The organism is Leptolyngbya sp. PCC 6406, from assembly GCF_000332095.2.
Classification (GTDB): domain Bacteria; phylum Cyanobacteriota; class Cyanobacteriia; order Phormidesmidales; family Phormidesmidaceae; genus PCC-6406.
The window spans coordinates 2,045,726-2,103,396 of sequence record NZ_KI913949.1 but is presented as its reverse complement, the minus strand read 5'-3'; the positions used below and the strand labels follow the sequence as shown (position 1 = coordinate 2,103,396).

The window sequence follows — 57,671 nt, the reverse complement described above, 5'->3', positions numbered from 1 at the left end:
GCGTTCGATGGCCTCAAACAACGCCTGAAAGTTCCCTTCCCCAAAGCCTCGGGCCTGCTGTTGGGTCTGACCCTCCCAGTGGATTTGGCGCTCAATCAACTCTAGGAAAAAGGTGGGCTGGTCAAACAGAGGATCGCTAAAGGTCTGGAGTAGCCGTGCTTTTGGGGCTTGGGGTACCCAGTCCACTAAAATTTGCTGTTCTGCGATCGCGCGCCAGTCCCCTGCCTCTGCCCAAAAATCAGCGCGATCGCGCAACCCCTCATGATAGGTGGCAGGTACAGGTAAAAAAGACAGTCCCCGCTGCCGGAGTGCCGCCACCGTTCGCACCAAATTCCGGGTCTTGAGGGCCGCATGTTGAATTCCTGGCCCCCCGTGGTGATCGAGAAATTCCTGAATTTGGGAATTGGCCGACGCGGGCTCGTTGATCGGCAGGGTGGCGGAGCCCTGGGGATGCCTCAGCACCAGACTCCGAAGACTTGATTGGGCCGTAGCAATGGCAAAACTCTGCTGGCGCTGGAAGCCAAAGCAATGCTCATACCAATCCGCCGTCGCCATCAGTTCCCCGTCCGGGACATTCAGCACCACATGGTCAATGGACTGCCAGGGGATTTTCCAGGTGCCGATCTCCGCCGCCAATGGCGTTAAGTCGGAGGGAAGCGGAGGGCCAGGGTCTTGCCTCCCGGTTTGTTCTATTACCGCAGTCCTGACTTCAGTCGGGGCGGGGGCTAGGGGCGGGGCGACATATTCCACCAGGGTATGGCGGAGGCTACCCCACCCCTGGACCTGGCAACGATAGCCCTGGGCAAACCTTTGTAGGGGGGCGGTCATCACCGCTCCCGCCTGGGTGGCAGTGGCCAAGGCCCGCTGCACATCCGGCACTCGAAAGGCCACATCCCCCACCCCACTGGAATAGTGCCGGAGGTAGGTAGCCACCTCCGGCTGGCGGGGGTTGGGTTCAGAGAGCAGAATACGAATTCCGGCTCCCTGAACCCCCAGGGTCGGAAGGACAATCCCCGGCCCCCTAGGCATAGGGACAAAGTCGAGGGTGTTGAGAAACCAGTCTCGCCACCGGCCTGCGTCCTCCACGTAGAGGTGCAGATGATCAATGTCCATAGGGTAAATTGCTCACGACTGCTCACGACAAGGGATACTGTAATCCTGAAAATGGGCGATCGCACCTCAGCCATCTAGGGGAAAAGAGGCCAAAATAGGGACAATGCTATGGCTACCCCTGCCATGTCTTTTTCTCAACAGCGTCAGCGGCGGATTGCCCTCTTGGTGATTGTGGCGGCGATTGCCACGATTTTGCTGGGCAACCAACCCCACCTGATTGGCCAGGGATGGCAATGGGTGGTGGGTTCTTCCAGCGCCACTCGGGCTGAAACCCTCGACCAGCCGACAGAATTTCTGGTTGTAGCGGGGGGAGGAGCCCCCAGCTACAACGAAATTGCCTTGGAAAAGAATGTGCTCTATTTCCAGCGCACCCTGGATTTCTTGGGGATTGATCTTGGTCGAGCCTCCGTGTTTTTTGCGAATGGCAATGATGGGCGGGCCACGGTGCGGTATTTGGATCCTGCGGGGCGGGAGCAATTCAAGGTACCGGAGATTCCTAACCTGCAAGGGGCGGCTACCCGGAGCAATACCCAGAGCTGGTTTCAGCGCTATCCCACTACCCCTGCTGGGAGCCGGGGTTGCCCCGCCTTTTTCTACTTCACGGGGCATGGTGAGCTGAATCAGGCCAACCTCAACAACAACGCCCTGATCCACTGGGGCGAGCAGCGTCTCTCGGTGCAGGAACTGGGGACGCTGTTGGATCAGTGGCCCCAGGAGATTCCCTTTGTGACCATGATGGCCCAGTGCTATGCGGGATCCTTTGCCAATCTAATCTATGAGGGCGGCGATCCCCGGCGATCGGTGGCCCTGCAAAGTCGGTGTGGCTTCTTTGCCACGGTGAAGGAACGCCCCTCTGTGGGTTGTACGCCCTTGGTGAACGAGGCCGATTACAAGGACTATAGTTCTAGTTTTTTTGCCGGACTCAGTGGCCGCGATCGCGTGGGCAATTCTGTTCCCTCGGCGGACTATGACCAGGATGGGAGTATTTCCTACGCTGAGGCCCACGCCTTCGCCAAGGTGGATGAGGAGACTCCCGACTGGCCGATCTCCACCGTTGAGGTTTGGCTCCAGGAGCGGGCCACCCGCAGTGACATCAGTACCCTATTGTCCACCCCCATCGCCACCTGGCAGGGGTTGGCTCGTCCTGAGCAGCGCTACGTCATTACGGCCCTAGCCGCTAAGCTGGGGCGTCCCCTCTCCCAGCCCTTGGGGGAGCGGTTGCCTCGCTCTGGCCATGGCGGCGGCAACGAGGTGCGGCAGGCATACCACATGCGGCTGCGGATGGAGCTGATCAATGTGGCTATGGAGCAGGCGGTGCGGGCCAGTGGGGATACAACCGCGATCGCAACGTTGGACAAGCTCCTAGCCTGCGAAGCCAGGACCTGGTGACGGGAACGGGCCAGAATTCCCTGGAGAGAATTTTGGCGAAACCCCGAGACGTATAATCGGGTTTCGGTGTGCAGGGAGACAGGCCATGGCGGACTGGCGGGTGATTGAAGGGGGCGTTACCGCACCCAAGGGATTTCGGGCAGCGGGCATCGCAGCGGGGCTCAAACCTTCTGGTGCTCCTGATTTAGCACTAATTGTGTCGGACACAGCGGCGATCGCCGCTGGCGTCTTCACCACCAGCCAAGTTCGCGCTGCCTGCGTGGACTACTGCCAGCAGCATCTAGAAGCTAGGGCAGCGGCCCAGGCGATCTTGGTCAATGCAGGACAGGCCAACGCCTGCACCGGACCCCAGGGCTGGCAGGATGCGGTCACCAGTGCGGAAACCCTAGCCCAGACCCTAGGTATTGCTGTGGAATCGGTGCTGGTGGCCTCCACCGGAGTCATCGGCCAGCCCCTTAACATGGCGGCACTGACGGCGGGTATTCCCCCTTTGGTGGCAGCCCTGAGTGGGACGGGCTCCGATGCCGCCGCCCAAGCCATTGTCACCACGGACCTGGTGCCTAAATCCATCGCCCTGGAACTGGAGATGGACGATCGCCCGGTGCGGGTGGGGGGCATCGCTAAGGGTTCCGGCATGATTCACCCCAATATGGCCACCCTGCTAGCCTTCGTCACCTGTGACGCCACCGTGTCGCCGCCCCTATGGCAGGCGATGCTGCGGCGGGCGGCGGATCGCAGCTTTAACCAAATCACGGTGGATGGGGATACCAGCACCAATGACAGCCTGCTGGCCCTCGCCAATGGCCAGTCGCGGGCGGTAGCGATTACGGAGCCGGGGCCAGCGGCGGATCGCCTAGAGGCAATGCTGACGGCGGTCTGTGCCCACTTGGCTAAGGCGATCGCACGGGATGGCGAAGGGGCCACCTGCCTGCTAGAGGTGACGGCCACCGGAGCCCCGGATGATGCCGCTGCTCGTCTCGTTGCCCGCACCATTGCCGGGTCTGCCCTGACCAAAGCCGCCATTTTTGGCCGTGATCCCAACTGGGGTCGCATCGCCGCTGCTGCGGGTCGAGCCGGGGTGCCCTTTGAGCTGAAAAATCTGCGGGTGCAACTGGGGAATTTTGTACTGATGGAACAGGGGCAACCTCTGCCCTTTGATCGCGCTGCCGCCAGCGCCTACCTGAAGCAGGCCAGTGCTGGGGAATACCTGAAGACTGACACCGTCACCATCCACGTTGCCATTGGCTCTGGCCCCGGCCAGGGCACGGCCTGGGGCTGTGACCTCAGCTACGATTACGTCCGCATCAATGCTGAATACACCACTTAGTACTGTGCAGCGTAAATACTCTGACCGTTCTATCGTGGTACACATTGGCCCCTCACCCTAGCCCTCTCCCCCTGGGAGAGGGGACTAGAAAATGTTGGGCTGATGCGGCAGAATCGTAAGCCTATTTCCGCCAAGCATTACTAGCGATATACTCCCCTTGCAAACCTTACTGTGTTACCCCTAAGTGCCGTGACAACCGCGATCGCAGATACCGCCCCCGATTGGTCCGCTCTGCTCCAGCAGATCATCGACAAAGCCTCCCTCACTACCGATCAGGCTGAAACCCTCATGCGGGGCTGGCTGACGGAATCCATTGATCCCATTCTGTCGGGGGGGATTCTGGCGGCGATCCAGGCCAAGGGCGTGTCAGCGGATGAACTGGCGGGGATGGCGCGAGTGCTCCAGGCCCAATCCCTCGGCGGTCCCGAGGGAGACGCCACCTTACCGACGCCCCTGATCGACACCTGTGGCACCGGGGGAGACGGTTCCCACACCTTTAATATCTCCACCGCTGTGGCCTTTGTGGCGGCGGCAGCCGGGGTGGCGGTGGCTAAGCACGGCAACCGCTCTGCCTCCAGCAAGGTGGGCTCTGCGGATGTCTTGGAAGCCCTGGGGGTGAACCTCAGTGCTGATCCCGAGCAGGTTCGGGCCGCTGTCAAGGAAGTGGGGATCACCTTTCTCTTTGCCCGTGGCTGGCACCCGGCCATGAAGGCCGTCGCCCCCCTACGCGGTACCCTGAAGGTCCGCACCGTGTTCAATCTCCTCGGTCCCCTGGTGAATCCCCTCCGGCCCACGGGCCAGGTGATTGGCGTCTTTGACCCCGCTGTCATTGCGCCCATGGCTGGAGCCCTTCAGCAATTGGGCCTGCCCCAGGCTATTGTCCTCCATGGTCGGGAGCGCCTGGATGAGGCTGGACTGGGAGCCCCCACGGACCTGGCGGTGCTGGCCCAGGGCCAAGTGCAAACCGCCGTCCTCGATCCCCACACCTTTGGCCTGACCCCGGCGGATAAGGCGGCGCTCCAGGGGGGAGAGGTGGAGGACAATGCCACGATCCTGCGTCAAGTACTCCAAGGCCACGGCACCCCTGCCCAGCGGGATGTCGTGGCCCTCAACACCGCCCTCGCTCTGAAGGTGGCGGGGCTCGCCCAGGGGGACACGCTGGAAACTGCGATCGCAGACGGCATCACCCAAGCCCAAACGATTCTCGCCAGTGGAGCCGCCTGGGAGAAGTTGGAGGCGTTGGTCGCCTTTTTGGGAAAGTAGATTGGGAAAGTGATTATTGAGACAAGGCAGTTGGGAGAGATATAACTGAAGGGTAGCTTCGGTGCAAGCTGGATTGGTCTAGTGAAAAGCTGCCGGACAATGCCCTTGAAAGCTTAGAACGCTGATATGTCCCAGCGGCTTGATCAACTGCTGCAAGATTGTACGGTCAAGATTACGGTTCCTGGTGGCTGGGGGACGGGGTTCTTTGTTGCGCCGGGATTGATTTTGACCTGTGACCATGTGGTCCAGGTGCTTCAGGGTGACGCTAGGGCTCAGATTGATGGGCAGCAGAGGCGTTTGGCTGAAGCTGAGGTGGTGGAGCGGCGGCCTGAGGTTGATTTGGCGTTGTTGCGATGCTCGCCACTGCCCTATGGGGAGATGCCCTGTGGGTATTTGGGGGAGGCGTTTCAGCCCCAGGATGACCTGTACACCTATGGCTATCCCGATAGGTTTCCTGAGGGAACGTCGGTGACGGGGGTCTGTGAGGGCTCGGCGACGGAGAATGGCTCGGAATTGCTGGTGTTTAAGCTGGCCCAGGTGCGTCCGGGGTTGAGTGGTGCGCCACTGCTGAATTTGAGGACGGGCCGGGTCTGTGGCCTGGTCAGTTTTACCCGCGATCGCGCTTCCGATCTCGGTGGTGGTGCCATCCCCACCCGCGTGATTCTGGAGCAGTTCCCTGAGTTACAGCAGCTTCAGCAGCAGGCTCACCAGCAGGATTCACGCTGGGCGCAACTTTTGCCAGAGATAACTGCTGAAGCGAGTCAGACAGTCCACGGTGATGTGGTCGCTGGCGACAAGGTTGGCAGAGACAAGATTGGGACGCAGATCAATTTCTATGAATCGGGAACTTCAACTGCCGACCAGCCTTCCAGTCTCGCTGACATCGACTTTGAGCCCTATTTGCAGACCCTCACCACAACTTACGAGAAATGGTGGACGCACTACACGCTGACGGATGCCACGGGCAAAGTTGAGCAACCTGCGCCAGAGCAACCCGCACCAGAGCCGCCGCCGATTTTTGACTTTGGCCTGATGGTGCAGACCGTTGAGAAAGAAACCCCTGAGGAGAAAGACCCCGCCCAGGAGAAGCGCGAGAAAACTGAGCGGTTGCCGGTGCTAGAGGGTATTCGCAAGTATGCAGATGACCATGTGCTGCTGGTGGGGCGGCCTGGATCGGGCAAATCTACAGCGTTGATTCGTCTGCTGTTGGAGGAGGCGAATTCGTTTATAGTCAAGTCCCCGGAGGCCCTCACCCCCAGCCCCTCTCCCAAACCTGGGAGAGGGGGGCCAGAGAAGATACCGGTATTGGTGGAGTTGCGCTATTGGCAAGATTCCCTTGAGGGGCTGATGCGGGGGTTTCTGAAGCGCCATGGGGTGAGGCTGGATGACGCTACCCTGGCGACGTTGCTAGACCAAAACCGCTTTTTGCTGCTGATTGATGGGCTGAATGAGTTGCCTTCGGAGGAGGCCAGAACCCAACTGACAGCCTTTCGGCGCAATCACCCCCAAGTACCGATGATCTTCACCACGCGGGATCTGGGGCTGGGGGGCGACCTGGGAATTGAGAAAAAGCTGGAAATGCAGCCCCTGACCGAGCCGCAGATGCAGGCGTTCATTCGCGCCTATGTGCCCGACCAGGGGGAGGCGATGTTGCGGCAGTTGAATGACCGTCTGCGGGAGTTTGGTCAAACGCCGCTGCTGTTGTGGATGCTGTGTGAGGTGTTTCAGCAGTTGCCCAATCGGCAAATACCCACCAACCTGGCTGAGGTGTTTCGGGCGTTTACGACGATGTATGAGGACAGCAGTGTGCGCAAGCATGAGGTGGCGCTGTTGAAGGGGGATGTGCGGGCGCTGAGCGATCGCCGTCTGTGGAAAAAAGCGTTGATGGCTCTAGCAGCCCGGATGATGCAGGGCGAAACCCCGGTGGATTTTCGCGTGGCGATTCACCGCACCGAAGCCGAACGGGAACTCAGCCAACTCTTTGCTCAGGAGAAATTCCCCGTCCGCGACATCTTAGACGATCTGCTCAAATACCACCTACTGCAAAACCGCACCACCGACCAAATCGAGTTTCGCCACCAACTGATTCAGGAATACTACGCCGCCGAACAGTTGCTGCAACGCCTTCCCGAGCTAAGCGATGAGCAACTCAGGCGCGACTACCTCAACCTGCTGAAGTGGACAGAGCCTATTGCCCTATTGCTGGCCCTGGTCAATGAATCAGCCCAGGCTTTGCGAGTGGTGAAGCTGGCGATGGACGACGTGGACTTGATGCTAGGGGCCAGACTGGCAGGGGAGGTCAAGGCATCTTTCCAACCTAAAACCGTTGGCTGGATTGATGCCCGAGCCATCCCCAAAAGGTTGAAAGTGAACTGTTGGGCCACCAGCCACAGCGAGGCGGCGATTCCGGGCTTACTCCAGGCTCTCCAACACCAGAACTGGTCTGTCCGTAGTAGCGCGGCTGAAGCTTTAGGAAATTTGGGGAGTGAGGCGGCGATTCCGGGCTTACTCCAGGCCCTCCAACACCAGGACTCGTATGTCTGTAGTAGCGCGGCTGAAGCTTTAGGGAATTTGGGGAGTGAGGCGGCGATTCCGGCCTTACTCCAGGCGCTCCAGCACCAGGACTGGCGTGTCTGTAGGAGCGCGGCTGAAGCTTTAGGGAATTTGGGGAGTGAGGCGGCGATTCCGGGCTTACTCCAGGCGCTCCAGCACCAGGACTCGTATGTCTGTAGTAGCGCGGCTGAAGCTTTAGGGAATTTGGGGAGTGAGGCGGCGATTCCGGCCTTACTCCAGGCGCTCCAGCACCAGGACTCGGATGTCCGTTGGAGCGCGGCTGAGGGTTTAGGGAATTTGGGGAGTGAGGCGGCGATTCTGGGCTTACTCCAGGCCCTCCAACACCAGGACTCGGATGTCCGTAGGAGCGCGGCTAACGCTTTAGGGGAGGTGAGGAGTGAGGCGGCGATTCCGGCCTTACGCCAGGCCCTCCAACACCAGGACTCGCATGTCCGTAGGAGCGCGGCTGAGGGTTTAGGGGAGGTGAGGAGTGAGGCGGCGATTCCGGCCTTACGCCAGGCCCTCCAACACCAGGACTCGCATGTCCGTAGGAGCGCGGCTGAGGGTTTAGGGAACGTGGGGAGTGAGGCGGCGATTCCGGCCTTACTCCAGGCCCTCCAACACCAGGACTCGCATGTCCGTAGTAGCGCGGCTGAAGCTTTAGGGAATTTGGGGAGTGAGGCGGCGATTCCGGACTTACTCCAGGCGATCCAAGACCAGGACTGGCGTGTCCGTTGGAGAGCGGCTGAGGGTTTAGGGAAGGTGGGGAGTGAGGCGGCGATTCCGGCCTTACTCCAGGCGCTCCAAGACCAGGACCGGAATGTCCGTAGTAGCGCGGCTGAAGCTTTAGGGAATTTGGGGAGTGAGGCGGCGATTCCGGCCTTACTCCAGGCGCTCCAAGACCAGGACCGGAATGTCCGTAGTAGCGCGGCTGAAGCTTTAGGGAATTTGGGGAGTGAGGCGGCGATTCCGAGTTTACTCCAGGCCCTCCAAGACCAGGACTCGTATGTCTGTAGTAGCGCGGCTGACGCTTTAGGGAATTTGGGGAGTGAGGCGGCGATTCCGGCCTTACTCCAGGCGCTCCAAGACCAGGACCGGAATGTCCGTAGTAGCGCGGCTGAAGCTTTAGGGAATTTGGGGAGTGAGGCGGCGATTCCGGCCTTACTCCAGGCCCTCCAACACCAGGACCGGCATGTCCGTTGGATCGCGGCTGAGGGTTTAGGGAATTTGGGGAGTGAGGCGGCGATTCCGGCCTTACTCCAGGCGATCCAACACCAGGACTCGGATGTCCGTAGGAGCGCGGCGGCGGCTTTAGAGAAGGTGGGGAGTGAGGCGGCGATTCCGGGCTTACTCCAGGATCTCCAACACCAGAACTCGGATGTCCGTAGGGACGCGGCTGTCGCTTTAGGGAAGGTGGGGAGTGCTGCCACCATAACCGATTTGTGGCAGTTACATTTGCGACAACCTGAGAACTACCTAGAGAATGCGATTGCCGCGATCCAAGACCGCTGCCAATTCTACAACTACGAGATTTGGCAAGCCTGTTTAGCCGCGCAGGAGGGCGATCGGCAAAACAGCCAGAACACCGATCTTACCCCCGCAACAAACCCAGTTACCTATGATCTAAGAGGAGCCACGATTGCCAATCTTGCCCATGAAGTCCACGGCAACCAAATCACACAAACGGAGGAACTCCCATGAAGATCCCCATTCCTGAAGACCTAGAACGCCGCCTTCAGTCCCATCTCCCCCAACTCTGCCAACGTGCCCTCGAAGCGTTGGCGCAGCCTGTCTTGGAGACAATCGCGATCGAAGCCTACACAAGTCACCTCATGAGTGCTGCCGAAGTCCAAACTCTGCTGAACCTTCCCTCCCATCTCGCCACCGATGCCTTTCTCAAACAGCACGGTGCTATTCGCTCCCTTACCCTAGAAGACATTCAGCAAGACATCCAAACCCTCGATCTCGTTCTCCATGATCATTCTTAGTGACACGTCTCCAATTCTTCAAGACTATTACCGCCATGTCCAACGCCCCTAAATTTGATCTTCGTGGTGCCAACATTGGCAATCTTGCCGAAACCGTTCAAGGCGACCAGATTGCTCATATTCAAACTGCGTCTGAGCAAAATATTGAAATTTTGTTGACAGACTACCAGCAATTTATTAAGCAACTTCAGCAGAAATACCCCACCTTGTCAGACCCAAGCACCGTGCCACAAATCATTGAAGTCGAGGCAAAACTCATCAAAGCCCAAGATCAGCAGCGGTGGCAAAACTTCCTTAACCTCAAACGACTTTGGAATGGTGGCAAGAAAGCAAGTATCAAAGTTGGCGAACACTTTGCCGAAAACAATGTCTGGGCAAAAGGCGCGATCGCCTTTCTCGAAGGCGTGAGCGAAGATGGGCAATAACAATCATTGAACTCAGCGAACTCAAAACCATGCAAATTACCCTGAACTTGCCTGAAAACCTAGATTCAACCGCAACTCTAAACCAAAAGGACTGGTTGCGGGAAATTGCCATTGCTCTTTTTCAGCAAGAACTGGTCACCCTAGGTACCGCCAGCCAAATCGCCGGGATGCACCAAATGGAATTTCAGCAACTAATTGGTAGTCGTGATATCTGCATTCATTACGACATTGAGGATTTTGAAGAAGACCTCCAAAACCTCCGTAATCGGGGTTGGCTATGATTGTCGTCAGCGACACCTCACCCCTAGGAAGCCTAGCGCTAATTGATTACCTTTGGCTGCTACCCAATATTTATGGCACCGTCGTCATCCCTAATCTTGTCGCGAATGAACTGACTGCGGCTCCGGATACTCGGATTCAAAATATCCTCACCCTTGATTGGATTCAAGTTCAACCCCTAAGCAGCACTACTATAGCTGAAACCTTGCAGCAAAACAGAAATTTAGACCCTGGAGAAGCTCACGCCATTGCTTTGGCCATTCAGCTTAAAGCTGATGAACTCCTGATTGACGAGCGGCTAGGTCGCAGAGAAGCACAGCGCTATGGTCTTTCTGTAATTGGACTATTGGGTATTTTGGTCATCGCTAAACAAAGAAACCTCATCCCCAAAGTTCAACCCGTTATGGATGCTTTAAGCAACCAAGCTGGCTTTCGCGTTAGTTCTCAGCTCTATCACTATATCCTGATGCTGTCTCAAGAATCCTAAAAGATGAATAACACGTTCAACATCCAAAACTTCAACGCAAACAATGCTGCCGTCAACCTGGGCGGCACGATCGAGGGCGATCAGATTGGGACGCATAATTCTGCTGTCACTGACCCCGAAGTACAAGCAGCCATTGCCGAGCTGCAAACCCTCCTACCCCAACTTCAGACTCAACATCCCCAAGTCACTACCGAAGTCGAAGCCCTAGCGATCATTGACTCAGAATTCATCGAGATTCAGCAATCTCCAACGAGTAAACTCACCATCCTCAGCCAACAACTCCTCAACCCGGAGCGTCACGCCCAAGCCCTCAAAGCCACCCTGGGCGAAGTTGTCAAGCACTACCTGGAAGACAGCGTATGGGCAAAAGCCACCCTAACCTATCTCGACAAACTGAGCGAAACCCCTGACCAAGGAGCCTGACCATGCAAATTACCATCGACCTGCCTGAAGCCCTTCAGCAAACCCTAATCCATCAAGCCACCCAAAACCAAACCACCCCTGAAAACCTGATCATACAAGTCCTCAACCAATACCTCCAACCCGCGATCGCAACCGCCGACACCGATCAACTCCTCTCCCTCATCGGCACCCTAGACCTCGGCACCACTGACCTCGCTGAAAACCACGACGAATACATTGGCGAAGCCCTCTACCAAGAACTTCACAATGCCGAATAATCTCTTCATCGATACCTCTGGCTGGGCTAGTCTCTTCATCCCCACCGAAAACCATCACCTGATCGCTGCCCAGCAGTTTCGTCAAGCGATCGCCAATCGGATCTCTATCATCACCACAAACTATGTCATTGCCGAACTTGTCGCGCTTCTCAATAGCCCCCATCGCCTACCGCGCGATCGCATCTTCAACCACATCAATATCGTCCGATAAAATCCCTACATCACCCATCTCCATATCGATCCCACCCTCGACCAAGCCGCCTGGGAACTTTGCCAAAACCGCCCCGATAAACCCTGGTCACTCGTTGATTGCAGTTCCTTTGTCATCATGCAACAACACAACATCCAACAAGCTCTCACTACCGACCACCACTTTGAACAAGCAGGCTTCACTCGACTCTTGAAATAATCACAAACTGAATCAACGGAATCTGAACAATGAAGCAATTGAAACTCCAGTAAGTGAAATTCGCGAAATTATTGATCACTTCAATAAATCCACCGAAACCCCTGACTTAGGAGATTGAACCATGCAAATTACTATCGACCTGCCCGAAGGTATTGAATTGGACAATACCGTTCGCCAGCAAGCTGAAGCGAAAGCCCGTCAGACTTACATCATGGAACTTCTGCGCTACGGCAGTATCAGTACAGGCTACGCAGCTCAGAGTCTTAACCTCAGTCGCTTAGAAGTTATAGAACTGATGGGACAGTACAAAATCTCGGTTTTCCCAGAGCAAACTCCTGAAGAGATCACCCAAGAGGTGGCTGAAACCCGGAGCCTGATTCAACCGTGATAATTGTCTCCAATACGACGCCCCTAAGTGAACTAGCCAAAATTGACCGTCTTGATTTGCTCCATTCTCTATTCACAAAGATCCTAATTCCTCCAACTGTTTATGCAGAACTCACCACAGGCAGTCATCCTGCTACAATTGCAGTCCCTGCTACCACATGGATTGAAACACGGACTGTTCAACAGGTAGGAAGAATTGAACAACTGCTACAGACCCCAGGACTTGACCGGGGCGAATGTGCCGCGATCGCATTAGCTGAAGAATTGAAAGCAAATCGATTGCTAATGGACGAACGAGCAGGACGCAAACTAGCCCAAATGCTAGCATTACCCACCATCGGCACCATAGGGATTTTATTGCTTGCCAAGGAAGAGGGAATCGTGAGCAAGATCACTCCCTTGCTGGATAACTTAATCAATCAGGGGACATGGATTAGTCCTAATTTTTATCAGCAAATATTACAGATGGCAGGCGAAGAATAGCATCAAAACTCGTTACCTTTCCACCTCAACTGGCCGTTATCTATGATCGAAAAGGAGTCGCAATCGCCAACTTGTCTATGAAGTCTACGGCGACCCAATCATGCAACCAGAAGAACTCCCATGAACATCCCCATCCCCGCAGACCTGGAACATCGTCTTCAGCTCCATCTCGCCCAACTCTGCCTGCCAACGTGCCCTTGAAGCGATCGCGATCAAAGCCTACACAAATCGCTTAATGAGTGCTGCCGAAGTCGAAGCAGAGCTTGGACTTCCCTCCTATCTCGCTACCGATGCCGGGTATATCGATGCCGGGTATATCTCATTTCTGTACCCCAACAGCAGCAACAGGAGGTGCCCATTGTGACAATCGACTCGCTAGAAAGTGTCAGAAAGGGCGGCGGTGCAGCGATCGCAGATCTGAGGATGTTCCGCTGAGTCACCGACGTGGGTGGAGTAGTTCCAACAGCGATCGCACTTTTGGCCCACCGCATCAACCACCCCAATCTGTACCCCGGCGCTTTCGCCGCTGAACTTAAGTCCCGTCAGAGCCTCGGGGCTGTCCAGAATTTCCACCTGGGAGACCAGAAAAAGGTAGCGGAGCTCGTCTACGTGGTTATTGCCAAGTGCGATCGCATCCCCAGGATTGAGGGAATCCAGGCGGGAGCGTAGCGTCTCGTCCTCAGTGTAGAGCCGCACCTTGGCCTCCAGAGACGAGCCGATCGCCTTCCCACTGCGGGCCTGCTCTAGAACCTGATTCACCCCTTGGCGCAGGGTGCGGAGGTGCTGCCAGGGGCTAGCCAGGTCGGGGTTGACCCACTGGGCTTCCATCTCGACCCAGCCGGATTGGAAGACAGAGGTATGGGAAGTGGGGTAGGGCAGATTTTGCCAGATATCCTCCGCCATGTGGGAGAGGACGGGGGCGACAGCGCGGGCTAGGTTTTCAATCGCGATCGCCAGTACTGTCTGACAACTGCGGCGGCGGGGGGAATCTGCCCCACTGATGTAGAGGCGATCCTTCGCCGTATCTAGATAGAAATTGGACAGATCCACCACACAGAAATTTTGGATGGTCTGGAAGAATCGGAAAAACTGGTAGGTGTCAAAGGCATCCTTCACCTCCGCAAACACCTCCGTCATCCGGTGCAGCATATAGCGATCTAGTTCCGGCAGATCGCCATAGGCCACTGCGTTTTGGGCCGGGTCAAAGTCGTGCAAATTCCCCAGCAAAAACCGGGCGGTGTTGCGGATCTTACGATAGACATCCGCCATCTGCTTGAGGATATTGCTGCCCAAAGGCACATCGGAGGAATAGTCCACCGAAGAGGCCCACAGCCGCAACACATCCGCCCCATAGGGAGGATCCTGTTTTTGATTCTTGCCCCCATCGATCACGATTTGGGGATCCACCACATTGCCGATGGATTTGCTCATTTTACGCCCCTGCTCATCCAAGGTGAAGCCGTGGGTGAGCACGGTTTTGTAGGGGGCGTGGCCATGAACCGCCACACTGGTGAGCAGGCTGGACTGGAACCAGCCCCGGTGTTGGTCGGAGCCCTCCAGGTACATTTCCACCGGGTAATGGAGTGCGTCCCGCTGTTGAGCCACCGCCGCCCAAGAGGAACCAGAGTCGAACCACACATCCATGGTGTCGGTGCCCTTGCGGTAGGTGCGGCCATTGTCGCGGTAGGCGGGCGGCAGCAATTCCGACTCCGACAGTTCCCACCAGGCATCGGAGCCCTTTTCGCCAAATAGGGCTTGGATATAGTCCAGGGTGTCTGGGTTGATCAGGGGTTCCCCGGTTTCTTCGTCGTAGAAGACGGGGATGGGCACCCCCCAGGTGCGCTGGCGAGAAATACACCAATCGCTGCGATCGCCCACCATGGCGGTGATCCGGTTTTCCCCCTGGGCGGGAATCCACTGCACCGAGCGAATCGCCGCCATGGCTTCATCGCGAAACCCGGCCACCGAGGCAAACCACTGCTCTGTGGCCCGGAAAATGGTGGGCTTCTTCGTCCGCCAGTCGTAGGGATATTTATGGACATAGGGTTCCTGCTTCAGCAGAGAGCCCGCCGTTTGCAATGCCTCGATGACTGCCGGGTTGGCATCCTTGAGGACATTCAACCCCGCAAACGGCCCCGCCTCTGCCGTCATGTCCCCCCGTTCATCCACGGGACAGAGAACGGAGAGCCCATAGCGCTGCCCCACCTGGAAGTCCTCTTGACCATGGCCGGGGGCGGTGTGGACGAGCCCAGTACCGGATTCCGTGGTGATATAGTCACCGCCGACAATCACCGGACTGGTTTCCCCCCGCTTATCCGTGGGCAGTTGATCCTGCAAGGGATGGCGATAGGTGCAGCCCTCTAGGTCTGATCCCTTCAGTTCTGCCTTTAAGGTCAATTCTGTACCCAGAACTTGACTGAGGCGATCGCACAGATCCTTGGCAATCAGCAGATATGGGAACGGCTTCCCTGACGCCACTGCCACCACTGCGTAGGTCAAGTCCCCATTCACCGCCACCGCCAGATTGGCGGGGATGGTCCAGGGGGTCGTGGTCCAGATCGCCACCCCCAGATTTTCTCCATAGGGGGCCAGGGTGGCCTTAGCGGCGGCGGATGCCTCCACTAGGGGAAAAGCGGCGTAGATACTGGGGGAGGTATGGCCTTCGGGATATTCCAACTCTGCCTCCGCCAGGGCGGTTTGGGAGGTGGGGCTCCAGTGGACGGACTTGAGGCCGCGATAGATGTAGCCCTTCAGGTACATCTGGCCAAAGACCCCAATTTGGGCTGCTTCGTATTCCGGTTGCAGGGTCATGTAGGGGGTGTCCCAGTCGCCCCAAACGCCGTAGCGCTTGAATCCGGCCCGTTGGCGCTCAATCGTTTTGAGGGCAAAGGCTTTGGCCTTTTTCCGCAGCTTAATCGGGGTCAGGTTGGCGCGGGTGTCGCTGTCCATAGCCTGCAACACCTTCAGCTCGATGGGCAGGCCGTGGCAATCCCAACCGGGGATATAGCGCACCTTGCGTCCCTGGAGAATTTGGTACTTATTAACAATGTCCTTGAGGATTTTGTTCAGGGCGTGGCCAATGTGGAGATCGCCGTTGGCGTAGGGGGGGCCATCGTGGAGCACAAAGGGAGCCCCTGGGTTGCTCTGGGCCAGGGTTTCGTAAATCTGCTGATCGGCCCAGAACTGCTGAATTTCTGGTTCCCGCTGGGGGGCATTGGCCCGCATGTCAAAGGTGGTCTGGGGCAGCAGGATGGTGTCTTTGTAGGTGTTGCCGGAATTTTGGGGCTTAGTCACGGCGATACAGCACTGGGAAGGGTTAAGGACAATGCCCGCCATTATCCGCTATCCTCTACCCGGCTTCAAGCTGGGCCGGTTTCAAGGTGGAGCGGATGGGGCAGATACCTTACTAGGGTAAGGCAGGCACGGTGGGGTCAGGGCAGAACGGTGTCATCGCCCTTTCCCTCCACGGCTGATTACCCCGGCAAAGAGGGCACTGGTGGCAAACATCAGCAAGCTATAGATCGCCGCTGGAATCGCCATTGTAGGCATATTAAGGAGAGTCGGGGCGCTGGCTACCGCGATCGCTAATGTCCCATTTTGGATGCCCACTTCCACCGCGATCGCCTTTGCATCGGGCTCCGACAATTGGCTCACCCTAGCCAGACTATAGCCCAGGGCCATGGCCACGAGATTCAAGGCCAGGGTCACGCTCCCCACTTGCAAGAAAAAGCCCAGGACACTAGCGCGTTCTTGCACCAATAGCCCCACAATGATCAACCCCAGAAATATCAGAGATAGCCATTTCACCCCTTTTTCCAGTCCCTTGGCCCAGGTGGGTGCAAATCGATGCAGCCCCATGCCCAAGGTGACCGGAATCAGGGTGATGACGGCGATTTGTAGCACCGTAGTTCCAAAGGGGAGTTGCAGCGCCACCGCCGACCCCATGAAGGTTGCCATCGCCAGGTTGACCACCAGGGGCAGGGTAAACACCGTCACCAGACTGCTAATGGCGGTGAGGCTAATGGACAGGGCCACATTTCCCCCCACCAGGTAGGTGATTAGGTTAGAGGTGGGACCACCGGGGCTGGCGGCCAAAATCATCACCCCCACCGCCAACGGCGGGGAGAGGGGAAATATCCAGGCCAATCCAAAACCCACCAGGGGCAGCAGCAACAACTGCGCCCCCAACCCCAACAGGACTGCCCTGGGTTCAACCAAGACGCGCTTAAAGTCGGCGATCGTCAACCCTAGCCCCATGCCCAGCATGATGATGAACAGGGCTAGGGGCAGGAAAATAGCGGTCAAAAAACTCGATTCCATCTCACCCCCTTCGTTGCGGACCCCAGTTCGGGGTGATAATTATTTTCCTACAATGGGGACGTTACGGGTTTGGGGAACCCTGACCCTAGTAGTCTGCGGCGTAAATACCCTAACCGTTCTATCGTGGCACACCTTGTCCCCTCTCCCTAGCCTCTCCGCCTGGGAGAGGGGACCGGAAAATGTTGGGCTGGTGCGACAATAATGGACTGATTTACGCCCTGTGGTACTAGCCTCTCCACGGCCTCAAGAGCCTAAGGGGGTGTGGGTCTATCACTGCCCATCAGAGACAAGGGGGCGGAGGCTGCGGAAGTAGAGGCTACCAACAGTGAGGATAAAGAGAAGGTAGGCCAGGAGTTGGCCGACATAGAGGTGGTCGCGATAGCCCAGGAGGGTTTTGAGCAGGATGCCAGGAAAGCGGTGATCGTTGAGGACGGTGCTGGTGTCCCACAGCAGTGGCCCTAAGAGGCAGGACTGCTGGGAAATACACAGATTCCCCTGGATCAGGGCCAAGCTGCTGAGGGCATAGAGGGTGGCGTCTAGGTTGCGGCAGAGGGAGATTACCAGTCCGCCGATGATCAATAGGAGGAGTACCCCCATGACCTGAAAAAATTGGCGCAGATTAATGCGGATACCCCAGCGAAATAGCCCTAGACCCAGGGTGGTCGCTCCGAGTAGCCCTGCGATCGCACCCAAGAGAGCCACTCCGCTCTGTTGCACGGTGGTGAATACAAACAGCATCGTTTCAATACCCTCCCGCAGGACTGCGATGGAGATCAGGCTGAAGATGCTCCAGCCAGCGGCATCCCCATCGGTCAAAGCCGTGTTCACAACCCCCTCAATATCAGCCTTGAGCGCACGGGACTGGCGGGTCATCCACACCAGCATCCAGCTCAACATGAGAATTGCGATCCCACAGAAGAGACTGTCAAACAAAGGCTCAATAATGGGCTCTAGAGTGGGAAACCCTTGTTGCACCTGGGCCACACTGGCACTGATGATGATCCCCACCAGTACGCTTCCCCCCAGACCTGCCCCGATTCCGAGATACACCCAGCGATTCAAAGAGGACTGCTGAGCCTTGCCCAAACAGGCCAACACGATTCCCACAACTAGGGCCGCTTCCACCCCCTCGCGCAGGGTGACAAAAAAAGTGGGCAGGGCTGGGGTGAGATCCATGAATAGAGTGTGAGTAGGACGGGTAGGGTGGGGCTAATGAAATTGTAAAAGATAGGCAGAGAGGGAAATGGGGCATGATCATGGAATTAATTACCTAGGATGATTGCGGTTGCATCCGGCTTGATCCGGCTGGGGCGCGAAGAATTCGGTCTGGGAAGTAGGATGCCTTAGGGACTACTCTGCGGCCATTTTTTGGCGATCATCGGAATGATAAGGAGAGAGGGCATGGAACTGCGACGACAGATCGTGCTGATGGGAATGGCCGGGGTGGCAGCGGCACTGCTCCCTACGGTGGCGATTTTGACCTGGACCAGCCGTCAAGCATTACTAGAAAAAACCGCCGCTGATGGCATTCAGATTGCCCAGACCCTAGCCACCAGTGCCGAGTTTGCGGAGCGCGTTTCTGATCAAGTCGAGGACGCCATTTCAGAACAAATGCTGGTCCAAGCCGCCCTGACCGCCCACCTCGTCAACCTTGCAACCAAGGTGGGCGTTCCGCCTCCCCAGATCACCAGTATTTTCGATCGTATTGCTGCCACGACAGCGATAGACGAATTCTGGGTGAGTAATGAGTCGGGTGGGGTCTTTATCAATAACGTAGATATTAACTTTACCTTTAGCCCCGATACCCAAGTGCAGCCCCAGGCATCTGTCTTCTGGCCTTTACTAACAGGGGAAGCCAAAACCGTTATTCAGTCGGCCAAACCCCGAGAATATGATGGGCAACTGTTCAAGTATGTGGGGATAGCCGGAATCGATCAGCCTCGCATCGTCCAGGTGGGTTATCGGGGCGACTTTATGGCCGATCTGCAACGAAATCTGGGGCTCGATCGCCTGGTGCAAACCCAAATTGATCTGGGCAGCATTGCCGGTGTTTGGATTGTAGACAGTAACTTAACGGTGCTTAGTTCTGGGGTTTCCCCAGGCAGACCCTCTAATTTGGGGGAGGAGGATTGGGATTTGATTCTGCAAGCCCAGGGGAGGGCTCAACCCAAGCGGCGGATTTTGGGACCGATCCTAAAGGTGGCGACCCCCTTGCGAAATGATGGGGACCAAGTAGTGGGAGCAGCCCTGATTTATGTGCCCATTGACGATGTCCGCGCTACCCTGCGCCAACAACTTTTTCTAGCGGCGCTGGTATCGGGGCTGGTGCTAGGAGGCAGCACCCTAGGGGCTATAGAGCTATCGCGGCGGCTGACCCAACCTCTGGCTCAGTTGAACCGGGCGGCGGCGGCGATCGCACTGACGGATTGGTCTGCCAGTGCTGCGATGGAACAGCTCGATACCGCACTCCCCATTTTCCGCCAGGATGAGGTGGGGCAACTAACAGACACTTTCAATCGCATGACCCAGCAGCTTAAGACTGCCTTTGTCACCCTAGAGGACCGGGTTGCAGAGCGTACCCAGCAAATGCAGGAGGCTGAGGCTCATAACCGAGCCATTCTGACCGGGATTCCGGACTTGATGTTTCGAGTGGGGCGGGATGGCACCTATCTAGGCTATGTGAAAACCGATCAGGTGCTGGATCTGCTGCCCCAGGATTACGAGCCCGTGGGCCAACCCATTACCAATCTCTTGCCTGAGAATGTGGCCCGCCGTCACCAACGGGCAATCCAAGCGGCCCTAGAGACCCAGGAAATTCAGCTCTACGAGCAGGCAAATCCCTTGGCGGACCGGATCCAGTATGAGGAGGTCCGGGTGGTGGCCAGTGGTCCTGATGAGGTGCTGTTTATGATTCGGGATATTAGCGATCGCAAGGCGGCAGAGGCTGCTCTGTATCAACGAAACGCCGATCTCGCTGCCGCCCTACAAGAACTCAAAACCACCCAGGATGAGTTAATTCAGTCAGAAAAAATGGCGGCCTTGGGCCATCTCGTTGCGGGGGTAGCCCACGAGGTGAATACACCCCTGGGGGCCATTCGGTCCTCCGTGGGTAATATCACCAAGTATCTGGACCATACCCTCAATAGCCTACCCAAGTTGCTTCAGGTGCTGCCTCCAGAGGCCACGGAGCAGTTCATCGCCCTCGTGATGCGGTCCTTGACCCGGCCTCCCCTACTGTCGGCCAAGGCTGAGCGGCAACACCGCCGGACCTTGACCCGCACCCTAGAAGTTGCGGGGCTGCCCCAGGCCGATACCATGGCAGAAACCCTGGTGGTCATGGGTATTTACGACGATCTGGAACCCTTCATGCCCCTCTTGCAATTGCCCAATCAGCGGGATCTGCTAGAAACCGCCTACCGGCTGACGGGGCTTTACCGCAGTGCCCAAACCATCCACAACGCCACCGATCGCGCTTCAAAGGTCGTATTTGCCCTCAAGAGCTATGCCCACCATAGTGTCAGTGGGGAGCCGGAGTCCTTTGATGTGGCGGAAAGCCTGGATACGGTGCTGACCCTTTACTACAACCAGCTCAAGCGGGGGGTGGAGGTGGTGCGGCACTACAGTCCGGTGCCTCCGGTCATCGGCTATCCCGACGAGATCAACCAAGTGTGGACCAATCTTATCCACAATGCCCTCCAAGCCATGGATAATCGGGGTACTCTGACTCTTACGGTGGGCGCGATGGCCTTTGGCCAGTCAGAGACTATCGCGGATGGCGTCACCATCACCATCACCGACGATGGCCCCGGCATTCCCGAAGACATCCAGGGACGCATCTTTGAGGCATTTTTTACCACCAAACCCGCTGGAGAGGGTAGCGGCCTCGGCCTCAACGTGGTGAAAAAAATTATAGAGAAACACCAAGGCCAAATTGCGGTAACCAGCCGACCGGGCTGCACGTCCTTTACCGTCACGTTGCCGATGCAGCCTCCGAAAATAGAGGAGCCATCCACCATCGCTACCACTTCAACGGACAATTAATAATTGATAATTATGAAAATTGCCAATCATCAATTCCCCCACTCCAGAACCGGACCGGGCGGGTTTTGAGCCTCCCATTCTGAATTCCCCGGTACATACGAGCCAAACCCACCCCTCCTCCCCCACTCCCTGGCAGGGCGAGCACCGCTCGCCCCTACCGCGCCTCCTACTCCCCAATCCGGGTCACCCGGCGACAGCAGGGCGGGTTTTGAGCCTCCCATTTGGGATTCCCCATTAGATCCGAGCCAAACCCGCCCCTACGGGATTTACCCTAATACCCCAACACCCCACTCCCATGTCCAAGCCCGTCATTCTCTGTGTAGACGACGAACCCATTGTCCTAGAAAGCCTGCGCGCCCAGCTCCGAGAAGCCTTTGGGGATGCCTATTACTATGAAGTTGCCCAGGATGCGGATGATGCCCTAGAGGTTCTCGACGAGATTCAGGCGGAGAATACCGATGTAATCGTAATTGTCTCCGACTGGCTGATGCCGGGAATGAAGGGAGATGAGTTCTTGATCAAGGTGCATCAGCGCTTTCCTAAAGTGGTGAAGGTGCTGCTCACGGGGCAGGCGGATGAAACTGCGATCGCACGGGTCAAGGTAGAAGCCAACCTGCACAAGTGTCTCTTCAAACCTTGGTCGGAGGCAGATTTGATTGAAGCCATCCAGTCGGGGCTTGCCAGCCATGGGTGAAGTTCAGGCCAAACCTGCCATTATCTGCGTGGACGATGAGCTGATTTTATTGGAGAGCCTGCGGGATGAACTGCGGCAGTCCTTTAATCAGAAGTTTCTGATTGAAATTGTGGATAGTGGCGAGGGAGCCCTAGAACTGGTAGAGGAATTACTAGAGGAGGATTACGAAATCCCCCTAGTGATTTCCGACTACATTATGCCGGGAATGAAGGGGGATGAACTGCTGAAACGCATCCACCAACGGTTGCCCAAAACCCTCAAGGTAATGCTGACAGGACAGGCCACCATCGAAGCGGTAGGGAACGCCATCCAGCATGCAAAACTCTACCGCTATATCGCCAAGCCCTGGCAACCGGAGGATCTGCGGTTGACGGTATCGGAGGCAGTCAACAGTTATCAACAGGACAAAAAACTGGCAGCTCAAAATCAACAGCTTCTCAGTCTCAACCAAGCCTTAGAGGAGGCAAATCGAACCCTAGAACAGCGCGTGGATGAACGAACCCAAGCCCTATCCACAGCTCTAGACAGCCTTAAGGCGGCCCAGGAAAGCTTAGTTCAGTCCGAGAAAATGGCAGCTCTAGGACAGTTGGTGGCGGGAGTCGCCCACGAGATCAATACCCCCATGGGGGCGATTCGAGCTTCCATTGGCAGTTTGATCACGGCCTCCGCCCGATCCCTAGAACAGCTCCCAAACCTGTTGCGATCGCTGTCAGAAGACCAGCTTGCCGATTTTCAAGCCCTGCTGGCACTGACCCTGGAGCAGCGCCCTATGCTCGTGGCTCGCGAAGAACGACAGGCCCGCCGCACCATCGCCGCTGACCTGGCAGCAGCGGGCGTTCCCGATAGCGAAACAGTTGCCCTGAGACTGGTGAGTATGGGAATTACCCAGGGCATCACTCGTTTCATCCCCCTCTTGAGCCACACCCTTAGCCCTGAAATACTCGCAGCAGCTCAGGCTTTAACGGTGCAGCGCAACAGTGGGGAACGAATTCGACTGGCAGTGGAGAAGGCTACAAAAATTGTCTCCGCCCTCAAGAGCTACGCCCGTCAAAGTAACGACAGCGAGCCCTTACGCACCAACCTCCAGGACAATATCGACATGGTCCTGACCCTCTACCACAACAACCTCAAGCGGGGGGTAGAAGTGGTGAAACAATACGAGTCCGTACCGGAGATCTGGGGCTACCCTGATGAACTCAATCAGGTGTGGAGCAACCTGATCCACAACGGCATCCAGGCCATGAATGGCCAAGGCACCCTTACCATTACGCTCAAACTTGAAGGCGAGGCCGTCCACGTATCTTTTAGCGATACAGGCTCCGGCATTCCCGAGAACATTCAGGCTCGCATTTTCGACCCGTTTTTCACGACCAAGCCCGTAGGCGAGGGCAGCGGCATGGGACTCAGCATTGTCCATCGCATTGTGGATCGCCATCGCGGCACCATTACGGTAGCCAGCCAGCCCGGAGCCACCACTTTTCATGTGCTTTTGCCCCTCCAACCTCCCCCAAGCAAGTCCTCTTAGAACCCCAGTTTGGGATAACGAATCTGTCGTCAAATAATGTACCGACTAACCCAGTTTTCTCCCTCCGGGTTGCATTAGCGAAGCAATGCACCGCAGGATGGCCGCGCTCCTGACAAACGTATAGGGGCGGTTTGAACCAACCGCCCCTATACAGCCACTAGCGCAACATACCCGAAGGGTTATAACCCGTCAGTTCATAGTCCGGGATAGCCTTAGATCTTCCCGCTAAGCACAGAGCACCCCTGCGTGATGGCGGATATGGTCCTCCATAAAGGTGGCAATAAAGAAATAGCTGTGGTCGTAGCTGTCCTGAAAACGTAGATTCAGGGGTTGTCCCGCATCCTTACAGGCTGTTTCCAACACCTGAGGCATGAGTTGGGACTCTAGAAAGGCATCCGCCGTCCCCTGATCGATCAAAATCAGGCGATTGGCATCAGCATGATGCTTCACTAACAGGCTGGCATCATAATCTCGCCAGGTTTCAGGATTTGAGCCCAAATAATTCGTAAATGCCTTCTGACCCCAAGGACACTGCATCGGGGCAGCAATCGGGGCAAAGGCCGAGATCGACTTGAATAGGTCTGGGTTTCGTAGCCCTGCCACCAAAGCGCCATGGCCCCCCATGGAATGGCCAAAGATGCCCTGGCGATCGGGTTGGATAGCAAAATGTTCGGCAATCAGGGTCGGCAGTTCCTGGGTCACATAGCTGTACATGCGATAGTGGCAACTCCAGGGCGCAATCGTCGCATCCACATAGAATCCGGCACTACTGCCAAAGTCCCAGTCGTCATCCTCCCCCGGAATATTCACCCCCCTGGGACTGGTATCGGGGGCCACCAGCATGAGACCATGTTGGGCGGCATAACGCTGGGCACCAGCCTTAGCCGTAAAATTTTCCTCGGTGCAGGTCAGGCCCGATAGGTAGTACAGCACTGGCACCGGATGGCTCTTGGCCTGGGGTGGAATGAAGACAGCAAAGCGCATATCACAGTCACAAACTGTGGATCGATGGCTGTAATAGGCTACGGTACCGCCGCCGCAGGTGGATTGTTTCTGAAGGGTGAGGGTAGTCATTTTGTCTGCCTAAAAGGTCACGACGCTGCGAATACCTTGGCCTTGATGCATGATGTCGAAGGCTTCATTGATGTGTTCAACGGGCATGACATCGGTGATCAGATCGTCGATGTTGATTTTGCCCTCCATGTACCAGTCCACAATTTTAGGAACATCGGTGCGCCCCCTGGCCCCGCCAAAAGCACTGCCTTTCCAGACGCGCCCTGTGACCAGTTGAAAAGGGCGGGTGCTGATTTCCTGGCCCGCTGCTGCGACACCAATAATGACGCTGACGCCCCAGCCCTTGTGACAGCACTCTAGGGCCTGTCGCATGACGGTGGTGTTGCCAATGCACTCAAAGCTATAGTCGGCACCGCCCTGGGTCAGATCTACCAGATAGGACACCAAGTCTGCCTCTACTTCTTGGGGATTGACGAAATGGGTCATGCCGAATTTTTCTGCAACTGCTTTTTTGGCGGGGTTGAGATCAACGCCGATAATTTTGTCGGCCCCCACCATTCGACACCCCTGAATCACGTTCAAGCCAATGCCGCCGAGGCCAAAGACCACCACATTGGAGCCCGGTTCCACCTTGGCGGTGTTGATCACTGCACCGATGCCTGTAGTCACGCCGCAACCGATGTAGCAGACTTTGTCAAAGGGGGCGTCCTCACGGATTTTGGCAAGGGCGATCTCAGGAACTACGGTGTAGTTGGCAAAGGTAGAGGTGCCCATGTAGTGGTAGAGCCCCTGGCCATTGAGGGAAAATCGCTTCGTACCGTCTGGCATTAAGCCCTTGCCTTGGGTGCTGCGAATCGCCTGACACAAATTGGTCTTCAGGCTGAGGCAGTATTCGCATTCTCGGCATTCCGGCACATACAGGGGAATAACATGATCGCCCGGTTTCAGGCTGTTGACCCCCGGTCCGACTTCAACCACGATACCCGCCCCTTCATGGCCGAGGATGGCTGGGAATAGACCCTCGGGATCTTTTCCCGAGAGGGTGTAGGCATCAGTGTGGCAAATGCCCGTGGCTTTGATCTCGACTAAAACTTCTCCCGCTTGGGGGCCGTCGAGCTGAACTGTTTCGATGCTGAGGGGTTTTCCCGCCTCTAGGGCGACAGCAGCTTTGACATCCATGGACAAGTCTCCTGGGGGGATGGGATCTGATGCTAAAAAATTGACACAAAAAAGAGGGGCTAGATACGTAGTACCTACCCCTCTTTAAGGTTATATCTGGTCTAGGTGACAAGATAAATGACGGTCTAAAAGCTGGATTACTTTAGTAAAGTTGTGGTCACTAAAGCTGCTTAATATCACGATCTACCGATCGCGAGAAAAGCCACCGCTTCTGCGTCCACCACCACCGCCACCGCCACCAAAGGAGTTACCGCGATCTTCACGGGGTTTGGCTTTATTGACTTTCAAGTCGCGGCCCATCCACTCAGCGCCGTCAAGGGCTTCGATAGCGGCAGCTTCTTCGGACTCTGCACCCATTTCTACAAAACCAAAACCGCGCATGCGGCCTGTTTCGCGGTCTGTGGGTAGCTGAACTCGCTTAACTGAGCCGTACTCAGTAAAGACGCTAGTTAGATCAGCTTCTGTAACCTCATAAGACAGGTTACCTACGTAAATTGACATGGATTGTCCCCAAGATTTAAAGGATGTGAAGAGTTAAATTTCGGAGGTAAGCCTGTCAATGGAAAAACGTGAAAACTCGTTAATACTAGAAACAAATGCCGCAACCGATATTTTCTCTATGGCTACTATAGCACCCTAAACCCAATTGCGGTCAACCCAGATCGTAATTGATGCGACAGAATTTATGCCCCACTTAGGGGGAGTTGGTGCCTGCTGTGGAAATGGCCGCAGGAGTCTTTTGTGGCGGCACTTTCGTCCTTACGTCGCAGGGGGATAAAACCCATTCGTATGAGGGGGGGATGGGGGAATGGGGTAAATCCCGTAGGGGCGGGTTTAGCTCGTGTCTACTGGGAAATTCCAAATGGGAGGCTCAAAACCCGCCCTACCCAGTGCCGGGTAATCCAGGATTGAAGTTAATTCCGTAGGGGCAATCCCTTGCTTGCCCTGTTTGCGTAGCGGCTCCGGAGGAGCAACGAAGCCGTATAGCCCTTCGGGCAATAGCCTCCGGCATGGCTACGCTAAGGCTAACGCTAGGGCGTAGTCTGCCCGGAGGGCATAGGGCCTGCCCTATATCTCACTCTACAAGCAAGACCGAGATTCCTCCCTGCGCTCGGAATGACAGACGGATTGTCATGTTATTGAATTGCACGTTCCTAAGGGCACGGGGTTGGGGCGGTGGGGAGGCCGAGGCGATCGCGAGTGACGGTCAGTGCCGCAGCGGCCCGCTGGAGATGGGCTTCTAAATCCTGCTTGCGGTGAACGAGGTGTCGTAATTGTTGATGGCGGGCAATGCCCTGGCTAATCACTGCCAATTGCTCTGGCGGGCAGAGGTGACATTGCAGACGCCCATCGGCATCTAGGCTGCATAGTCGATATTGGCTGGGGATGGTATTGCGGGGGGGCATCGCTGGTTGACGGGAAAGCTGTTCTACATAGGCGGCAAGCCGTGCTGGATCACCGTGGCGTAGGAGGCTCGCTTCCTCTGAATCTGAATCAGTCTGGTGTCCATCATGGTCTGGAGTCATGGCCTCTAGCCAGCCCTCCACAATCGGCCCTGCTAGGTAGACCGTCTCAATGTCTGCGAGTACTTGGCGCAGTTCCTGATGCCAACCTGCGATCGCATCTCCCACCTGGGCCAATAGATCTACCGCTAAGGTGGCGTTAGCCTCGTTGCGGTGGCTGCTAAAGCTGGGTCGCCGACCCTTGGGTAATGTGGGCAGTGCTGCGCTGCCCACATTACCCGATGCTGCCTTGCCCGATGCTGCCTTGCCCGATGCTGCCTTGATAGATGCGGATGCCGCTGTGATGGGTGCTGCTGTGAGCAGAGTGGGTGCTTGGGGAGTAGATGGGTTGAGGGTAGGGGAGTTGGCAGGGGCAGGGGGCACTACCTGCGTCCTGAACTCTGGACGGGAGTGCAATTTGTCTGGGTCTGGCTTACCTTGCTCGGGCTTGCCTTTGCCAAAAGTTGGCAGCTCTGGGGCAACAGATTTAACAGGAGATTTAACAGGAACAGAGGAAGTCATAGGCTAATGTCCGTCGATGCGATCGCGGCAGGCTGGTACCAAGCACCCTAGGGATCAAGACTATCCCTATCCTTTGCTTGGGGAGTAGGATACGGCCACCCTGTTTGCTGATATTAACGCTGAACCGGGAAAGGGCAACACAGAAATGATACCCATCTATAATCCAGGGCTATTTTTAAGGGGGTTCAACCCCCTTAAAAATAGCTCCCTCGAAATTTCCGCCAGCTAGGCCGCAGAAGCATTGGCCGCTTCCGGTAACGGTTGCGGGGCAGTGGCCTGGGTCTTCTCCCGCTGTTCTAGATAGGCTTGGAGTTGGCTCTCGATGTTGTCACGCACTACCTCACGGAAGTCGATAAAATGCTCTGCCTGGGCACAGACCGAGACATAGTTCGCTGCCACATGGGGATAACGCCAGAGGATATGGGCCAGGTTGGTCCAGAACCGGAAGCGGGTATTGCGCTTGACCCCCTGCCGCCAGCAGACGATCAAAAAGGCGCGAATCGTCACCCAGTTGATATCGGGACTGCCCGCCGTAGTCTTACGGTTTTTGTAGGTCCGCTTTTGCCCCTCCCCCAGCATGAGGAAATGGCGATAGGTGCGGTTCAGCACCGTCAAGGGCTCATAGAGTTGCCAAAAAGCTTCGATATATTCCTGGGCAATCTCCTCAATGGGGCGAGTGGGGACAAAATTCATCAGAGTGACCTGATTGATGTCGGCACTTTTTCTAAGCATTCGCCCCTCCCGTTCTAGACGATGCCATAGGGCCGTGTCTGGCAACGCCTGCAACATACTAAACAGGGCGGTGGGGATGGCAGTTTGCTCCACGAACTGACTGACCCGCTGGCCTGCTCCCCGCTTTTCGCCATCAAAGCCGATGATGAACCCCGCCATCACCCGCAGTCCAGTACGGGCGATGGAGATCACCGATTCTGACAGGGGATCGCGGGTGTTTTGAAACTTGCGAGTTAGGGACAGACTAGCCTCGTCTGGGGTTTCAATTCCCAGAAATACAGTGCCAAAGTTGCAGTCCACCATGGTCTGCATCAGTTCTGGATCTTGGGCTAAGTCTACGGAAGCTTCTGTGGCGAAGGAGAAGGGATAGTTGTGCTCCTCCATCCAGGGTTTCATGGCCTGCAACAGCCGTTTGACGTTGCGCTTATTGCCAATGAAGTTGTCATCCACCATGAAGATACTGCGCCGCCAGCCCAGGTCGTAGAGGCACTGGAGTTCCGCCAGCAATTGTTCTGGTTCCTTGGTGCGGGGTTTGCGCCCGTAGAGCACGATGATGTCGCAAAATTCGCACTGGAAGGGGCACCCCCGCGAAAACTGTACTGACATCTCGGCGTAGGCATCCATTTCCAACAAATCGTAGCGGGGAATAGGGGTGCCGGTGACATCGGGTTTTACGCCGTCGGAGCGGAAGGTGCCGCTGATCTCGCCCCGCTCCACCGCCGCCACAAATAGGGGCAGAGTGATTTCCCCTTCATCCAAAATCAGGTAGTCGGCTCCAGATTGGGCGGCGTCTTCGGGAATTGCGGTGGGGTAGGGGCCTCCTACGGCGACCCGTTTGCCCCAGCCTTTGGCCTCTTCAATGGCGGCGAGGAAGTCGGGCTTTTGGACAATCATGGCGGACAGGATGACTAAGTCGGCCCATTGCCATTCTGTGTCGGTGACCCCACGAACGTTGCGATCGACCAGCTTGTAGTTCCAGGTTTGAGGCAAAATTGCAGCGACTGTGATCAAGCCCAGGGGAGGTAATTGGGCTTTCATGTTGACCAGCTCTAGCGTTTTGTCAAAGGACCAAAAGCTCTTGGGAAACCGAGGATAAATTAAAAGAATGTTCATGTGTACACCTATAGCACCAGAGTTGTTGTCATCACTCAGGAACGGTATTCGTACCCGGCCAGTAGCCCTGTAATTTGCCCTGTCGGGAGTCTTCTAGAATCAACGGAATACCTAGAGTTTAGTGGTTATGGTGGAATCCGCCTATGTATGGCCCTGATGCCCTGGAAGGCCGGAATACGATCCGGAATATTATGATGGGTAACCCTTGATGGGTAATCCTTTGCATCTCATGCTTCTGGCCTAAGTTGGGGATAGGATATCCCTGGGGAAGAACGGGACAACTATGCTGTCAGGCGTGATCAAACCTACCCTGTAAGGGTTTCCCCGTTAATTGTCCACACGTCCTAGGGTCAGGGGAGCAGGGGAGCGGAGGAAATAGGGAGAGTCTACAAACCAGTTTGGGCATCCTAAACAACAGGCAATGGATTTGTACTGGATTAGCCCGCAGATCCCTGAGCAATATTTTAGTGTTAGCAGTATTAGAGCCTAGTTAGTGTTGTCCACGTTCATTCCTTGCACCTATGACGTTTGTGGATCCGTCTCTGACGGCGGCGGGGGACAGTACCAAAGGGGCTGGGGCCAACCAGGATTCCGGTACTGTGGCTAACTATGAGGAGCTTCTGCAGGGGTTAGTGCAGGCTAATCGACGGTTGCTGGCGACGCCCCACTGGCAGTTAGCCGCAACGGAGGTGCTGGCGGTTTTAGGTGAGGTGGCAACGGCGGATCGGGCCTGCATTTACAAACACCATCCCCATCCTGAGACGGGAGAGATCGCTCTGAGCCTGCGGTTTGAGTGGTTGGGGGAGGGGGTGGCGACGAGTCTTCCCCACTGGCAAAATTTGGCCTACACCGCAGCGGGCTTGGAACGGTGGTTGTCCTGCTTTAGCGCTGGGGAGATACTCCATGGGCGTACTGCGACGCTGCCGTTTCCAGAGCAGGCGGTGATGGCTCGCGATCGCATTTTGAGCCTCATACGGGTACCGATCTTTGTCGGGGGGGAAGTTTGGGGGCTGATCGGATTTGACCGTTGCCACTGCGATGGCCCCTTTGGGCCGGTCTCTAAACATCGCAGTTGGAATGAGGGGGAGCAGGCTATTGTTCAGGCGGTGGCGGATAGTTTGGGAAGTGCGATCGCGCGGCAGCAGGCATTGGAGCAACTGCGGACCAGTGAACTGCGGCTCAAAAAACTATCCGCCAACGTACCGGGAATGCTGTACCAGTTCAAGCTAGCCCCCGATGGTTCCAGTTCCTTTCTCTACGTCTCCGATGCCTGTCGCACGATTTTGGGGCTAGAGCCCGAGGCGATGGATCAGGCCCTGAACTACGTCCATCCCCAGGATCGCATTTCCCTGGAGCGGGCCATCCAAGAATCGGCCCGGACCTTTGAGCCCTTTGCTCACGAGTGGCGCATCCGCACCCCCGCCGGTCAGGAAAAGTGGGTGCAGGGCAATGCTCGTCCCGAGGTCCAGGGGAATGGAGCCATTGTCTGGGATGGTGTGCTTCTGGATGTCACCCTCCGTAAGCGAGCCGAGGGTGATATTCAAGAGAGCTACGGCCTCCTCAATAGCGTCATTAACGGCACCTCTGATCTCATTTTTGTTAAAGATCCTGAAGGCCGTTATCTGCTGGCGAACGATGCCCTGCAAAGGACTCTGGCTTCTGAAGATGCCTCCTTGGTGGGGCAGACGGACGATGCCCTCTATCCCCAGGATGTCGCCGCAACGATTCAGGCGACAGACCAGCAGGTGATGGCCCTGGGTCAGCCCCAAACCTTTGAGCAGACCGTGCCCCTAGGGTCAGAACTGCGGACTTTTTTGGTCACCAAGACTCCCTACTACAATGCCGCTGGGGAAAGCCAGGGCATTATCGGTATCAGCCGCGATGTGACGGACCTGCAACAGGCACGGGCGGAGCGCGATCGCTTTTTCCAACTGTCTCGCGATCTCATCGGCATCCTCGGGTTCGATGGCTATCTTAAGCGGATTAACCCTGCCTTTACGGCGGTGCTGGGCTACAGCGAAGCGGAACTGTTAGCCCTACCACTTCTGGAGTTCATTCACCCCGATGACCTGGCCGCCACCCTGGCGATTGGCGACTCGGTGCTAGCGGGACAATCGCTCCACAGCTTTGAAAATCGGTGGCGCTGTAAAGATGGCACCTACCGTTGGCTGTCTTGGTCTTCGGTGACCTATGCCGAGGATCAGATTCTCTATGCCACGGCCCGCGACATTACGGAACGCAAGCAAACGGAGGCGCGTCTCCAGGCCAGTGAACGGCGCTTCCGCGATGTCACCGAGGCAGCGGGGGAATACGTCTGGGAAATTGATGTGAATGGGGTTTACACCTTTCTCACGGATAAGGTGGAGATGGTGAAGGGCCACAGTGCCTCTGCCCTGATGGGGCGATCCTCCTTTGAGGTGATGCTAGCGGAGGATATTCCTCGGCTCCAATCTGTCCTGCAATCAGCGGCCATTGACAAGCACAGCTTCACCCTGGCCTATCGAAATATTAACCCCAGAGGGGAGGTAGTCTGGGAAGAAGTCAGCGGCCTACCCATGTTGGATGGGGCGGGTACGGTAATCGGCTTTCGGGGTACGGGCCTCAGCATTACCGACAAGAAACGGGTGGAGGCCACGCTGCGGCTGTTTCGCCAAGCTCTGGATAGTTCTGGCGATGCAATATGCATCACCGATACCGACTCGGTGCAAACCTATCAGAACCAAGCCTTCTGTGACCTATTTGAGTTTGCCTCTATCACCGAGTTCCAGGAGCAGGTGGGCAACATTGCTAATGTCTACGCTGATCCCCGCATGGCGGACTACATTTTTCAGGTAATTCGGAAGCAGGGAGCCTATACCGGAGAGGTGATGATGCGATCGCAGCGGGGGCGTCTGATTCCCGCCCTGTTGCAGGCCAATGCCATTCAGGATGATGATGGCAACATTGTGGGTACTATTCGCTCCTATACCGATATCAGCGATCGCAAAGCCGCAGAAGCCCGCCTCCAAATTCAAGAACAGTTTCTCCGCAGCATCTACGACGGGGTTGAGGACAGTATCTTTGTCTTCAATGTGCAGGCCGATGGCGACATCGTCTACACCAGCCACAACCGTGCTGCTGAAAAAGCCACGGGCAAATCCAGCGACAGCATTGCCGGAAAAACCCCCGAAGCCGTCTTTGGCCCCGAGGCCGGTCAAGAAATCCGCGATCGCTGCCGTCGCTGTATCGAGATTGGAACCGCCATCACCCAGGAAGAATATTTGCCCTTACAGGGCAAATTCGTCTGGCGACTCAGCACCTTCAATCCCCTGCGCGATCTCTCCGGCAATATTCACCGCATCGTCGGCACCTCCATCGACATTACCGGCCTCAAGATTGCCCAAGCCGCCCTCAAACAACAGGCCCAACTCTCCGCCTTCCGGGCCGAAATCGACAGTATTTTGACCCGAGGAGGGGATCTCGGGGCTATGCTTCAGCGTTGTAGCCAGGTGATTGTCAAACAAATGGAGGCTACCCTGGCCCGCATTTGGACCCTCAACGTCCCGGAACAGGTACTCGAACTTCAGGCCAGCGCCGGACTCTATACCAACATCGACGGTACCCATGCCCGTATCCCCGTCGGCCAGCTCAAAATTGGCCAGATTGCAGCGGAGCGGCAGCCCCAGTTCACCAACGACATGCCCCATGATGCGAGAATTGGCGATCCAGGCTGGGTGCAGCGCGAAGCTATGATCGCCTTCGTGGGCTATCCCCTAATTGTGGATGACGAACTCCTCGGGGTCGTGGCCCTATTTGCCCGCCATCCCCTCGCCGACTCTGCCCTCGATACCTTAGGGCTGGTGGCGGATGAGCTCGCCCTAGGCATCCGGCGTAAGCAAACCGAAGAACAACTACAAGCGTCCGAAACTAAACTACGCCTGCGGGCCAGGGAACTCAAAGCTACCCTCCAGGATCTACGGAAGGCTCAAGCCCAGTTGGTGCAGAGCGAGAAAATGTCTTCCCTGGGGCAGTTAGTGGCGGGGGTGGCCCACGAAATCAATAACCCCGTCAACTTTATCTACGGCAACCTCACCCACGCTCGGGTCTACGCCCAGGACTTGCTGGGCCTCGTCAATCTCTACCAAACCCATTACCCCCAGCCGGAGGCGGTAATCCAGGCGGAAGTGGCAGCCATAGATTTGCCCTTTGTGATGGAAGATTTGCCCAAGCTCCTGAACTCCATGAAGGTGGGGGCAGAGCGGATTCAGGAAATTGTCTCCTCCCTGCGGATTTTTTCCCGCATGGACGAGGCGGAGATGAAGGCGGTGGATATTCACCAAGGCATCGACAGCACCCTGATGATTTTGCAAAACCGCATCAAGGCCCGCCCCGATGGCGGTGAAGTGGCAATCCATCGCGACTATGGCCCATTACCGCTGGTGGAATGCTATGCCGGACAGCTCAACCAGGTGTTTATGAACATCCTCAGCAATGCCCTGGATGCCTTGGAAGAGCAACGCTCTGGTTCCACGCCTAAGCCCCCTGCCATCTACATCCAAACCCAACTCACGCCCGATCAGCAGGTAGAAATTCGCTTCAGAGATAACGGACCAGGGGTTCCAGCAGCGGTGCGCGATCGCTTATTTGACCCCTTCTTCACCACCAAGCCCATTGGGGAAGGCACGGGTATGGGGCTCTCTATCAGTTACCAGGTAGTGGCCGAAAAACACGGTGGCACCCTCACCTGCGACTCAGAAGTTGGTGTGGGCACCACCTTTATTATCACCATCCCCCTCCAGCAGGAGTGAGGCTATTGCTGGAGAGGGACGGTGGGCTGAGAGTATTTCATCCCAAAAATCATCCGCTTAATTCCGTTTGCTGACTCATTCGGGGTTTCACTTTTTTCTACCTACCCACGCTATGCTTGCTGGGCATGCTTAAAGAGGAGCTGGGAATCCGGAACATTCTAATCTCTCTTCGTTGTCGATTGATTGCGAATTCATTCGATATGTGGAAATCATGCTGATATATATTGGCTAAGACGATGATTATTTATTTCTGATTTGCTGCGGTTTAGACAGTATTAAAACTGCGTATTTACCTTGAGTCGGATCAGGAAGTCATTCAAAAGATAGGTGTAACTATCATGTGTTCGTCACTATCAATCCCCTACATTAGTAGACATGAAAGAGAAAGCACCTAGCCTGAACTGAATTCAAGAGTAAGTGAATTCCGAACTTCTCTACGGTTCATCCTCGTTTTTCTCTCGATTGCGAACATGCTCACAAGATGTGATCGCAGCACCCGTGCACACTACCAGGCTTGTCTTCAGACTTTCTGAGCCCTCTCAACAATGGGGCAATGCAGATCTGAAGATGACTTTTCAAAACCTCAGATCAACCTGGATCGATACAAAAATCAGGTAGATCATTTCCCTCTTAGGAGACTCAAATCATGTTGAACACTACTTTCCGCAATGTCCTCGTAGCCTCTGGTCTATTCGTAGGAGCAACCCTACTGATCGCACCAACAGCCCTAGCCCAAACGAGTGATGGTGAGGTCACCGGTGTCGTTGCCCCCATTAGCACATTGACCTTTTCGCCCACCCAGGGCACAACAATCGTCGGCGGGGTTGCAAACCCAGCCTATCCCATCGGCAGCTTAGGCATCACAACTAATTCTGCTACATGGACTCTACAGGTTAAATCTGCTCACGGTGGTCAACTACGAAATATCGGAGCATCCACTGAACTCACTCAATACATTGCATACACAGGTCTGACAGTTTCTGCCATTGATGGCACTACCATTACCCCAGTAACCTTTGGAGCAGTGAATACTGACGTGCTTTTGATTGATGCGGTGTACTCCGATGCTGCGGCCTCAGGGGTCGCGCCTACCGTTACCGCTGCGATCGCGGCTGGTCAATACGTGCCTCATGGAACCTACCGTGACACCTTGACCTTTACCTTGACCTCTAATTAATTCTTCCCGGAAAACACCTAGAGTCCTGGTTTCATTTAAGGTTTGACTCTTGTAAAGATGCAGTATTCAATACTGCATCTTTACAACATGACTATCTTGCGGAGGTTAAAGATGCAAGATTACCATTTTTTTCAATGGCTGATGTCAGCCACGTTAGGACTCACTATCCTCTCCCCCATCGCGGCTTCAGCATTAGGAATTGTGCAATATACCCCCAGCAATACCTTTACCCTAAACGTGACAATAGGGAATAGTCAGGAGGATTTTGGCACCGTCCATATTCAGTCTGATAGTCCCAATGGTTGGATTTTGCAGGTGCGATCTACCCAGGGCGGAGCCCTTAGACATTCCATCTATTCCTATACCATTCCCTATTCGTTAACCGTTGATGGGGAATTAATCAGCAATCTTTCTAGTGGGAATGACATTACTGTTCGCACCACATCAACGCTGACCTGTGATGCCCCTGTCGGGTGTACTTTTCCTGTCCAAGCTACCCTGATAGCTAGCGAGGTCAATGGCAAACCTGCCGGACCCTATTTGGACACCTTGGTATTCACCCTGATAAACCAGTAAACCCTCTGTAAAAGGTCTTGCATAGCAATCCCCAATCATGTTGTGAAACATGAAGCCCTTGCCCTTCAGGATCCGGGCTGGATCGCTATAAAAGGCAATTTACTTGTCTTACAACCTGGAGAAAATCGATGAAGACACTCACACGGGTGGGCTGTATCGCCTCAATGTTCATGGGGTTAGGGCTCCTCACGGCCCAACCGGGTTGGGCTGGCCCCACTTATCAATTGTCCCCTGCTAGCCTCATCCTCGAACCCAGTGGCAACCGCTCTACGGGAGCCTTTCAGGTCACGAGTACTGGCGACGAACCCGTCGCCCTTGAAATTCGCATCACCGATCGCCAGATGGATGCCGATGGCAACGAGAGCCGCGCTGATGCTGAGGATGATTTCGTGGTGTATCCTCCCCAAATTTTGCTGCAACCGGGAGCCGTGCAAACGGTTCGGGTGACTTGGTTAGGGGAGCCCAACCCAGATCAGGAGCTAGCTTTTCGCTTAATCACGGAACAGCTTTATATCGACCTGAATCTGCCTGTCCTAGAAGTGACGACTCCGGTGGTCAACATTACCGCCCTCTACAACTATGTGGCCTCTCTCTATGTCACCCCTAGGGGAGCTGCATCTGACGTGGTTTTGGACAGTGCCCGCCATCAATCCATTAACGGTGCTGATGCGCTGGTGCTGCAATTTAACAACCAGGGTACAGCCCATCAACTCTTGACGGGTTTGCACCTTAACCTGACTCCCCTGGGGGCAGGGGGCCAGCCCCAGGCCGCAGCAGTTTTCCTGACTCCCGAGCAACTGCAAGGGATCAGTGGGGAAAACATTCTGGCCCAAGGCCAGCGGCAGTTTACCCTACCCTGGCCCGCCGGACTGCCCGTAGGGCCTGTGTCGGCAACCTTTGAACTGCGCTGATGATCTGCGCTGATTTTTTAGCTGTGTTGTTTCCCTTCACAACTTGGAAGGTTACAGAGAACCAAGCCTGTTGACGCTGGCTGAGCGGAGTCGTAAGTCTTTCAGACAGGCTACGCCAACGCGCAGCGTCTCCCGAGGGGAGAAAGCCAGCCACGCCACCGGGTTCTGGCCGTTCCCTAGCCCCTCTGGGGCGGCAAAGCCAACGACTCCGTTGCTCCCTAGGGGAGCCGCTAACGCGAACAGGGAACTAGATGTCTGTATGAAGACAACGACATGGCAGGCTTTTCAGCTCGTTTCAAGACATAACCTTCCAAGTCGTGTTCCTTCCTACCTGTCTTGATGACTGTGCATCTTCCTGGCATGAACCGTGTTAACCCCTTACCTCCTGGCTACCGTAGAGGTGGCTTCGCCCCTGGCTAATCCGGTTATCCCGAGGCCAGAGCCGATTGTCCCTCCCCCTGTTGCTGCGATCGCAGTTCCCTCACCTCGATTAGCAGCCATTGGCGCTGGTGACACCTCAACGGTTACCAGCGCCAATGTGGTGGCTTCCTCCTTACCGACTCCGCAGCCATCCTTTTCTGCGCCTCAAGCTCCTGGGTCGGAGGTGGGGACTGCGACTGTCCAGGCCGACGCCGATGCTCTCCCGGCACCACGTTCTGTCCCTGCCCCACCCAATGCGTCAGCCGTGGCGGCATCTCCAGATCTGGAGGTCACCCCGCCTTTAGGGGCAGCACTGCAAACCCCGAGGATGGAGGGTGGCCTAGAGAGTCCCGTGTGGAGCCCCAGATCTCAGGCTATAGACCCCCAAGACCCAGCGGAAGCAACCGTAGAGGGTGCAACGGAACCGACCTTAGACACAGACAGCCCTCCTGAAACGGAGATGCCGCCGGAGACTCAGAGGGAAACTCCGGTGCCCGCCCCGCAGTCCCCGCCCCCAGATGCTCCACTGACGGAGGAATCGGCGGAGACAGAGGACGAACTCTTTGAGCGGGTTTTTGGACGACCTCGGTCCCAGGCCGATGCGATGGCCCCTGGGGGCCGGTCCCTGACCATTGCAGTTCCTTTTTTCATTAACGATCAGCCCCAGGGACAGGCTTTGGTTATCCTCTCGGCAGGAGTAGCCAGTCAGGTCCAGGCCGCCCCGGTTTTAGAAAAAACTGCCTCGATTGTGCAGGCTGATCTGCAAGCCCAACTCACCGCCGCCGTCGATGACCAGGGCTACTTAGCGCTGAGTGCGCTACAGCAGATAGGCATCACTACCCTGTTTGATCCGAGCCTGCTGGAGCTTTATCTACACATTCCGCCGGCATTGCGACAGACCAATGTCATTAACGCCCTGGGGTTACCCCCAGAGGCGGCTAATGCCGTGCCCGTTAGTACCGTCAGCGGCTATATCAACCTGCGAGCCGGGGAAGATATTGTCTGGTCAGGGCAGCAAAACACTGGGCGACAACCCCTCCGTCTGGCTCTGGATGGTGCCCTGAATATTTCCGGCTGGGTTTTAGAGGGCAGTGGCAACTGGGTTGAAGCGGGATCTCCCGCCCTGACCCGAGGCGACATCCGGGTCGTTCGAGACGATCCGACCCATGCCCTCCGCTACATCGTCGGTGATCTATCGCTGCCCATCACCAGCGCCTTTCAAACAGCGGTCCCCATGGCCGGGTTGTCTGTCTCCCGCAACTATGCCCTCCAACCCTACCGAGTCACTCGCCCCACGGGAGAATACACCTTCTTCCTAGAACGGCCCGCGACGGTAGAAGCCTTTGTGAATGGGGCACGGGTGCAGCAATTGCGCCTAGAGGCAGGCCCCCAAGATATTCGTAATCTGCCCCTGAGCACGGGGACCAATGACATCCAACTGATCATCACCGATGACTTGGGCCAAGTGCAGCGGCTGAGCTTTTCTGCGGCGCTGGCGGGTAATTTATTGGCTCCGGGGCTCCAGCAATTTTCCTATAACGTGGGAATACCCTCCCAGACCCTGGCAGGACAGCGCCAATACTCCTGGGATCAGCCTCTGGTTTCCCTGGCCCACCGTTGGGGAGTAACGGAGGTCGTGACCCTGGGGGGCTATGTGCAAGCAACCTCGGACTTTCAACTGCTGGAAACCGATGGGATCTGGGCTTCCTCCGTGGGTAACTTTGCTTGGGATGTGGCCGCAAGCAACCGGAGTGATGTGGGGACGGGGATGGCTTTCCGTCTCCAGTATGAGATTCCCCCTAACCGTACCCAGGATTCGACAAATCGGACCTTTCGTGTGGCCGCTGAATACCGGAGCGACGCCTTCACGACGCTGAACTCCCCTAACCCCAGCGACTATGGCTTGGATCTCTCCGCCTCCTACAGTCAGCGGATTTTTGGCAATACGGCGGCCAACCTGAGTGGCACCTATCGGGTGGGGCGAGGGGTGGCGGATATCTACACGGTGAATTTAGGATTGTCGCGGTCCTTCGGCAATGGCCTTACTGGCAATGCCACGGTGAGCTATGGTCGGAATTTTCAGGGCCAGGAAGAAACTCGCGCCTTTTTGGGATTGCAGTGGCTACCAGGACAGCGCCGTCAGTCGGTGGCTCTCAACACGACGCTGACCAATCGCGAGGGGCAAAGTACGCGCCTGTCTTGGCGTCAGAGTCCTGAACGCCCGGTACAAAGTCCGGGGTTTTCTCTGGATCTGACTGAAGGCAGCCAAAGCCGCGATTTGTCGGGGCGGTTGACCTATACCAACTACCGCTTTGATCTGGGCCTCACTCAGGATATTTCTTGGCCACAACGGGCCGGGGCAGAAACCCGCAATACCACCCGCCTTAACTTTGGTACGGCCCTGGTGTTTGCCGATGGCCATTTCGGCTGGTCTCGCCCCGTGAATAACAGCTTTGTGCTGATTGTGCCCCGCGATCGCTGGCGGGGACAGCGGATTGGGGTCAATCCTTCCCAGGAGAACTATTTGGCGGTTGTGGATGGGTTTGGCCCCGCTGTCTTGCCAGATGTACAGCCCTATTACGTCTCTCGGGTAGAACTGGATGCGCCGGAGGCTCCCTTGGGCTATGACCTGGGCACGGGATCCTATGTGGTCATGCCGAGCTACCGCAGCGGCACCGTGATTCTGGCGGGTACTGATGCCTCGGTTTTTATTCGGGGGGTGCTGGTGGATGGCGGGGGAGACCCGATTAGCTTGCAGAGTGGGGAGGTGGTGTCCTTGTCTGACCCTGACTGGACTCCCCAAATCCTGTTTACTAACCGGGTGGGCCGATTTGCTTTGATGGGCTTTGTCCCTGGACGCTACGAAATTCGCTGGCGCAATCGCGCTCCCATTGCCTTCGATATCCCCTCAGAGGCGGATGGGGTGTACGACCTCGGCGTACTGTCATTTCAGTAATCGCGGATCAGTAGCGTCATAGCTTAGGGACGTGCGTCTAAATAAACGTCAGTTCGGGATTAGCGCCGTCACCCCGCCGGGAATTCAAAATTCCCAGCTAACAGGCTTAAGTCCATTTTTAATGGACTGGGAGCTGGGCTGGGGATAGGGGGGCGAGTCCGTTTTAACGGACTTCTGCTGTGAGCCAGGGCAATTTATTCCCTGGCGGATGGGCAGCGAAGCTTAAGTCGAACTCAGGTCAAGATGGCAATTGGCACCTTATTTTCTTGCGAGTCCCTTAGCCGCTTAGGAATAGACAGTCAGGGGCGTATGATCTGAAATTATGCGCATATTGCTGGTGGACGACGAGGCCGAATTAGCAGAGCCCCTGAGCCGACTCTTGCAACGGGAGGGGTACGTTGTGGATGTGGCGATTACGGGCAACGAGGGGAGTCGTCTGGCCCGCCAAGGCGGCTACGATCTGCTGATTTTGGACTGGATGCTGCCCCAGGTCAGTGGCCTCGATATCTGTCGCCAGACTCGATCCCAGGGAGACGTAACCCCCGTATTATTCCTCACCGCCAAGGACACCGTGGACGATCGCGTTGCGGGTCTGGATGCTGGAGCCGATGACTACCTGGTCAAACCCTTTGAGCTAAGGGAACTGCTGGCACGGGTGCGCGCCCTGCTCCGTCGTCCCCCCACCCTGGACCCCCCTACCCCGCCGGATCGCCTCCAGTTTGAGGATTTAGCCCTAGAGGAACGCAACCAACTTGCCTACCGCCAAGGCCAATCCATTGAGCTATCGGAAAAGGAAACCCAACTGCTAGCCTACCTGTTGCGTCACCCCAACCAAGTCCTCACCCACGATCGCCTCTACCAGGCTATTTGGGGCGACACCGACAAGCCCAGCAGCAATGTTCTAGCGGCCCAAATGCGCCTCCTCCGCCGCAAGATTGAGCCCAAGGGCACCTTGTCTCTGATTCATACCGTCTACGGCAAGGGATATCGGTTGGGCGAGTAGGCCATCTGGCAGATAGGTTCAATCTGTTCCAGCGGTAAAGTGGCGCTGGACTAACTCGGCTACCATCGCTGGAGCCACGCGGCTGTAGCTGGCCTTGTCGGGCATGATCACCACATTGGGTCCAGCCTTGCAGCGATCCATGCAACCTGTTTCCTTAATAGTCACCTGATCGCTGAGATTCAGGGCATCAAGGGCCGCTGCGAGGGTTTTGCAGACTGTATTGCTCCCCCGTTTACGACAGCCGGATTTCTGACAGATCAAAACCTTGGCCTTCCTCCTTTGAGGTTGGGTCACTTCGCCCACCGTGCCCTCTGGGGCAACACCCAGTGGGGAAGGAAGGGAAGTGGGCATAGGCTCCAGGGGTACATCTAATTCCGGTGGGGCAGGCAACTTCAAAACTTCCTGGGCTTTCCACCGTAGGCCCCCATCTTTTTTGGCAATCTTTTGCTGGCCCACCACCCGCACCCAGTCGCCGGGGGTCAGGTCTCGAAACAGCATCAGCCGCAGGGATTTGCTGAGCTTGATACTGCGATTGCCCGTTGGCGTTGCCAGGGTCATGTACTTGTAGGGGGAGAACTTGTCCGGTGCAAATGCCAGGAAGCGCCCGTGGAGGCAAAAGGTGCCGTCGGGGCGAATAGTCACAGCATCCATATTCCCTCTTTGCTGCCTCAGCTATTGCAACCTATTCCAAGGTAGCATTGGAATAGCCTAATGGGGTATTGGGGAGCGATGACGCTATTTTCTTGGCCCACCACCCTCCGACCCCGAGGGTGGTGCGCAAAAATGGTGATTGCGCCTAGGACTCATCGCTGAAGTACAAGGGTTTTAGGCGAATATTACTTACCCAGCAAAAATAGGCCCAGTCATTACTGTCTCTTACTTTTGGAGGGTTCCGAAGGGTCTGAGGCTGTAGAGATTCTTGAATCTTTGATGAAACCCCTGGATTTTTATGACATCTATTCTCATTTGTGGGTATAGTGTATTTGCAGGGCAGATCAAAAAAACAGCCCCCTAAATTGGGAGCTGTATCGCAGATCGTCCGATATGAAATCTGGGGTAAAGACGAGCCGAACTCAGGAGAGATGGGGCGATCGTGTTAGGCGTTGCCGTTCAACATCACCAAGGTATCGGGGGCCAAGAAATGGCCCAGATGGTAAGCCCGTTCCTCTGTTTTCAGGAGGATGGTTTCGTACAGGTGGCGGGTGGCGCGATCGCCCAAGCTATCAGCTTGAGCCGCCTGACGACGCAAGACCCCCAGGATTGCCTGTTCCGCTGCCAGGTCATTTTCAATCATCTGGCGACAGCGGAAAATGCCATCGACTTCGGGGGTAAAGCAGCACAGCTCTGCCAATTTGCTGAAGCTGGCGGCAGGAACGCCACCCAAGCCGTTCAAACGCTCGCCCAAGTCGTGGACATGCCCCCGCACTTCGCCGTAGGCATCCTGGAAAAATTCGTGGATCTGGTAAAACTCAGCCCCTTCTACGACAAAGTGGTGCTTCTCGTACTGAATAAAGAGGGCTTGAAAACTGGCTAGCAGCAGGTTTAAGCCTTCACAAATAGGTTCGGTAACGGAGTGCTCCAGCAAAATGACGTTGTCGCCAACTTGCCCAAATGGAATCACAAGAGTGGATGCAGTGGCCATAGCAAAACTCCCTATGGTGGTGTCTTCCTGCGATCTAGGGATAACGGCTCAATGATTTGAGCCTCTGCGATCGCGACTGTTTTAGTTCTCAGTTCTAGGAAGACCCGTGAACATGACCTTATGTTAGCGCATCAAAATCCTGAATTCCTTGCCCCATAAGGCGTTTAGCCTTTGTGACCCGAAACCTCTTCTCAATAAGTGATCGATAGGAAAAGGCACATTATTTTTCCAAGCCCCCCTAAGCGTAGATCCTGCCTCTTAGACTCTGGGACGAAAAAATAGACATTCATTTTGCTATTGAGAGTACTTTTCGGTTTGCCCTCGTACAAATTTTGATCCGTATTAACTCCCTCGCCTAGGCCCCGTTCAATGGAGAAACCTGTGCAAGCCCCTTATCCAGACACGATGATTCCTATTGACTGCTGCGATCGCTGGCAGGTCTATTTTCGTCTCCAAGAACTGGATATTCCCTGTCATTGCCAGAGCCATCAACCGCTCCAGGTGAAGATCACGACGCCCCAGGCGGCGCTCCAGGTGTGGACTGTAGTTCGCCGCTGCTCTACCCCCCGCCCCGATCTGGCCCAATGGCTGGATGGCTGCTGGCACTTGCCCGCCCCCCTGTAGACTTGCTTTTCTGTCTGCCAGCCTCTGGTTTGCGGCAAGCCAAAGGCTGGCGCGACGACGATAGCCAAACTTATGTCGCCCAGTACTAGCCGCAGGCTAGTTGCTGTAGGCTGAGTCAAACGAAGTGTGACCCAGCACCCGTAAAGGCTTGCTGGGTCACGCTATCGAGGAAACTCCAGATTTCGAGCTGGACTTGGGATAGGGTCTGCGATCGCAACCGCTTCCCATCCGCCCGCTTCCATCTACAACGACTTCACATCCGTCTTGGTAACCAAGTGGGCTTCTAGGAACCAGAGGCGCTTGTCGATGGTGCGAGAAATCTCGGTGTAGAGATCGGCGGTATCGGCATCTCCGAGATCATCAGTGGTGTCGATGGCAGCGCGAAGATGCTTGCCGTAGGCAGCGTAGCGCTCTGCTAGGGCGGCGATGTGCTCTTCACCGTCCACCGCATCTACCGGATACTCCGGCAGGATGGAGACCTCGGCAGCGATGCGGGCTGTGCCGAGGGCGGTACCCCCCAGGGCAGTGACCCGTTCTGCCACCATATCCACGTACTGCTCTAGTTCCCCAGCCATTTCGTCAAACAGTTGATGAAGTTGGAAGAAGTCTTTCCCCTTCACATTCCAGTGGGCCTGTTTGGTTTGGGTCTTCAGATCCAGACTTGCTGCCAGGGATTGGTTCAAAAGCTCAACCACCTTGAATCGGATCTCTTGCGACAGATCAATACGACTGGGGTAAAACTGGGCTGTTGCCTTTGACATTGTTGCAACCATAGGTCGCCCTCCTAAAAAATTCAAAAAATTCAGTGAAAATAGTCCCTGCAAACTTGCAGGTGAATCGGGCAGTCCAATCAGATCATCTAACGCCCCGATCCATCAGTACTCCTAAATCATACTCATTATGAGTATGACTTGCAAGCTAGGGGAATGGACTTATCCTCTAGCAGCTAGAGAGCCCCAGGACCAGGGCTGTCAGGGCAGTATGGGTGGCGGCGTTACCTCGTCGCTCAGTTCCTCGCCGTATTCGTGCAAGGTTTCAATAAAGGACACGACTTGGAAGGTTACGGAGAATCGAGCCCGTTGACCGCTGGTTGAGCGAAGTCGTTCGCTTGCGTCTCCCAGAGGGAGAAAACCTGGCCACTGGGTACACTATTAACCCGCAGATCCCTAACGATCCAATATTCCTGCACCCCATAGATGGAATAGAGCTTTACTTTTACTTCGCGATGGTCAGAGACCGGCCCCAAGGGGCCATCGCGCTGCTCATTGCGCTCCCCCGGTGAGAGCACCTCCACGATCAACTCCGGTGCCACCGTCAAATGACCCGCCTCATCTACCCCCTGGGCCAACCGTTCCCGACTGATCCACACCACATCAGGAATCACCGCATCCTCCGGCGTAAAAATCACCCCCGGCGTTTGAAAGGCATGGCCCAAAGCCGTTTCCTCTTGAGTTTTTTCCAATGCCCATTGCTACGCCTCCGAAGGCATCACAGGGTAGAGCGTGGCAGCATCTATGCCTTCTGGCGCTGCATCATTGCCGAGGGGAGAGCTGACCATGACCAGACTGGGCTCAGAGTCGGGGGGGCTGACCACCAGATCAAACCAGAACGTAGTGCCTACCCCCACCTCACTGATGAGATGGACCTGGCTGCTGTGCTTTTCAATAATGTTTTTCACAATCGACAAACCCAGCCCTGTGCCCTCAAGGGTGTGGACCCGGTTTTCCACCCGGAAAAAGCGGTCGAAAATAGCATCCTGGTCTTCCTGGGCAATGCCCATCCCCGTATCTGCCACCTCTACCCGCACATACTCATCTGCCCCATCCACATGGCCTTGATGGTGTAGGCGGTAGGCCCAAATTGCTACATGGCCCCCGGCCTCTGTGAACTTGAGGGCATTGCCCACTAGATTGACAAACACTTGAAGGAGGAGATCATAGTTGCCCCGCAGCAGGGGCAGGTCCGGTTCAATGTGGTGGGAGAGGGTAATTTTCTTATCCCGTGCATTGAGCTGGTAGGTGCGGAGGGTCTGCTCAATGGGCTGGGTCATATCCACCGAGTCAAAGCGGTAACGGCGGTTGGATTCCAGGCGCGACAGATCCAGGACATCGTTGACTAACCGGGTCAGCCGATCGGTTTCGTGGTTGGCGGTTTCCAAAAACTCCCGCCGCTCGGCGTCGCTCAGTTCCTCGCCGTATTCGTGCAAGGTTTCAATAAAGGACTTGATGTTGAAGAGGGGGGTGCGGAGTTCGTGGGAGACATTGCTGATGAACTGGCTCTTGGCCTCGTTGAGCGCCACCTCACGGGTGATGTCCTGCACTGTGATGGCGATGCCCTTGACACTTTCTCGGGCCTGATCGCGCACCGTGTTCAGAAGTACCCGGATGGTGCGGTTGGTGGGCTCTGTCAGGGCAATGCGAAACTCCATACCTTCGGAGTTCCCCGCCGCCGCCATAAACAAGGGCCGGGTGAGTTGGACTCGCACTGCATTGGGGAAGTTTTGCAGGGCGCTGGACCCCAATAGGTCTCGTCCTTCCCAGCCGAAAATGCGACGGGCGGTAGGATTGACTAGAACAATGGCCATATTGGTATCGATCAAAATCGCCCCATCGGCGATGGTGGACACCAGGGTTTCCAGCTTGGCCTTTTCTGCCGTGAGTTCTTCAACGTTCTGGGCCTCATAGCGCTCTAGGCGCTCCGCCATTTCATTGAAACTGAAGATCAGTTCCCCCAGTTCTCCCCCTAGGGGCAGGTCTACCCGTTGCCTAAAGTTGCCGCTGGCGATGTTGCGAACCCCCGTCAGCAATTCTTTGATGGGCTGGGTAATAGTGAGGGCATTGAAGACTGCACCGAGGATCACCATGACCCAGATGGAGACAAACACGGCTACGGTCACGTCCCGCGTCAGGTGGGAGGAGGCGACCACGGTGGGGTTGGGGTTAATCCCCAGGGCCATCACTCCGAGATACTTGCCGTCGTAGCTGATGGGGACAAAGACATCGGTGACTTCCCCCGCAGGGGTAAGGTGTTGGCGGACAAAGGGCAGGTCGGCGCTCTTGGCGTAGTCTTCGGGCAGTTGCATCCGTCGCCGCAGGGTGAGGGAGTTCTGCACGGCGGCTTCGGAATAGGGGATGCCAAAGAAAATAGCACCATCTTCGTCGGCATAGAGCATGTAGCGAACGCTGGAGGTGCTTTGGTAAAAACTGTAGGAAAAGCGGGCTAATTCGCTGCGATCGCCTGCGTACACCATGGGGGCTACGTTTGCCGCCAGTAGTAGACCCAGATCACGCCCAAAACGGGTGTCGTTGAGGCGGGCATCGGCCTGAATCGTGTTGACAGCCCAAAAGGTCAGCCCGCTCATCAACAGGGATACCACTAGGGTTGCCCCCGCCATCAGCCGGGTTTGGAGGGTAAAGTCTCCCCACCACCGCAGGACTAAGTCACGCAATTCTCGCAGCAGCCTGATCAAAACAATCTGTATCCCGCTGTATGTCGTGATCCATAGCAGTCGCTAGTCCGATGAGGACGAAACTGCAAACCAATAGGATGGATACTCTAGTCCTTATTGTGACATGGTCTGTTGATGGTGATGGAGTGGGGGGGTGTTGGGGTGATGGGGTGTTGGGGTAAATCCCGTAGGGGCGGGTTTAGCTCGTGTCTACTGGGAAATCCCAAATGGGAGGATCAAAACCCGCCCTACCCAGTGCCGGGTAATCCAAGATTGAAATTAATTCCGTAGATGTAGGGAACGGTGGGCAGTACCTTCTTAGAGATGGATGGGTAGGGGGGCGGTTTCTGCACGGAATGCAGGAAGGGTTTAGGGAGATGTAGGACGAAGGGTGGCTCCTGTGTCGGAGTGGAAGAGGTGGATGTGTTCGGGTGCGATCGCAAGCCACAATTCCTCTCCTAGGGCCACCGTTATATCGGGAGCCACCCGTACCTGGAGGCTTTCATGGCCCAGGGTTACCGTCAAGTAGGTTTCGCTGCCTAGCGCTTCAATGCGAGTGACGGTGACGGGTAGATTTTTGGGAGCAGGTAGGCTGATGGTGAGGTGTTCTGGGCGAATCCCCAGGATAACCCTCTGGCCATCGTAGGAGGACAGTACCGTTTCCCACAGGCCCGGTAGGGTAATGCGAAAGCCGGGATGGCTGACCACGAGGGGGGGCTTTACCTGCACCGAGAGAAAATTCATCGGCGGTGAACCAATGAAGGAGGCGACAAAGCGATTGGCGGGTTCGCGGTAGAGGGTCAGGGGAGTGGCTACCTGCTGAATTTGGCCCTGGTTGATGACGGCAATGCGATCGCCCATGGTCATCGCCTCCACTTGGTCATGGGTGACATAGAGGGTGGTGATGCCCAATTGGCGCTGGAGATTGACGATATTGGCGCGGGTTTCTGTTCGCAGCTTAGCGTCCAGGTTGGACAGGGGTTCATCCATGAGGAAGACTTGGGGATTGCGGGCCATGGCTCGCCCCAGGGCTACTCGCTGCTTTTGTCCTCCGGAGAGCTGGCGGGGATAGCGCCCCAGGAGGGGCTCAATCTGCAACATCCGGGCCACGGACCGCACCCGGCTATCGATCAGCTTTTCCGCCTTGGACACGTAGCGCAATCCTGGCGGTAGGCGGCGAGACAGGGTGACCAAGATCTGTTGCCACCAGACCCGTTCTAAGAGGGCTTGTTGGAGAATGGCGTTGGCATCGGTGTGGGTGTGGGTTTCGGGATTGCTCTTGGCATTAATTGAAATTGCAGATGTCGCCGCTGTTCCAGCCACAGATTCTGCTGAATCTTGGGTTGGCTGGGCTACAACGAGGGGCCGGGGCTGCATCCGTCGCAGGCCAAAGGCCAGGTTGTCGTACACCGTTAGGTGAGGATAGAGGGCGTAGCTCTGGAACACCATGGCGGTGTCCCGCTGCTTGGGGGGCAGGTGGGTGACTTGCCGATCGCCCACCCAGATATTACCAGCGGTGGCGGTTTCCAGCCCCGACAGGAGCCGCAGTAGGGTACTTTTGCCACAGCCCGATGGCCCCACCAGCACCATGAATTCTCCATCTTCGACAGCGAGGTTGATGCGGCGTAGCACCGCTGATCCCCCAGCGGTGGGGTCGGTGATGAGATCTAGGGAGTCAACGACCTCGGTTCCAGGGGGAGCGGTGTGCACCCCTTGGGGGAAGGTTTTGTAGAGGTTTTCGATTACAACTTGCGCCACGGTTTCCGGTCCCCATCAGCCGCTGGATTGCTGGGATTCATTATCGGCCACAGTGGTCAGGGTCACGGACTCAATTCTTTCTCCGCGATCAAATTTACCCAGACGATAGTTGGCACTGGTGGTGCGACCCTGGCGAGGAATGGTGCTGAGGGCAATCTGGGCGACCCGTCCGGCGGTGGTCACCACGGTCAGTTCACCCTGTTGAGGGGCGGCGGTCATGGCGACGAGGGTGTCGGTCTTTTGCTTGAACAAAAAGGCTTGGGTACCGAGGCCGCCCCTTAGGGCGATGGGCAGTCCGGCAGTGGGGAGGCGCTGGGCAAATCCGGCGGCGGAAATCAGGGTGACACAGTCCCGCTCGTTTTGGAGGCGCACACAGCCGACAACGCATTCCTGTTTGCGCAGGCGCAGGGCTTGGGGGCCTTGGGCGGCGCGACCTATGGGTGGCAGGTTGTCGTCGTCTACGTTGAACCGCAGCAGTCGTCCGCCGGAGGTTGCGATCGCAAGTTGATCCCCCGTTGTGGCCAGGGTGGTATAGGCCAGTTCATCCCCCTCCTTCAGCTTCAGGGCCGTGAGTCCCCGTCCGGTCAGATGGGTAAAATCCGCCAGGGGCAAGCGCTTAATCCGACCCTGGCGCGTCAGCATGATTAAATCTTGGGGCAGGGCCGTTTCCGTCAGCACCCTCTGGACCGCCACCACTCCGGCTTCCGAGGGGACCGCATTGGGCAGCAGATTCACCAAGGGTACCCCCTTAGACTGGCGCTGGGTGGCGGGAATGTCGCCAATGGTGAGGGTATAGGCTTTGCCCTCACGGGTCAGGACCAGCAGTTCTTGGCTGGTGGTGGCGATGTCCACCTGGAGGGTCACGTCCTCCACCTCCTGAAATTCCGCCTCGGCCTCGGCTCCCTGGCGGGACTGCCGCCGCTGATAGGCGCGTGGGGAAGACCGTCGCACATAGCCTTTTTGGGTGAACTCCAGTACGGTTTCTTCCTCCTGGTGCTCCGCCAGGATCTCCGCCAGGTGTTGGCTTTCCTCCACCCGTTCCGCTTCCGACTGAATCCGGGTCCGGCGCTGATCGCCAAACTTCTTCTTCCGCGATCGCAGTTCCTTCTTCAGCGCCTTCAGCAGTTCCCGCCGATCCCCCAGCAGTTGCTGAAGGCGATCCCGCCGCTGGGCCAATTCCTCATATTCCTGTTGCAGATTGTCCCGTTCCAACCCCGTCAATCGCCGCAGAGGCATAGCCAGAATGGCATCCGCTTGGCGATCGCTGAGGTCAAAGGTCTCCTGCATCGTCACCTTGGCCGTGGTGCCGTCAGGGGCATTGCGCAGCAGGTCGATCAGCTCATCCAAGTGGTCCAGGGCCAGCCGTAACCCCTCCAGGAGATGGAGGCGGGCATCGGTTTTCTCTAGCTCATGGCGATATTGTCGGGTCAGCGTCGTTTCCCGAAAATCCAAGAATGCCTGGAGCATTTGCCGCAGGGTAAGTTGGCGAGGTTGCCCACCATCCAAGGCCAGCATGATCGCCCCAAAGTTGCTTTGCAAAGGGGTGAGGCGATAGAGGGTATCCAGGATTACCGGAGGCTGAGCCTCCCGTTTGAGCTCAATCACCACCCGCATCCCATCGCGATCGCTCTCATCGCGAATGTCGGCAATGCCCTCAATACGCCCGTTGTTAACCAAATCCGCGATCTTCTCAATCCAAGCCGCCTTATTCACCTGGTAGGGCAACTCCGTCACCACAATAGCGCTGCGGCGCTGGCGACCCCGACCGGGCTGAACCTCCTCAAACTGCGCAATCCCCCGCACAGGAATGCTCCCACGCCCAGTCAGGTAAGCATCCTCAATCCCCTTGCGATCAATGATCTCCCCCCCCGTGGGAAAGTCGGGACCAGGAATCAGATCCAACAAAGCGCGATCGCTGAGATCAGGCCGATCAATCAGGGCAATCAACCCATCCACTACCTCCCCCAAATTGTGGGGAGGAATGTTAGTCGCCATACCCACCGCAATACCCGAAGACCCGTTCAGCAAGAGATTAGGCAACTGGGCCGGGAGCACCACGGGCTCCTGCTGGGAATTGTCGAAGTTGTCGGTAAAATCGACAGTGGCTTCCCCAATTTCACTCAACAGCGCCTCATGGCCCACCGCCGCCAACCGGGTTTCGGTGTAGCGCATAGCTGCCGGAGGATCATTGTCCACAGAACCGAAGTTGCCGTGGCCGTCCAGCAGCGGGTAGCGGCTAGAAAAATCCTGCACCATTCGCACCAAAGCGTCATACACCGCCTGATCCCCATGGGGATGGTACTTACCCAGCACATCCCCCACCACACGGGCACATTTGCGAAACGGGCGATCAGGGGTCAAACCCAGCTCATGCATGGCGTAGAGAATGCGCCGATGGACTGGCTTGAGGCCATCCCTAGCATCCGGCAGAGCTCGGCCCACAATCACGCTCATGGCGTATTCCAGGTAGGACCGCTGCACCTCCGAGTGCAGCGCCGTAATCACGACCTGCCCCGCCGGTAGGATGTTGAGTTGGTCTGCCATGAATCGCTGTCCTCGCAGGGTTAAACGGTTGGGGATACCAGGGGGAACAAATGCCACCCTGAGGGAGCCTTAACAATGCTGTAAGGTATATGCAAACCCCCTAACATCGCAATAAAGGGGCCGCTAAGATTAAGCAGAAGTCCTGCCTTTACGGGCAGGACTTCTCGATAGGCCAAGGTTTGCCGTCCTCAAGAGGCCCCAGTTGAAAAGGAAGCACCATGAAGACCGTCCTCATCGTTGAAGATGACATGATCAACGCCCGCGTGTTCTCCAAAATTCTGACCAAGCGGGGAGGATTGGCGGTCAAGCATACGGAAAATGTCGATGAAGTCATGCGTATTGCCCAAAACCGGGAAGCGGACATTATTTTGATGGATGTGTCCTTAGCCCATAGTGTGTACCAGGGCAAGCCGGTAGACGGCATCAAGATTACCCAGATGCTCAAGTCTGATCCGGTCACCGCCAGTTTGCCCATTATTCTGGTCACCGCCCATGCAATGCAGGGCGATCGCGAAAATTTCCTCCAACAGAGTGGGGCAGACGGCTACATCTCCAAACCCGTGGTAGATCACCAAAAGTTTGTGGATGACATCGTGGCGATGTTACCGAGCTAGAACGCTAGGAATAACTTGAGCCAGGTTCCTACAGTCCAAGTGATCCCTAACGTGTTTCAGCTACATCCCTGTCCCAGATCTAGGCAGAGCCCAAAGCGTGAATCAGGTGGAGCTATCCCTTCCTAACCCAAGGGATGATTCCTTAGGTGGAATCCGCTTACCCAAGAACCATAAGACATTTGTACTGTCAAACTCAAGGATTCGGCAAGTCGTTCCTGCCCTTTATTCCCCTTGACTGAGGCGGCGCAACTTCAACACATCCGTCATCTTACGAATTTGGTTGAAGGTTTGCTCTAGGTGGGCATGGTCTCGCACGTCCAAACCCAACTCAATTTCGGCGGTTTGCCCAGGGAAGGTTTTGACCTGGGCCTTGTGGACATTAATTTGCAAATCCGACAGGTGGGAGAGGATGTCCTTGAGGACGCCGACTCGGTCAATCACCTCAATTCTGACCTGCACAGGATAGGTGGGAGGGCGATGGCCATTTTTACTATCCCCTGCATTCCAACTCACGGGCACGAGGCGATCACCGGGAACAGGCTCCACATTGGGGCAACCCTGACGGTGGATGGCAATACCGCGACTGCCCAGGGAAACCGCACCAATAATGGGCTCTCCAGGCAGGGGATGGCAACAGCCCGCCATGTGATGCAGCAGCCCCTCAATACCCAGAATGGGAGAATCTGAGGAAGTCGAGCTATGGGAACGGGAGGGACTCGTGACCGCCTCCGCTAGCAACCCCTCGGGATCACTCTGGGCTACCTCTGAACCCGTGAGGGGTTGATGGAGCTTCACCGCCTCCCGCAGGCGATTCACCACGAGATTGAGAGTCACTTCCCCATAGCCCAGCCCCGCCAAAAGATCCTCAACGCTGGAGTAGTTGCAGCGCTCAGCGGCGGTTTGGGCAGGGGCAGACTTCAGTAGAGATTCAAAGCCATTTTTACCTAGCTCCTTCTCTAGCATGTCGCGGCCCCGAGCCATGTTTTCATCCCGGTGCGATCGCTTATACCACTGGCGAATGCGATTTCTGGCCCCCGCCGTCACCACATAGTTAAGCCAGTCCAGGCTCGGGTGGCCATTCTTCTGGGTGATGATGGACACAATATCCCCATTCTGCAAGGGGGTATCCAGGGGAACGATGCGGCCATTTACCCGCGATCCGGCGCAGTGGTTGCCTACTTCGGTGTGAATGCGATAGGCAAAATCCACGGGGGTTGCACCCCGAGCCAGGGAGACCACATCCCCATCGGGGGTGAACACATAGACATCCTCGGCAAAGAGATTGCCCTTGATGTCCTCCATGAACTCTCGGGCATCCTTCAAGTCACTCTGCCATTCCAGCAGTTGCCGCAGCCAGGTGAATTTCTCATCGTCGGTGGTGACCTGGGTATTGCTGGAGCCGCCAGATTCCTTGTATTTCCAGTGGGCTGCAATCCCGTACTCGGCGACATGGTGCATCTCTAGGGTGCGGATCTGCACCTCAATGGGGCGACCATGGTTGCCCAGAACGACGGTGTGGAGGGACTGGTAGCGGTTGGGCTTGGGCAGGCCGATATAGTCCTTGAAGCGTCCGGGAATGGGACGAAAGGCGTCATGGACAATGGCTAAGGTCCGATAGCATTCATCCTTGTTGTGAACAATGACCCGAACTGCTGCCACATCGAAAATTTCGTGGAACGCTTTTTGCTGGCGCTCCATTTTGCGATAGATACCATAGAGGTGTTTAGGCCGACCACTGACTTCAACCACCTTGACCCCGGCTTCCTCTAGCCGCTCTCTTAAGGTGGCGGCAACGAGTTGGAGGCGACTTTCCCGATCGGTGCGCTTTTCCGAGACGCAGTCCTGCATGTGGCGGTAGGCGTCTGGCTCCAGGTATTTAAAGGACAGATCTTCCAGTTCCCACTTGAAGCGACCAATCCCCAAGCGGTTCGCTAAGGGGGCAAAAATCTCCGAGGTTTCCTGAGCAATGCGGCGCTGTTTCTCGGGTTTGAGGTGCTCTAGGGTGCGCATGTTGTGGAGGCGATCCGCCAGCTTCACCACAATGACACGGGCATCTTGGGCCATGGCCAAAAACATGCGGCGAAAGTTTTCGGCCTGACGCTCGGTCTTACTCTGAAAGTTGAATTTGGAGAGTTTGGTGACCCCTTCCACCAAACGCCGCACCTCGCCCCCAAATTGGGCTTCAATTTCCTCTGGGGTAACGTCCGTGTCTTCCACAATGTCATGGAGAAAACCTGCCGCAATCATGGCGCTGTCGCCCCCCAAATCCCGCAGCAGACTGGCAACAGCGATGGGGTGGCAGATGTAGGGCTCACCCGAGGCCCGCATCTGTCCCTGGTGGAGAGCGTAGGCAAATTCAAAGGCGCGGCACACGAGCTCACTGTTGGACTTGTCCGTTGGGGGCGTTCCTCTCTCCCCCTCAACCCGATGACTCAGTAGGCAGGTTTCCAGCCAATTGGGGAGGGTGCAATCGGCGGGGAGAACTGGGGTCACAGCGGAGGTCATGATCATGGGAGTTAGGGGTAAACAGGGATATAGATATGGAGAAGATCACCTGCCGGCATGGGGACGGGCCGGAAAAGCCAAAAATTACGGCAGTCACGCAAGGGCACTGCTGGCTACACAGGGAAGTAGAGAATCAGTATATAGAGGTAAGGCTCAGCAGGTCGGGTAAGGGCCAACCCCTTATTAATGGGCAATCAATCCCTAGACCAGACTCCGGTGAAGCTGCTTGACGGATGGGGGGAAGGGGCTGCCTGAGGGAGGTTATCCGGAATTGCTATGACTTTGTATTAACAATAATAAACAAACTCGACAACATTAGCCGAGGAAAGGACTATTCAGGTGCGATGGTCATTGGTATAGCCGCCCCGAAGGAGCTAGACCGGCTCTTTAGGACCATCACGCTTCCAAGAAACTTCCCTCTGTAAGCAAGCCCGAGATTCCTCCCTGCGCTCGGAATGACAGGGGACTCGCAGGAAAATAAGGTACCCATTGCCACCTTGCCTATTGGTGCATTGCTGCGCGTGGTCGAAGCCGCGCCTTAGCGCTATGCACCCTACAGTGATCAACGCTTCCGGTGCTTTATTTAGACGCAAGTCCCAGGCGGATTGTCATGTTGTTCGCGCAGCGACTTCTAAGCGACTTCTAAGCAACTTCAGTCGTGGACAGGCAAACTCTACTTCAGCAGGGGTTCCAGATCGAGGTAGGTCTCTACCGAGTCCGCGAGTACGTCCAGCATCATTTCCCGCTGCTCCCGGTAGTTGGGAATGCCTGTGGCCAGGGAGCCAAGCCCCCGCTGTTGGCGGAGGCGATTGAGCCAAGCCCGCCGCCAAGGGCCGTTGTCAAAGAGGCCGTGGAGGTAGGCTCCCCAGATGGAATGGGTGCTGTCCACCAGTCCCAGTCCTTGGTCGTCAAAGAGAAACTCGTAGCCGGGATGGCCGTCGGCGCGGCTACTGGCTTCCTCGGCGGGGATCACTTGGGTCCGGCCTTGGTGCAGCTCGTAGCCCGAGACCGGCAGCCCCATGGCGGGATATTGGGAAGTGACAAGGCGCTGGCGGGCCACCTTCTTGGGGGTGATGATGGTGCGGGTGGGGAGCAGTTCCAGCCCCTTGTAGCGACCGTCTTGGCCTTCGAGCCCTTCGGGATCGGCGAGAAATTCCCCCATCATCTGGTAACCGCCGCAGATGCCCAGCACTGTACCCCCGGCGGCAGCGTAGTTTTGAATCGCCTCCGCCATTCCGGTGCGTTGGAGTACGAGCAGGTCGGCAATGGTGGTTTTAGTGCCGGGAATGATCACTGCATCGGGGTAGCCTAGGTCGTCCTTGGGGGTGATGTAGCGTACCCGCACGGAGGTCTCTGCCTCTAGGGGGTCAAAGTCGGTGAAGTTAGAAATGTGGGGTAGGCGAATCACTGCAATTGTGATCTCAGCGGACTGCTTGGCGGGCAATCGTTCCAGAAGGGAGAGGGAGTCCTCTGCTGGGAAGGACTGATCTAACCAGGGCACCACCCCAATGACGGGGATACCTGTGCGTTCCTCTAGCCAATCCAAACCGGGTTGGAGAATTTCTCGCTGGCCCCGAAACTTGTTGATGACGAAGCCTTTGATCAGGGCACGCTCGTCGGGATCTAGCAGTTCTAGAGTGCCGATGATGTGGGCAAAGACGCCGCCGCGATCGATATCTGCCACCAGCACCGTGGGGGCGTTTAGATATTTGGCCACCCGCATATTGGTGAGATCTCGATGCTTGAGGTTGATCTCGGCGGGGCTGCCTGCTCCCTCGCAGACGATCAGGTCAAAGTCCTGCTGGAGACGGGTCAGGCTTTCCTGGATGGCCTGCCAACCGATTTCAAAAAAGTTTTCGTAGTAATCCTTAGCGTTGGTGGTGCCCACCGATCGCCCCCGCAAAATCACCTGGGAGGTCATGTCTCCCTGGGGCTTTAGCAGGATGGGATTCATTTCTACCTGGGGAGGAACCCCCGCAGCCCAGGCTTGTACCGCCTGGGCGTAGCCAATTTCTGCCCCAGTCGTGGTGACGTAGGCGTTGAGGGCCATGTTTTGTCCCTTAAAGGGAGCTACGCGCCAGCCTTTGCGGTTGAGGATACGACAGAGTGCAGTAGCCATGAGGGACTTGCCTGCATGGGAGGTGGTGCCCACCACCATGATTGCCTTCATCGTTGCCTCCAGAAATTGGGAAAATGGAATCGAGTTACTGGAGCCAGTTCGGTAGGCGCAGCCATCGATTCAGGAAATTATATAGGTGATCCTGGGGGCGGGGAGACAAATCCGGAACCCCAGAGCTTTCCCAATGGTCTAGGATCTGTCGGCCTAGGGGGGTGAGCCGAAAGCTGTCGGTGAGGCCCTGTCCATCCACTTCCCGCCGTAGGAGCCCTACTGCCAGCAGCCACAGCATCTCATTCTCGGCGGTTAGTTCCGAGAGGGGACGCAGGGTGTAGCCCTGGTGGATGCCGGTGTCATCCACTAGGGCATCGAGGGCAACACTGTGCGATCGCAGATCTTGCAGCAGCTTGGCGCGAAAGGGAGAGCAGCGCACCGCCCGTTCCGCCCGCAGATAGGCACGACTGTCGTAGTGAATAGAGGAATCCATCGGCCTGCCCCAAACCGTCTCATCCCAATTGTAGGCGGCAATTGTAAATACCCTTGTTACAGGTCTCCCTACCCCTAACCTAATCCCCTCCCCCAGGATTTTGAGATTGTTCGTAACACAGGCTACGATCACCCCTGCCGGAGATTGCTATATCCCTTAAGGAACATGGCGGTTCCCCACTGTATGAGGGACACCTCAACTTAATGACACTTCGGCGAACAAGGAGCTTAAGCCCCTTGCCTGTTCTTAGCCCGAGGGAGAACCGCTATACACAGTCTCAAGTCGTCGAAAAAATATCACAGGCTTCTAGGGTTCCGGTTTTAGTTAGCGCTGGCGCTGACTAAAATGTCTGGACCGAGAGAAGCACCTGAGCGGTATCCCTCCCCTGACCATTAGACAGGGGGCGGTATGTCCATCGGGCACACGGCGGGATAAAAGCCCGGGAGGCAAGTGAGGATGAGATTCCTTACTCGGCTTCCTGGGCTTTCGTGTTTTTACCCCCGACAGGGGATCGGGTGCATTTCATTTGGGCGCGAAGCCCCGCCCCGACCAGCACCATCCTGCATTGGGCAGGCACATAACCCACACCCCAACAAGCACCACCCTGCATTGGGCACATAACCCCCGCCCCAACAAGCACCACCCTGCATTGGGCGCGGAAACCGCGCCCCTACCCCA

General features: G+C 56.3%; 43 protein-coding genes (1 of these 43 cut by a window edge). 24 read left to right on the top strand and 19 right to left on the bottom strand.

The window, feature by feature from the left end:
- Positions 1-1,113 carry the 5' portion of a 4-hydroxyphenylpyruvate dioxygenase family protein gene (locus LEP6406_RS0209495; protein ID WP_008309803.1) on the bottom strand. It extends 27 nt beyond the left edge of the window, so only the first 1,113 of its 1,140 coding nucleotides appear in the window; its start codon is at positions 1,111-1,113; its stop codon lies beyond the left edge, outside the window.
- A gap of 108 nt (positions 1,114-1,221) precedes the next feature.
- On the opposite strand from LEP6406_RS0209495, the gene LEP6406_RS0209490 reads away from it, so the two are divergent.
- From LEP6406_RS0209490 to LEP6406_RS0209430, 13 genes are all read left to right on the top strand, one after another.
- Positions 1,222-2,502, top strand: a complete 1,281-nt coding sequence (locus LEP6406_RS0209490; RefSeq protein ID WP_008309801.1) for a hypothetical protein — start codon at positions 1,222-1,224, stop codon at positions 2,500-2,502.
- Positions 2,503-2,587: 85 nt separating this feature from the next.
- Positions 2,588-3,829, top strand: coding sequence for a bifunctional ornithine acetyltransferase/N-acetylglutamate synthase (gene argJ / locus LEP6406_RS0209485; protein WP_008309798.1), 1,242 nt, complete (start codon positions 2,588-2,590; stop codon positions 3,827-3,829).
- A 171-nt stretch (positions 3,830-4,000) separates the two neighbouring features.
- Positions 4,001-5,092: an anthranilate phosphoribosyltransferase gene (trpD, locus tag LEP6406_RS0209480; protein ID WP_008309797.1), complete on the top strand. Its 1,092-nt coding sequence runs from the start codon at positions 4,001-4,003 to the stop codon at positions 5,090-5,092.
- A gap of 126 nt (positions 5,093-5,218) precedes the next feature.
- Positions 5,219-9,346: a HEAT repeat domain-containing protein gene (locus tag LEP6406_RS0209475; protein ID WP_071992219.1), complete on the top strand. Its 4,128-nt coding sequence runs from the start codon at positions 5,219-5,221 to the stop codon at positions 9,344-9,346.
- Entirely contained in the window at positions 9,343-9,633 is a 291-nt protein-coding gene (locus LEP6406_RS27315) for a UPF0175 family protein (RefSeq protein ID WP_008313399.1), read from the top strand. Before LEP6406_RS0209475 ends, LEP6406_RS27315 begins: the two co-directional genes overlap by 4 nt.
- On the top strand, positions 9,633-10,058 hold the full coding sequence (locus LEP6406_RS30160) for a hypothetical protein (RefSeq protein ID WP_155834666.1): 426 nt from the start codon (positions 9,633-9,635) through the stop codon (positions 10,056-10,058). Before LEP6406_RS27315 ends, LEP6406_RS30160 begins: the two co-directional genes overlap by 1 nt.
- Before the next feature lie 29 nt (positions 10,059-10,087).
- Positions 10,088-10,339: a UPF0175 family protein gene (locus LEP6406_RS0209460; RefSeq protein WP_008313401.1), complete on the top strand. Its 252-nt coding sequence runs from the start codon at positions 10,088-10,090 to the stop codon at positions 10,337-10,339.
- Positions 10,336-10,824 (top strand): PIN domain-containing protein, encoded by a 489-nt coding sequence (locus tag LEP6406_RS0209455; RefSeq protein ID WP_008313402.1) that lies wholly within the window; start codon positions 10,336-10,338, stop codon positions 10,822-10,824. The genes LEP6406_RS0209460 and LEP6406_RS0209455 overlap by 4 nt, the downstream gene beginning before the upstream one ends.
- 3 nt (positions 10,825-10,827) lie before the next feature.
- Positions 10,828-11,247: a hypothetical protein gene (locus tag LEP6406_RS0209450; RefSeq protein WP_008313403.1), complete on the top strand. Its 420-nt coding sequence runs from the start codon at positions 10,828-10,830 to the stop codon at positions 11,245-11,247.
- Between the two features lie 2 nt (positions 11,248-11,249).
- Complete coding sequence (locus LEP6406_RS0209445; protein ID WP_008313404.1) at positions 11,250-11,504, top strand: hypothetical protein; 255 nt, start codon at positions 11,250-11,252, stop codon at positions 11,502-11,504.
- Positions 11,494-11,715: a PIN domain-containing protein gene (locus tag LEP6406_RS34750; protein ID WP_008313406.1), complete on the top strand. Its 222-nt coding sequence runs from the start codon at positions 11,494-11,496 to the stop codon at positions 11,713-11,715. Before LEP6406_RS0209445 ends, LEP6406_RS34750 begins: the two co-directional genes overlap by 11 nt.
- 319 nt (positions 11,716-12,034) lie before the next feature.
- The gene (locus LEP6406_RS0209435; RefSeq protein WP_008313407.1) at positions 12,035-12,301 is read left to right on the top strand and encodes a UPF0175 family protein; all 267 of its coding nucleotides are present in this window, start codon (positions 12,035-12,037) and stop codon (positions 12,299-12,301) included.
- Positions 12,298-12,783: a PIN domain-containing protein gene (locus tag LEP6406_RS0209430; RefSeq protein ID WP_008313408.1), complete on the top strand. Its 486-nt coding sequence runs from the start codon at positions 12,298-12,300 to the stop codon at positions 12,781-12,783. Before LEP6406_RS0209435 ends, LEP6406_RS0209430 begins: the two co-directional genes overlap by 4 nt.
- Positions 12,784-13,158: 375 nt before the next feature.
- Here the strand turns inward: LEP6406_RS0209430 and ileS are convergent, their stop codons facing one another.
- The 3 genes from ileS to LEP6406_RS0209410 all read right to left on the bottom strand — a co-directional run bounded on the left by ileS (position 13,159) and on the right by LEP6406_RS0209410 (position 18,279).
- Positions 13,159-16,119 (bottom strand): isoleucine--tRNA ligase, encoded by a 2,961-nt coding sequence (gene ileS, locus LEP6406_RS0209425; protein ID WP_008313409.1) that lies wholly within the window; start codon positions 16,117-16,119, stop codon positions 13,159-13,161.
- A 111-nt stretch (positions 16,120-16,230) separates the two neighbouring features.
- Positions 16,231-17,103: a bile acid:sodium symporter family protein gene (locus tag LEP6406_RS0209415; protein ID WP_008313411.1), complete on the bottom strand. Its 873-nt coding sequence runs from the start codon at positions 17,101-17,103 to the stop codon at positions 16,231-16,233.
- Positions 17,104-17,373: 270 nt separating this feature from the next.
- A complete protein-coding gene (locus tag LEP6406_RS0209410; RefSeq protein WP_008313413.1) occupies positions 17,374-18,279 on the bottom strand; it encodes an FTR1 family iron permease in 906 nt (301 codons plus the stop codon).
- Between the two features lie 225 nt (positions 18,280-18,504).
- On the opposite strand from LEP6406_RS0209410, the gene LEP6406_RS30155 reads away from it, so the two are divergent.
- The 3 genes from LEP6406_RS30155 (at position 18,505) to LEP6406_RS27295 (ending at position 23,363) form a co-directional block, all read left to right on the top strand.
- Entirely contained in the window at positions 18,505-21,144 is a 2,640-nt protein-coding gene (locus tag LEP6406_RS30155) for an ATP-binding protein (RefSeq protein WP_008313415.1), read from the top strand.
- Between the two features lie 295 nt (positions 21,145-21,439).
- Positions 21,440-21,838 (top strand): response regulator, encoded by a 399-nt coding sequence (locus tag LEP6406_RS0209400; protein WP_008313417.1) that lies wholly within the window; start codon positions 21,440-21,442, stop codon positions 21,836-21,838.
- The gene (locus tag LEP6406_RS27295; RefSeq protein WP_008313418.1) at positions 21,831-23,363 is read left to right on the top strand and encodes a hybrid sensor histidine kinase/response regulator; all 1,533 of its coding nucleotides are present in this window, start codon (positions 21,831-21,833) and stop codon (positions 23,361-23,363) included. The genes LEP6406_RS0209400 and LEP6406_RS27295 overlap by 8 nt, the downstream gene beginning before the upstream one ends.
- A gap of 225 nt (positions 23,364-23,588) precedes the next feature.
- On the opposite strand, the gene fghA is transcribed toward LEP6406_RS27295, so the two are convergent.
- The 5 genes from fghA to LEP6406_RS0209370 all read right to left on the bottom strand — a co-directional run bounded on the left by fghA (position 23,589) and on the right by LEP6406_RS0209370 (position 29,425).
- On the bottom strand, positions 23,589-24,437 hold the full coding sequence (gene fghA, locus LEP6406_RS0209390; protein WP_008313420.1) for an S-formylglutathione hydrolase: 849 nt from the start codon (positions 24,435-24,437) through the stop codon (positions 23,589-23,591).
- 9 nt (positions 24,438-24,446) lie between these two features.
- Entirely contained in the window at positions 24,447-25,556 is a 1,110-nt protein-coding gene (locus tag LEP6406_RS0209385; protein ID WP_008313422.1) for an S-(hydroxymethyl)glutathione dehydrogenase/class III alcohol dehydrogenase, read from the bottom strand.
- Positions 25,557-25,739: 183 nt separating this feature from the next.
- A complete protein-coding gene (locus LEP6406_RS0209380; protein WP_008313424.1) occupies positions 25,740-26,057 on the bottom strand; it encodes an RNA recognition motif domain-containing protein in 318 nt (105 codons plus the stop codon).
- 653 nt (positions 26,058-26,710) lie between these two features.
- A complete protein-coding gene (locus tag LEP6406_RS27290) occupies positions 26,711-27,442 on the bottom strand; it encodes a hypothetical protein (RefSeq protein ID WP_051463649.1) in 732 nt (243 codons plus the stop codon).
- Between the two features lie 363 nt (positions 27,443-27,805).
- Positions 27,806-29,425, bottom strand: a complete 1,620-nt coding sequence (locus tag LEP6406_RS0209370) for a B12-binding domain-containing radical SAM protein (protein ID WP_008313426.1) — start codon at positions 29,423-29,425, stop codon at positions 27,806-27,808.
- 521 nt (positions 29,426-29,946) lie between these two features.
- Here LEP6406_RS0209370 and LEP6406_RS30150 point away from each other — a divergent pair.
- The 6 genes from LEP6406_RS30150 (at position 29,947) to rppA (ending at position 41,255) form a co-directional block, all read left to right on the top strand.
- The gene (locus LEP6406_RS30150; RefSeq protein ID WP_008313427.1) at positions 29,947-34,212 is read left to right on the top strand and encodes a PAS domain S-box protein; all 4,266 of its coding nucleotides are present in this window, start codon (positions 29,947-29,949) and stop codon (positions 34,210-34,212) included.
- A 646-nt stretch (positions 34,213-34,858) separates the two neighbouring features.
- Positions 34,859-35,389: a hypothetical protein gene (locus LEP6406_RS0209360; protein WP_008313428.1), complete on the top strand. Its 531-nt coding sequence runs from the start codon at positions 34,859-34,861 to the stop codon at positions 35,387-35,389.
- 111 nt (positions 35,390-35,500) lie between these two features.
- The gene (locus LEP6406_RS0209355) at positions 35,501-35,965 is read left to right on the top strand and encodes a hypothetical protein (protein WP_008313430.1); all 465 of its coding nucleotides are present in this window, start codon (positions 35,501-35,503) and stop codon (positions 35,963-35,965) included.
- 128 nt (positions 35,966-36,093) lie between these two features.
- Positions 36,094-36,876, top strand: a complete 783-nt coding sequence (locus tag LEP6406_RS0209350; RefSeq protein WP_008313431.1) for a fimbrial biogenesis chaperone — start codon at positions 36,094-36,096, stop codon at positions 36,874-36,876.
- Between the two features lie 367 nt (positions 36,877-37,243).
- Positions 37,244-40,252 (top strand): fimbria/pilus outer membrane usher protein, encoded by a 3,009-nt coding sequence (locus tag LEP6406_RS27280; RefSeq protein ID WP_008313432.1) that lies wholly within the window; start codon positions 37,244-37,246, stop codon positions 40,250-40,252.
- A 322-nt stretch (positions 40,253-40,574) separates the two neighbouring features.
- The gene (rppA, locus tag LEP6406_RS0209340; RefSeq protein WP_008310324.1) at positions 40,575-41,255 is read left to right on the top strand and encodes a two-component system response regulator RppA; all 681 of its coding nucleotides are present in this window, start codon (positions 40,575-40,577) and stop codon (positions 41,253-41,255) included.
- An 18-nt stretch (positions 41,256-41,273) separates the two neighbouring features.
- On the opposite strand, the gene LEP6406_RS27275 is transcribed toward rppA, so the two are convergent.
- Together LEP6406_RS27275 and LEP6406_RS0209330 are read right to left on the bottom strand one after the other, a co-directional pair.
- On the bottom strand, positions 41,274-41,906 hold the full coding sequence (locus LEP6406_RS27275; RefSeq protein WP_008310328.1) for a (2Fe-2S) ferredoxin domain-containing protein: 633 nt from the start codon (positions 41,904-41,906) through the stop codon (positions 41,274-41,276).
- Positions 41,907-42,351: 445 nt separating this feature from the next.
- Positions 42,352-42,897: a DNA starvation/stress protection protein DpsA gene (locus tag LEP6406_RS0209330; protein ID WP_008310330.1), complete on the bottom strand. Its 546-nt coding sequence runs from the start codon at positions 42,895-42,897 to the stop codon at positions 42,352-42,354.
- Between the two features lie 381 nt (positions 42,898-43,278).
- Between LEP6406_RS0209330 and LEP6406_RS0209325 the strand changes: the two genes are divergently transcribed.
- The gene (locus tag LEP6406_RS0209325) at positions 43,279-43,521 is read left to right on the top strand and encodes an Asr1405/Asl0597 family protein (protein WP_036028294.1); all 243 of its coding nucleotides are present in this window, start codon (positions 43,279-43,281) and stop codon (positions 43,519-43,521) included.
- A 242-nt stretch (positions 43,522-43,763) separates the two neighbouring features.
- On the opposite strand, the gene dps is transcribed toward LEP6406_RS0209325, so the two are convergent.
- From dps to gyrA, 5 genes are all read right to left on the bottom strand, one after another.
- Entirely contained in the window at positions 43,764-44,294 is a 531-nt protein-coding gene (gene dps, locus LEP6406_RS0209320) for a DNA starvation/stationary phase protection protein Dps (RefSeq protein ID WP_008310334.1), read from the bottom strand.
- Between the two features lie 287 nt (positions 44,295-44,581).
- A complete protein-coding gene (locus LEP6406_RS27270; RefSeq protein ID WP_081748047.1) occupies positions 44,582-44,983 on the bottom strand; it encodes a Uma2 family endonuclease in 402 nt (133 codons plus the stop codon).
- A 9-nt stretch (positions 44,984-44,992) separates the two neighbouring features.
- On the bottom strand, positions 44,993-46,990 hold the full coding sequence (nblS, locus tag LEP6406_RS27265; protein ID WP_008310338.1) for a two-component system sensor histidine kinase NblS: 1,998 nt from the start codon (positions 46,988-46,990) through the stop codon (positions 44,993-44,995).
- A gap of 348 nt (positions 46,991-47,338) precedes the next feature.
- Positions 47,339-48,727 carry an ABC transporter ATP-binding protein gene (locus LEP6406_RS0209305; protein WP_008310339.1) on the bottom strand — a complete coding sequence of 463 codons (1,389 nt, stop codon included), beginning with the start codon at positions 48,725-48,727 and terminating at the stop codon, positions 47,339-47,341.
- A 15-nt stretch (positions 48,728-48,742) separates the two neighbouring features.
- Positions 48,743-51,271 (bottom strand): DNA gyrase subunit A, encoded by a 2,529-nt coding sequence (gene gyrA / locus LEP6406_RS0209300; RefSeq protein WP_008310340.1) that lies wholly within the window; start codon positions 51,269-51,271, stop codon positions 48,743-48,745.
- A 218-nt stretch (positions 51,272-51,489) separates the two neighbouring features.
- Here gyrA and LEP6406_RS0209295 point away from each other — a divergent pair, with 218 nt between their 5' ends.
- Positions 51,490-51,885 (top strand): response regulator, encoded by a 396-nt coding sequence (locus LEP6406_RS0209295; RefSeq protein WP_008310342.1) that lies wholly within the window; start codon positions 51,490-51,492, stop codon positions 51,883-51,885.
- Between the two features lie 222 nt (positions 51,886-52,107).
- Here the strand turns inward: LEP6406_RS0209295 and LEP6406_RS0209290 are convergent, their stop codons facing one another.
- The 3 genes from LEP6406_RS0209290 to LEP6406_RS0209275 form a co-directional block, all read right to left on the bottom strand.
- A complete protein-coding gene (locus LEP6406_RS0209290; protein WP_008310344.1) occupies positions 52,108-54,396 on the bottom strand; it encodes a RelA/SpoT family protein in 2,289 nt (762 codons plus the stop codon).
- A 667-nt stretch (positions 54,397-55,063) separates the two neighbouring features.
- Positions 55,064-56,560 carry a cobyric acid synthase CobQ gene (gene cobQ, locus LEP6406_RS0209280; RefSeq protein ID WP_008310346.1) on the bottom strand — a complete coding sequence of 499 codons (1,497 nt, stop codon included), beginning with the start codon at positions 56,558-56,560 and terminating at the stop codon, positions 55,064-55,066.
- A gap of 34 nt (positions 56,561-56,594) precedes the next feature.
- The gene (locus LEP6406_RS0209275) at positions 56,595-56,993 is read right to left on the bottom strand and encodes an Npun_F0494 family protein (RefSeq protein ID WP_008310349.1); all 399 of its coding nucleotides are present in this window, start codon (positions 56,991-56,993) and stop codon (positions 56,595-56,597) included.
- Positions 56,994-57,671 lie beyond the last annotated feature (678 nt).

What these genes read in the sequence shown, in the direction of transcription:
- LEP6406_RS0209490 (WP_008309801.1), top strand. Translation starts at nt 1,222, where the DNA reads ATGGCTACCCCTGCCATGTCTTTTTCTCAACAGCGTCAGCGGCGGATT.
- argJ (WP_008309798.1), top strand. Translation starts at nt 2,588, where the DNA reads ATGGCGGACTGGCGGGTGATTGAAGGGGGCGTTACCGCACCCAAGGGA.
- LEP6406_RS0209475 (WP_071992219.1), top strand. Translation starts at nt 5,219, where the DNA reads ATGTCCCAGCGGCTTGATCAACTGCTGCAAGATTGTACGGTCAAGATT.
- LEP6406_RS27315 (WP_008313399.1), top strand. Translation starts at nt 9,343, where the DNA reads ATGAAGATCCCCATTCCTGAAGACCTAGAACGCCGCCTTCAGTCCCAT.
- LEP6406_RS0209460 (WP_008313401.1), top strand. Translation starts at nt 10,088, where the DNA reads ATGCAAATTACCCTGAACTTGCCTGAAAACCTAGATTCAACCGCAACT.
- LEP6406_RS0209455 (WP_008313402.1), top strand. Translation starts at nt 10,336, where the DNA reads ATGATTGTCGTCAGCGACACCTCACCCCTAGGAAGCCTAGCGCTAATT.
- LEP6406_RS0209450 (WP_008313403.1), top strand. Translation starts at nt 10,828, where the DNA reads ATGAATAACACGTTCAACATCCAAAACTTCAACGCAAACAATGCTGCC.
- LEP6406_RS0209445 (WP_008313404.1), top strand. Translation starts at nt 11,250, where the DNA reads ATGCAAATTACCATCGACCTGCCTGAAGCCCTTCAGCAAACCCTAATC.
- LEP6406_RS34750 (WP_008313406.1), top strand. Translation starts at nt 11,494, where the DNA reads ATGCCGAATAATCTCTTCATCGATACCTCTGGCTGGGCTAGTCTCTTC.
- LEP6406_RS0209435 (WP_008313407.1), top strand. Translation starts at nt 12,035, where the DNA reads ATGCAAATTACTATCGACCTGCCCGAAGGTATTGAATTGGACAATACC.
- ileS (WP_008313409.1), bottom strand. Translation starts at nt 16,119, where the DNA reads ATGGCGGGCATTGTCCTTAACCCTTCCCAGTGCTGTATCGCCGTGACT.
- LEP6406_RS0209415 (WP_008313411.1), bottom strand. Translation starts at nt 17,103, where the DNA reads ATGGAATCGAGTTTTTTGACCGCTATTTTCCTGCCCCTAGCCCTGTTC.
- LEP6406_RS0209410 (WP_008313413.1), bottom strand. Translation starts at nt 18,279, where the DNA reads ATGGATCTCACCCCAGCCCTGCCCACTTTTTTTGTCACCCTGCGCGAG.
- LEP6406_RS30155 (WP_008313415.1), top strand. Translation starts at nt 18,505, where the DNA reads ATGGAACTGCGACGACAGATCGTGCTGATGGGAATGGCCGGGGTGGCA.
- LEP6406_RS0209400 (WP_008313417.1), top strand. Translation starts at nt 21,440, where the DNA reads ATGTCCAAGCCCGTCATTCTCTGTGTAGACGACGAACCCATTGTCCTA.
- LEP6406_RS27295 (WP_008313418.1), top strand. Translation starts at nt 21,831, where the DNA reads ATGGGTGAAGTTCAGGCCAAACCTGCCATTATCTGCGTGGACGATGAG.
- fghA (WP_008313420.1), bottom strand. Translation starts at nt 24,437, where the DNA reads ATGACTACCCTCACCCTTCAGAAACAATCCACCTGCGGCGGCGGTACC.
- LEP6406_RS0209385 (WP_008313422.1), bottom strand. Translation starts at nt 25,556, where the DNA reads ATGGATGTCAAAGCTGCTGTCGCCCTAGAGGCGGGAAAACCCCTCAGC.
- LEP6406_RS0209380 (WP_008313424.1), bottom strand. Translation starts at nt 26,057, where the DNA reads ATGTCAATTTACGTAGGTAACCTGTCTTATGAGGTTACAGAAGCTGAT.
- LEP6406_RS0209370 (WP_008313426.1), bottom strand. Translation starts at nt 29,425, where the DNA reads ATGAACATTCTTTTAATTTATCCTCGGTTTCCCAAGAGCTTTTGGTCC.
- LEP6406_RS30150 (WP_008313427.1), top strand. Translation starts at nt 29,947, where the DNA reads ATGACGTTTGTGGATCCGTCTCTGACGGCGGCGGGGGACAGTACCAAA.
- LEP6406_RS0209360 (WP_008313428.1), top strand. Translation starts at nt 34,859, where the DNA reads ATGTTGAACACTACTTTCCGCAATGTCCTCGTAGCCTCTGGTCTATTC.
- LEP6406_RS0209355 (WP_008313430.1), top strand. Translation starts at nt 35,501, where the DNA reads ATGCAAGATTACCATTTTTTTCAATGGCTGATGTCAGCCACGTTAGGA.
- LEP6406_RS0209350 (WP_008313431.1), top strand. Translation starts at nt 36,094, where the DNA reads ATGAAGACACTCACACGGGTGGGCTGTATCGCCTCAATGTTCATGGGG.
- rppA (WP_008310324.1), top strand. Translation starts at nt 40,575, where the DNA reads ATGCGCATATTGCTGGTGGACGACGAGGCCGAATTAGCAGAGCCCCTG.
- LEP6406_RS27275 (WP_008310328.1), bottom strand. Translation starts at nt 41,906, where the DNA reads ATGGATGCTGTGACTATTCGCCCCGACGGCACCTTTTGCCTCCACGGG.
- LEP6406_RS0209330 (WP_008310330.1), bottom strand. Translation starts at nt 42,897, where the DNA reads ATGGCCACTGCATCCACTCTTGTGATTCCATTTGGGCAAGTTGGCGAC.
- dps (WP_008310334.1), bottom strand. Translation starts at nt 44,294, where the DNA reads ATGGTTGCAACAATGTCAAAGGCAACAGCCCAGTTTTACCCCAGTCGT.
- gyrA (WP_008310340.1), bottom strand. Translation starts at nt 51,271, where the DNA reads ATGGCAGACCAACTCAACATCCTACCGGCGGGGCAGGTCGTGATTACG.
- LEP6406_RS0209295 (WP_008310342.1), top strand. Translation starts at nt 51,490, where the DNA reads ATGAAGACCGTCCTCATCGTTGAAGATGACATGATCAACGCCCGCGTG.
- LEP6406_RS0209290 (WP_008310344.1), bottom strand. Translation starts at nt 54,396, where the DNA reads ATGATCATGACCTCCGCTGTGACCCCAGTTCTCCCCGCCGATTGCACC.
- cobQ (WP_008310346.1), bottom strand. Translation starts at nt 56,560, where the DNA reads ATGAAGGCAATCATGGTGGTGGGCACCACCTCCCATGCAGGCAAGTCC.
- LEP6406_RS0209275 (WP_008310349.1), bottom strand. Translation starts at nt 56,993, where the DNA reads ATGGATTCCTCTATTCACTACGACAGTCGTGCCTATCTGCGGGCGGAA.